Below are 55,769 nucleotides of genomic sequence, written 5' to 3'. Positions count from 1 at the left end.
TGCTCTTCGTACTGTGCGGCTTCTTCGCGCTCGCGGGGGGCCGCGACAGCGCGCCGGAGCCGGCCGAGCTGGAGGCCCCGCCGGCCCCCACGGCCACCGTCGACCCCGTGGACCCGCCGACGCCCACGATCACCGGCTGATCAGGCCGAGCCGATCCGGCCGGGGCCCTGGTCCGGCCGATCCGGCCGGGGTGCGGGTCCGGCCGGGGGTGCGGGTCCGGCCGAGCCGATCGGGGCCGCTGGTCACCGGCTGATTCGCGCGATCAGGTCGGAGGCGCCGGGGCCGGAGAGCGACGACGTGGCCGCCCCGCGTCCGCAGCAGGTGAGCAGGATGGCTGACATGGGGCCCTGGACGCCCAGGCCCGAGCCCCACGTCCAGTCGGTGTCGGTGGCCGTGAGCCGGAAGCCCGCCGCGGCGCGGGCCGACGGCAACGGGGGCGGCCAGCGCATCGACAACAGCCGGGTCGCCGCCACCGCCGCCGCGTCCGGGGGCATGTCGTGCCGCCGCCCGAGCGGCACCGCGATGTCCTGTGTGTGCACGAGCAGGTCGGTCAGCGTCTCGATGCGGGTGACGCCGATCGTGTGGCGGTGACGGGGCGCGGTCTCCCTGATCTCGGCGATGATCTGCCCCGGCGCCCGGTCGGCGGCCCGGCGCCGGGCCGCCTCGCGGGTGGTGCGGGCCATGCTGCCCCGCCACTGAAGCGCCACGCCGACCAGGCCGGCGAGGCCGAGCTGTTGCATGGTCATGTGGGCGGCGACGTCGTGGACCGTCCAGCTCCGGCACAACGACGGCCGGCTCCACTCGTCGGGCGCGAGCGAGTCGAGCAGGTCGGCCAGGGCGAGGCGCTCAGCGACGATGACATCCCACACGAGGTCACGCTAAGACCGCTCAGTCCAAGAACACCATCAGTCGATCTGGGGGAGCGGCGGGCCGAGGACGTCGTCGGCGTCGACGATCGTGTAGGCGTAGCCCTGCTCGGCCAGGAAGCGCTGGCGGTGGGCCGCGTACTCGGTGTCGATCGTGTCGCGGGAGACGACCGAGTAGAAGTGGGCCTGGCGGCCGTCGGCCTTGGGCCGCAGCACCCGGCCCAGGCGCTGGGCCTCCTCCTGGCGGGAGCCGAACGTGCCCGACACCTGGATGGCCACCGCCGCCTCAGGCAGGTCGATCGAGAAGTTGCCGACCTTGGAGAGGACCAGGGCGCGCAGCTCACCGGCGCGGAAGGCGTCGAACAGGCGCTCGCGTTCCTTGTTCGTGGTCGAGCCCTGCACGATCGGCGCGTCCAGATATTCGCCCAGCTCGTGCAGCTGGTCGATGTACGCGCCGATGACCAGCACCTGCTCGTCGGCGTGCTTCTCGACCAGCGCGCGCACCACCGGCAGTTTGGTGCGCGCGGTGGCGGCCACGCGGTATCGCTCCTCGGCCTCCGTGACGGCGTACGACATCCTCTCGGCCTCGGTCAAAGTGACCCGGACCTCGACGCACTCGGCGGGCGCGATCCAGCCCTGCGACTCGATGTCCTTCCAGGGCGCGTCGTAGCGCTTCGGGCCGATCAGCGAGAAGACGTCGCCCTCGCGGCCGTCCTCGCGGACCAGCGTGGCCGTCAGGCCGAGACGGCGACGGGCCTGGAGGTCGGCCGTGAAGCGGAAGATCGGTGCCGGGAGCAGGTGGACCTCGTCGTAGATGACCAGGCCCCAGTCGCGGGCGCCGAACAGGTCGAGGTGGGTGAAGGCGCCGCCGCGGCGCGAGGTCAGCACCTGGTACGTGGCGATGGTGACGGCGCGGATCTCCTTGCGCTCGCCGCTGTATTCGCCGATCTCCTCCTCGGTCAGCGAGGTGCGGGCGATCAGCTCGCGCTTCCACTGCCGGCCGGCCACCGTGTTGGTGACCAGGATCAGCGTGGTCGCCTTGGCCGTGGCCATCGCGGCCGCGCCGACCAGCGTCTTGCCGGCCCCGCAGGGCAGCACCACGACACCGGAGCCGCCGGCCCAGAAGCCGTCGACCGCCTCCTGCTGATAGGAGCGCAGTGTCCAGCCGTCCTCGGCCAGGCTGATCTCGTGTGCCTCACCGTCGACGTAACCGGCCAGGTCTTCCGCCGGCCAGCCGAGCTTGAGCAGCGCCTGCTTGAGGCGGCCGCGCTCGGACGGGTGGACCACGATCGTCTCGTCGTCGATCCTGGCGCCGAGCATGCCGGCCAGCTTCTTCGACTTGGCCACCTCGATCAGCACGATTTTGTCGAGGCCGCGCAGGACGAGCCCGTTGTTGGGGTCGTTCACCAGCTGGAGGCGCCCGTAGCGGTCCATCGTCTCGGCCACGTCGACCAGCAGCGCGTTCGGCACCGGGTAGCGCGAGAACTTGATCAGCGAGTCGACCACGCTCTCGGCGTCGTGACCGGCGGCGCGGGCGTTCCACAGGCCGAGTGGGGTCAGCCGGTACGTATGGACGTGCTCGGGCGAGCGCTCCAGCTCGGCGAACGGGGCGATCGCCATCCGGCAGGCCTGCGCGTCCGGATGGTCGACCTCGAGGAGAAGTGTCTTGTCGGATTGAACGATCAGCGGTCCGCCGCTCACGTGCACACCCTCCGAAGAGCAAACAACGACCCTCCAGTCTGACACGCGCCCCGGGTTGCTACTCCTGCTCGGGCACCGCCGCCGTTATCCGGTGCAGCGCGAAGGTGTGCAGCGTCTCGGTCCGCTCGTCCTCGGCCCGCAGATATCCGGCACTCAGCGACACGGGCTTGACCAGGCGCGACAGAGTCGCCCCGTGGGAGTCGACATAACCGACCCAGACCCTTGCCTTCTCCCGTACGGCCTGTTGCAGCACCGCCATGGCCTGCCCGTGCTGTTGTACGGGGGTCAGTCCGGGCGCGCCCTGGCCGTTCGCCGCGCGCACGCCGGCCGGCGCCCGCCGAGCGGCCCGGGTCGCGATGTCGCCCCGGCGGATCTGCTCCACCACCCCGGCCAGCCGCGGGCCGACCAGGGAGGGCGGCCCGGCGTGCTCGGCCGCCCGCGCCGCCACCGACGTGCGGGTCGGCGCCCGCCGGACCTTCGGCCGCGACAGCACGGCCGCGCCGCCCGCGTCCTCGGCGACCGGGGCGAACCCGGCGTCGCGCAGCCCACCGAGCAGCCGCGCCACCTGCAACGGGCTGACCAGCACGGTCGGCGCGATCTGGCGCAGGCCCAGCGGGGCCAGCCGCTTGTCGGTCAGCACCTCGGCGATCAGCGCCTCGTCGTCGCTGCGCAGATATGACCCGGCCGACCCGGCGCGCAGGCCGCCGTGCTTCCGGGCGGCGTCGTCGATCATGTAGGTCAGCGTCTGCGGCACCGGCGTCCGCGACCGCCGCCGGAACAGCGTGTGCAGGTCGGCGGCGGTGTAGCCGACGTCGAGGGCGCGCCGCACGCTGGCCGTGGTCACCCGGAAGACGCTGGCGCCGCCGGCCGACTCCGGCTCGGCGACGACGTCGAGCTCGGCCGCCAGCTCGGGCTCGGGCGGGCCCGGCACGACCACCGACAGGTCGGCCTGCACCAGCACGTGGTCGACCGGGGCGGGCAGCAGCTCGTCCAGGGCGCGGACCCCGTCGCCCGGCGTCTCGGCCGAGCTGGCCGGCCGCACGCCGAGCGGATCACTGTCGTCGATGTCCGGATCTTCGAGCAACAGGCGGCCGTACGAGGTGATGGCGCCCAGCGCGGTCACCCCCAGCAAGGCGGCGCCGCTCAGGGCGTCGCGGTGGGTCGCCTCGCGGCCCCGGGCCCGGCGCGGACTCTGCCAGGCCAGCAGGCCGAGCACCTCGTCAACGGCCGGCACCGTGCCCGCCTTGAGGTCGGTCAGCACGAGCAGGGCCTCACGGCGGGCCTGCGGGGCGCCGGCCCGCTCGGCGTCCGGCGCCAGCGCGTTGATCGGCCGGTCCCGCTCGTCGCGCTGCCCGACCAGGCCCGGCTGCCGGGTCATCATCAGCCAGGCCCGGGCCAGGGCGGTCCAGCGCTGGGCGATGCTGAGGGCGCGCCACAGGTCGTACGCCCCGGTCGGCAGAAAGATCTCGTCGATCGGCCCGGCGGCGCGGCTCACCGTGACCGAGCGGCCCGAACCGGCCACGTCGCTCTCGCCGAGCAGCCCCGCCGCGTACGCGATCTCGAGCAGCAGCGCCGCCCCCGGCTCGTCCAGACCGGCCCCGCGCGCGAGACGCTTCAGATCGCGTACGCCAAGACCGCCCGCCCGCAGAACGGGAGCGGGCTCGGCCGCGAGCGCCTCCATGAGCGCCTCAGTGCTGCGGACCGCCTCCATCACCTGGCCCGCGCCGGCCGAGTCGACCGACTTGGGATCGCGGGCCGTGCCCTCGGGCAGCGGCGGGAACGGCCGCATCGGCCCCAGCGGCCCGGTCTCGCGGCGCAGCAGCAGGCCGACCTCGCGCGGCAGCTCCACCAGCTCGCCGTCGGGGCGCGGGGACCGCCCGGCCTCGCTGATCGGCACCAGGATGTGCTGCTCGACCAGCCAGCGGACCGGCTCCGCATTGGTGGCGCGGCCCAGCGCGCCGATCGGGGGTCCCTCGGCCAGCCGGTCGAGCACGGCCCGCGACGCGGGCGGAGCGGCCAGGATCGTACGCCGCAATTTGGCCTTGTCCGCGCAGAGCGCGGCCGTCCTCGGGTCGAGGAAGTCGGCCGGGCGGCCCAGACCGGCCGGATAGGGCGAGGTGACCTCGTCCACGGCGCCGGTGACCTCGAGCGCGTCCTCGGGGCCGTGCAGCAGGAAGCGGACCCGGAGACGGTCGATCGCGACGCGGACGTCGTCGGCGGCCACCCCGGTGGCCAGCTCGATGATGGCGCCGGCCGAGGTGAGGGCCGTCTCGGCCGAGCGGGTCAGCCGGGCGGCGTCGAGGATCTGCAGGGTGAACTCGTCCAGGCCGTCCAGGCAGCGGGCGACCGAGCCCCGGGACTGGGCGCGGACGGCCAGGGCGGAGACGTCGGCGGGAACGGGCACGACGAGGTCGGGGCGCAGCTGAATGAGCGCGCTCAGCGCCTCGTCGGTGAGCGACCGGAGTTGATCGGCGAATGTGGTGGCCATCGTGTTCAACGCTAGCCGTCGTGGGACGATATTGAAGGGACCAGCCCAGCGGGCTGGCTCACTACCTCTCGTTGTGACGCTTTAAGGGGAAGACCAGTGGCCGCTCAGAACAAGTTGCCGGGTACCGCCGTCGAGGGTGGCGCCGGTCCGCGCCAGACCAAGTCGGCCGCTCCGCAGGGCCACATGGACGTCTCCGAGATCCTGTCCGACCGGGCCGCCGCGCCGTCGCCGTTCGGTGACGACCAGACCTTCCCGCTGCCGGTGAACCGCCTCAAGTACATCCCGTCGACCCCCGCGTGAGGCCGGCGGTCGGTTTCGATCTGGACATGACCCTGATCGACTCCCGGCCGGGGATCCGCGCCGCCTACCAGGCGCTGACCAGGAAGACCGGCGTCCACGTGGACGCCGATCTGGTGGTCACACGTCTCGGCCCGCCGTTGCGGACCGAGCTCCGTCATTGGTTCCCGGAGGAGCGGATCGAGGAGACGGTCACCACCTACCGGGAGCTGTACGCCGAGTACGCGATCACGCCGACCGTGCCCATGCCGGGTGCGGTCGAGGCGCTGGCCGCCGTGCGGGACAGCGGTTTCCGGGTCGTCGTGGTGACCTCGAAGCTGGGCCGGCTGGCGCAGCTGCACCTCGACCACCTCGGCATGGCGGCCGACGAGCTCGCCGGCGACCTGTTCGCCGAGGGCAAGGCGGCCGCGGTGACCGAGCACGGCGTGCGCTGGTATGTCGGCGATCACATCGGCGACATGGTGGCGGCGCGGACGGCCGGGGTGCCCGGCATCGGCGTGGCCACCGGACCGTGCACCCCCGGCGAGTTGACCGCGGCCGGCGCCGCGTACGTTCTGTCCGACCTCAATGGGTTCCCGAGCCTGCTGCGCGAGATTGCAGTTGGGTCCGGGCCCACCGCTTAAGTAGCCTTGCGTCGAGCGGTTGTTTCCATTGAGTGAAGTTGAGGTCAGCGGTGCCCACGGGTCGAGTGAAGTGGTACGACGCGGCGAAGGGATTCGGCTTCGTCACCAGCGATGAGGGCGGCGACGTGTTCCTGCCCAAGGGCGCGCTGCCGGCCGATGTGGCCGAGTTGAAAACGGGACAGCGGGTCGACTTCGGCCTGGTGGACAGCCGACGCGGCCCGCAGGCGATGGGCGTCAAACTGATCGACGCCCCGCCGTCGCTGTCCGAGCTCCGCCGCCGCCCGGCGGAGGAGCTGCACAGCATGGTCGAAGACATGATCAAGGTGCTGGAGTCACAGGTACAGCCCGGGCTGAGCCGCGGGCGGTACCCGGACAAGCGCACCGCGCAGAAGATCGCGCAGCTGGTCCACGCGGTGGCTAAAGAGTTCGAGATTTAGATAAAAGGCTTTACGGCCGGCGTCAAACCCGCCGCCGCCGCGCGCTGCAACAGGGCGTCGGCGGCGGCGAGTCCGTCTTTGCCCAGCTCCAGCGTGAACTCGTTCACGTAGAGGTTGATGTGCTGCTGGACGACGTCCGGCTCCATCTCCTGCGCGTTCTCCAGGATGAAGTCGCGGCTCGCGTCCGGGTTGGCCCAGGCCATGCTCACCGAGTTGCGGATCCATTCGGTGGCCTCGGCCGGGTCGACGGCGCCCTTGCGGGCCAGGATCGCGCCCAGCGGGATGGGCAGGCCGGTGTCCTGCTCCCACCACTCGCCCAGGTCGACGATCGAGGTCAGGCCGTAACGCTGATAGGTGAAGCGGGCCTCGTGGATGACCAGCCCGGCGTCGTACGTCCCGTCGGCCACCCCCGGCATGATCTGGTGGAACGGGACGACCTCGATCCGCGCCGGCTGCTTGTCGGCCGCCCACAGGCGGAAGAGCAGGTAGGCGGTGGTCCGGTCGCCGGGGACGGCGACGGTCTTGCCGGTCAGGTCCTCGTTGCCGTCCTTGGTCAGGACCAGCGGACCGCAGCCCCGGCCGAGAGCGCCGCCGGTGAGCAGGAGCTCGTAGTCGTCGAGCAGCCACGGCAGGGCCGCGTAGCTCACCTTGACCAGATCGAACTCGCCTCGCTCGGCCGCCGTGTTGGTCACGTCGACGTCGGCGAAGGTCAGATCGACCTCCGGTGCGCCGGGGATGAGCCCGTGCACGAGGGCGTGAAAGACGAAAGTGTCGTTGGGACACGGCGAAACCGCGAGTGAAAGCGCCACGGCGTCAACGCTAAACGCGGGACCGGGGGACAACGGTGTACGACGCCTGTTCCCAATCCCACACTCAGCGCCACATATCCCTCACGCTCGTGCTTCGCGGCCCGAGCGGCAAGCGTCACAGATCGTTGCCCACAGCGTTATCCACAGGTTGTCCACAAGGCGGCGGAAGCTGTGGACAACGCGGCGAAGGCGTCCTTGAGCCGCCAGGCGGCGCGGTCACGAGGGCCGATCGGGTTGGAGATGGTCCGCAGCTCGGCGAAAGGCGTCTGCCCCGCGGCCATGGCTACGCCGAAGCCCTCCATGGCCTCGGCCACGGCGTCGGGAAAGGCGGCGGTGAGGCGGTCGGCGGTGGCGGAGGTGCCGGTGACGGTGCTGAGGGTGAGGATGTCGCCGGTGATGGCGTGGGGGAGGGCGGCGGCCAGCGACTTGAACAGCTCAGGGTCGGCGGGGTGGTGGCTGGTGCCGAAGCCGAGATCCTCGATGGGCAGGAAGCCGGTGGGGGATTCGGCGCCCAGGTCGGCGCAGATGCTCCGGACGCCCAGGACGGTGGAGCCGACGGGGGCCCGGCCGGGGAAGCCGCCGGCGATCCCGGCCGAGATGACGGCGCGGTAGTGGCCGGTGGCCAGCAGGCGGGCCGTGGCGGCGGCGGCCGCGGCCGGGCCGACACCGACCGGCTCGACCACGACGTGGGCCGGGTCGGCGCCGGCCCGGACGGCTTCGGCTTCGGCGGCGACCGCGGTGACCACGAGCAGCGGAGATGTCATGCGGTGATTGTCGGGGTAACGCACCCAACCGCAGAGCCCGCCCTCCCCAGGGGGACCATCCCGACACCATTCTGGCCGACCTGCCCAAGATCGTGTGGGCGGCCTGTGGACAGACGGCGATTGTGGAAAACCTTGCGCCGTGCGGACGTCAGCGGTTGTCGAAGTCGTCGTCGGGCGGAGCCGCGCCGTTGGTGGGGTGGTCGGCCGAGGACGGCCGGTAGACGTGGAAGCCCGGCGGCGCGGCCGCGGGCTGCGGCGCGGGCGGCTCGGGGCTGGGCGACGGCGAGGACGAGGGCGAGGACGAGGGCGAGGGCGGCGCGGCGGGTGTCGCCGGTTTGTCCTTGCGGCCGAACCAGCGCTTCTTTCCCGCGTTGGGATCGATCCTGGTGGGCGGGTCGTCGCGCGTGACTGGGTCGACTCGGCGGCCACGTGGGGCGGCGGGGGAGTTCGGCCGGGTGTGCTCGGGGATGGTGGGCGCGTCCGGCCAGGGGTCGGTGGGCTCGGGCGAGCGCCTCGAACCGGCGGGGGCCGCGGGTCCAGCGGTGGTGGCTGAGCTGGGGCCGGTGGTCGCGGCTACGGGCTCGGGGGTGGGGTCGGGGTCGCCGGCTCGGCCGCTCAGGCGTTCGTTGTGGAGGCGGGCCGCCACGAAGCCGGCTCGGGCGGCCGCGGCCACGGCCAGGAGGGCGGCCAGGGCCACTCCTACGCGGCCGGGGAGGGGGATCAGGCCTATGCCGCCGCCCAGGACCCAGGCGATCATCAGGACGGTTTCGGAGTGGGAGAAGGCGCTTGCCCTCAGGCGCTCGGGGACACGCTCCTGGATGGTGGCGTCGACGGCCAGCTTGGCTATGCCGCTGAAGATGGCGACCGTCAGGGCCAGCAGGGTGACCGTGGCCAGGCTGTAGAACAGGGTGGCCAGGACGCCGGCGCCGGCGGTGATCATCAGGCCGGCCGACTGGAGGGCCAGCGGGCGGCGGATGCGCAGGCGGGTGCCGACGGCCGTGGACAGGAAGGTGCCGATGGCCAGGGCGCCGCCGATCACGCCGACCGCGCCCTTGTTGCCGATGTCGTTGCCCAGGACCGTCGTGTCGAGGTCGTTCGCCATGATCACGAAGGCCAGGAAGAGCAGGGTGAAGCCGTACAGCAGGCGCAGGCTGGCGCTGCCGATCAGGGTGGAGATCACCAGCTGGCCGGCGAGCGGCCGGTCCTCGCCCCGGCCCAGGCGCAGCATCGCCCGCCAGGGGCGGGGCACCGCCTCGGGTGGGTCGGAGTCGGCGCGCGGGGGCAGGCGCAGGGAGATCACCATGCCGACCACGAAGAGGATCGCCGCCACGCGCAGGGGCCACTGTGGGCCGATCTTGAAGGCGAGCAGGCCCAGTGGGGCCACCACCGCTCCCGCGAACGTGCCGTAGACGCTGGCCCGGGCGCCGACCTGTGACAGTCCGACGCCCTCGGGCAGGAGCCTGGGGACCGCGGCCGAGCGCGCCACGCCGTACGCCCGGGAAAGCGCGAGCACCCCGAAAGCCGCCGGATAGAGGCCCCAGCCGAAAAGGTGGTCGGAGATCACGTAGGCCAGGAAGGCGCGGCCCAGCATGGTGACCGCCAGCGCGTAGCGGCGCCCGTGCCGGAAATGGTCGAGCAGCGGGCCGACCACCGGCGCCAGCAGGGCGAACGGGACCATCGTGATCAGCAGGTAGAGGGCGACCTTGCTGCGTGCCTCGCCGAGCGGGACGTTGAAGAAGATCGTGCCGGCCAGGCCGATCGCGATCAGGGTGTCGCCGGCGCAGGAGATCGCGTGCAGGTCGAAGAGGCGGATCATGCCGACCTCGTTGGCCGCGCCCTTGGCCCGCGCCGTGCCGACCCTCCTGGTCGCCCACGCCCCGCCGCGCACGGAGCCGCGCACCATCAGGCGGGCGGCCTTGATGCCGGAACCGACGGTGCGCCCGAGAGAGGGAAGCACAGGCATGGGTTCCATCCTGACTGATCGGGGCCAGTGCTGTCCCGTTCCGCGAGCGCGTAATCCGGGGGAGTCGTTGCGGATCAACCGCACCGGTAGGGGACAATGGATACGTGACGACTCGGACCACCACACGCGCCGCCCGACTCGACCAAGTTTGTGCCGATGCGGTCGGTGTGGCGCGCGGCGCAATCACCGAGGTGGATCCCGAGGACGTCGGGGAACACCTGGAAGCGATCGCCGAGGGCGACCGCGTTGTGACCCACTTCTTCGAGAGCCACCTGGCGGGCTACCGCGGCTGGCGCTGGGCCGTCACGGTGACCCGCGTGCCGCGCAGCCGTCATGTGACGGTCTGCGAGACCGTGCTGCTGCCCGGGCCCGACGCGCTGCTCGCGCCGGGCTGGGTGCCGTGGAACGAGCGGGTGCAGCCGGGCGACCTCGGCGTCGGCGACCTCATGCCGACCGCGCCCGACGACGAGCGTCTCGCGCAGGGCTATGTGCTCAGCGACGACCCCGCCGTCGAGGAGGTCAGCTGGGAGCTCGGCCTCGGCCGGTCACGGGTGATGTCCCGCGAGGGGCGGATCGAGACGGCACAGAGGTGGTACGACGGTGAGTCCGGCCCGGAAGCGCCGATCTCGGTGGCCGCGCCGCGCAACGCCCGCTGCGGCACCTGTGGCTTCTACCTGCCGCTGGCCGGGTCGCTGCGCACGATGTTCGGTGTCTGCGGAAACCTGTACGCGCCCGACGACAGCCGCGCGGTGAGCGCCGACCACGGCTGCGGCGCCCACTCCGAGGCCCTGCTGGGCACGGCCGAGCAGCCGGTCGAGGAGCTGCCGACGGTCTACGACGACAGCGAGGTCGAGTCGGTCGCGGTGAGCCGCGGTCACGGCTCGGTCGAGGAAGCGGAGCCGGCCGAGGAGCTCGGCCACAGCTAGGAAGTAACCCTGAACTCCGCGTGGGTGATCGACCGGCGCCGCTTGCGGTGCCGGTCGTGCACGATCATCGTGATCAGGCCCGGGATGCCGACCAGGAAGCCCGCGACGCAGATCTCCAGCCACCTGTCCGGTCCGTCGGCCAGCCACACGATCAGGGCGGCGATGGCGAAACCGGCCAGGCCGGCGAGCGCGAAGGGGACCATGGGTGGGTCCAGCGGCTCGACCGGGGGCTTGCGTTCAGTCACTTCGCCAGGATAAGTGCGCGGAGATCACCGGTGGGGTCTTGTGACCGGGCCGACACCGTTTCGTTTTTGCGCTGGTCATTGTTGCTGAGAGCATGACCTCCGAACATCGTCGATGATCGGAAAGGCCACGCATGATCACCGCTTTCGACCGCTTCTTCGAAATCTCGGCCCGGGGTTCGACGCTGGGGCGCGAGATCCGCGGTGGCCTGGCCACCTTCTTCACGATGGCCTACATCGTCGTGCTGAACCCGCTGATCCTCGGCGGCGGCGTGGACGGCGACAACAAGACGCTGCCGATCGCGGCCCTGGCCGCGGGCACGGCGCTGGTCGCCGGCGTGATGACCATCCTGATGGGTGTGGTTGCCCGGTTCCCGCTGGCGCTGGCCGCCGGGCTCGGCGTGAACGCGCTGGTGGCGTACGAGATCGCTCCGGAAATGACCTGGGCCGACGCGATGGGCCTGGTCGTCATCGAGGGTGTCCTGATCGCGATCCTGGTGCTCACCGGGCTGCGGACGCTGGTCTTCCGGGCGGTGCCGACGCAGCTCAAGACGGCGATCGGCGTGGGCATCGGCCTGTTCCTGATGATCGTCGGCCTGGTCGACGCGGGCTTCGTGCGCCGGGTGCCGGACGCGGCCAACTCGACGGTGCCGGTCGAGCTCGGCATCGGCGGCAAGCCGGCCGGCTGGCCCACCTTCGTCTTCGTGATCGGCCTGCTCTTCACGCTGATCCTCTTCGTGCGCAAGGTGCGCGGCGCCATCCTCATCGGCATCCTCGGCAGCACCGTGCTGGCGATCGTCGTGGAGGCGATCGCCCACCCGAAGACCTGGTCGCTGAACGTGCCCAAGCTGCCCGAGAAGATCGTCAGCTCGCCCGACCTCTCGCTGCTCGGTCACTTCAACGTGCTCGACTCGTGGTCGCGGGCCGGCTGGCTGGTCGTGATCATGTTCATCTTCAGCCTGCTGATCACCGACTTCTTCGACACGATGGGCACGATGGTCGCGGTCGGCCAGGAGGGTGACCTGCTCGACGAGGACGGCAACCCGCCCCGTACGCGGGAGATCCTGCTCGTCGACTCGGTCGCGGCGGCCGCCGGTGGCGCGGCCAGCGTCTCCAGCAACACCTCCTACATCGAGAGCGCGGCCGGCGTGGGCGAGGGCGCCCGCACCGGTGCGGCCAACCTGGTCACCGGCGTGCTCTTCCTGCTCGCGATGTTCCTGTCGCCGCTGGTCTCGGTGGTGCCGTTCGAGGCGGCGTCGACCGCGCTGGTGGTGGTCGGCTTCCTGATGATCCTGTCGATCCGGCAGATCGACTGGACCGACTACACGATCGCCATCCCGGCCTTCCTCACGATCACGTTCATGCCGTTCACGTACTCGATCTCCAACGGCATCGGGGCGGGCGTCATCACGTACGCGGTCCTCAAGATCGCGACCGGCCGGGCCCGCGAGATCCACCCGATCCTCTACGGCGTCGCGGCCCTGTTCGTCCTGTACTTCTTGAGGGGCCCGCTGGAGAGCTGGATCCTGTAACAACGGTTACACGCGAAACCAATGTCGTTAGCCAAGCTCATTAGCTAAGCTAAGAATCGTGATGGAGTGGCCGGTGGCGGCTGATCAAGGCACAGCGGAGGAGCTGGCCAAGACGCTGCGCGAGGCGATCCAGCGGCTGAGCCGGCGCGTCCGGCAGGCCCGCCCGGTCGGCGACCTGACGTTCAGTCAGCTTTCCGCGCTCACCAGCTTGCAGCTGGCGGGCGCGCTGACTCCTCGTGAGCTCGCCGATGTCGAGCGGGTCCAGCCGCCGACGATGACCAAGATCGTCGGCAAGCTGGAGGACCGGGGTCTGGTGGTGCGTTCCCCGCACCCGACCGATGGGCGCCAGGTGATCCTGGCCCCGACGGAACTGGGCCGGGCGGTCTTCGCCCAGTTCGAGAAGGCCCGGAACGAATGGCTGGCGTCCCAGCTGGCCGAGCTCACGGAGGAGGAACAGGAGACGCTGGCCCAGGCCACGCGCATCCTGCAACGGCTCTCGCAAGCCTGACCGGTCGGTTCGGCGCTGCTTCGTCACGTGACGATGACGCGTACGACCGAACAGGAGGCACCACCCAGTGCGGTCAGTGCTCAACACCACCTTCCGGTCCCTGAAGATCCGCAACTACCGGCTGTTCACGGTCGGCCAGCTCGTCAAGCTCGTGGGCGTCTGGATGATGTTCACCGCGCAGGACTGGCTGGTCCTCGACCTGTCGAACAACTCGCCGGGCGCCCTCGGGGCCGTGACCGCCCTCCAGTTCCTGCCCGTCCTGCTGCTCACCCTGTGGGGCGGCAAGCTCGCCGACCGCTACGACAAGCGCAAGTTGCTCGTCGCGGCGAACGCCGTCTTCGCGGCCACCGCGATCGTCTTCGCGATCCTGGTCGCCTCCGGGCACGTCGAGCTCTGGCACGTGTTCCTGTTCGCCGGGCTCTTCGGCATCGCCAACTCCATCGAGACGCCGGTACGCCAGTCGTTCGTCTCCGAGCTGGTCGAGATGCCGCTGCTGCCCAACGCGCTGGCGCTGTCGGCGGCCACCTTCAACACCGCCCGCGTGGGCGGTCCCGCCCTGGCCGGCGTGGCCCTGGCGATCTTCGGCACCGGGCCGGTCTTCCTGATCGCGACCGCGCTGTCGATCGCGCCGGTGTTCAGCTACACCGCGATGCGCGCGCACGAGCTGCTGCGGTCCACCCCGCCCGGCAAGAAGGACACCAGGATCCTCGACGGCCTGAAGTACGCCTACCGTCGCCCCGACCTGATGGTCCCGATCTGCCTGATGGCCGTCATCGGCATGATCGGCTTCAACTTCCCGGTGACCCTGGCCGCCCTGGCGAAAATCAACTTCAACGCCGGGGCGTCCTCGTTCGGCCTGCTCACCACGGCGCTCGCGGCCGGATCGCTCTGCGGGGCCCTGGCCGGCAGCGCCCGCCGCAAGCGCCCCAGCGTCTACCTGGTCATCGGCGCGGCACTGATCTTCAGCGTGCTCGAGTTCGCGGTCGGCTTCACGCCCAACTTCGTGGTCGCGATGATCGTGCTCTTCCCGACCGGCTTCTTCTCGATCTTCCTGGCCCAGGCGGCCAACCACCGGGTGCAGATGGGCGTCGACCCGAAGTTCCGGGGCCGGGTGATGGCGCTCTACGTGCTGGTCTTCCTCGGCACCACGCCGATCGGGGCATCCCTGGCCGGCTGGTGGGGCGAGCGGTACGGGGTGGCGTCGAGCATCTGGGTGGCCGGCATCATCTGCTTCGTGGCCTCGGCCGTGGCCCTGGTCTGGCAGCTGCGCAGCAGCGGGGAGCGGCTCGAGATGACGTTGCGGCCGCGGCCGCGCCTCACACTGGTGCCGCCAGCCGAGGACCCGGAGCCGGCCCTCGCGCGAGCCGCCTGACGGGTATTTGGCAGGAGAAGTCCGCCGAACGGGTATTCCAGTTCGGGGCGCATCCGACTTAGCGTCTTCTGGTGGCCCTCGTGCACATTGCTGTGCTCACGGCGGCCCTCGTCGTTCTGATCTCCGTGCCCTACGCGGTGGCGGCAGCGATCCGGCGCGACGAGGCCCGTCGGCGGCGAGACGCGTCCCGAAATTCCTCCGAGGGCCGTGACCTGCGGCTTCTCGACCGTCATCTTCAGTGCAACGACCCGGTCGCGGCGCTGGCCCGGCGAGGCCCGGCCCCGATCGAGCAGCTCGCCTTCGACCTGCGCCGGCTCCACCGCGAGCAGCGCGGCGGCCTGTCGCTGGGCTCACACAAGTGGACGGCGGCGGTGCTGACGGCGTACGACGAAAGGCTCTGCATGGCGTGCGAGTGCCTCGGCGTACGGGAGAACCTGCGCCCCTTGGACGGCCTGGACCGCGAGCTGGAGCGGGTCCGGGTCGAGAGCGAGCTCGAGGCCGCCGGCCTGGAGCTGCGTTAGGACGTCGCTCTGCCGCGCGTCAGGCCGATGGCCAGCGTCAGCGCGACGATGGCGCCGGTCAGGCTCGGCAGGCCGAGCTCGGATCGAACGGCGTACGACGCCACGGAGGCGGCCAGGACGCCGGCGGAGTAGGCGAAGGCCACCGGCAGGGCGATCAGCGCGTGTCGAGCGGGCAGCGCCGCCGCCACGGCCAGCCCGGCGATGAGGATCAGGTCGGGCACCAGGAAGAGGTTGTGGCCGATCTCGCGGTGGAGGAGGTCGAGGCGCCGGCCGGCAGCGAGCCGTGGGACCAGCGGATCCGGGCGGTGCTGACCGATGTCCGCGCGGCCGCGCTGCGGCATCCGGGGATCGCCGGGCACATCGCTTCCCGGCCGCCGCTCGGGCCGGCCGGGCTGAGGCTCGCCGCGGTCATCATGGCCGCGCTCGCTGAGGCTGGTCTGAGCCCCGCCGACGTGGTCAAAGCGTCTCAGGCCCTGATCGCCTACTCGGCCGCCGGGCTTCGCATGGCGGTCGAGGCCGGGGAGCCGGACGAGCGCTGGCGCCAGGTCAACGAGGCGCTGCGAGGGGAGACTCCGGTGGCCGGCTCGGCCGAGCAGTTCGGCTACGGCCTGCGCCTGCTGCTCAACGGCATCCGGCAGGAGGCTACAGCGGCCAGGAGTTGAGCTTCTCGTACTGGCCGTTGTGGCTCAGGACCAGCGAGAACTCGGTCACCGGCCACGGCGGGCCCACGTAGTTGGACAGGGCTTTCCGCACGGCGGCGTCGGCGTGGTACGAGACCGTCAGGTGCGGGTGGAACGGCCTGTCCTCGAGCGGATATCCGGCCGCGGCCAGGTCGTCCCGGATGCTCGTGTGCAGTGCGATGAGGTTTTCCCGGTCGCCCTCGACGCCCAGCCACTCGGCCTTGCCGAAGCGGCCGCTGCCGGCCAGGCGCAGCGTGAACGGGCCGGGGGAGCGCACCGCGGCCAGCACCGCCGCCACCGGGTCCGGAGACGGGACGTCACCCAGGAAGGCCAGGGTGACATGCCACTTGCCGGACGGCGAGACCCGGCCGCCGCTCGGCAGGGCGCGCCGGAGGGCGTGAAGCTCGCCGGGCGGAGGGAAGACCGCGACGAAGAGACGGTTCAGGACGACTCGCGGGCCGCGGGCCCGCCGCCGAAGAGAACGTCGTCCCAGCTCGGAAGGCGCTTGCGCGGTTTCGCCTCGTCGGTCTCGGAGGACGCCTGCTGGGCGCCGCTCTGCTGGCCGACCGTGCGCCGCGGGCGCAGGACGGCGAGCGACGGGACGGCCGGAACCTCCTTGGGGAGGTCGGAGTCTTCGTCGAAGGCCGAGCCGGAACCGCCGCCGAGCAGGGCGGCGGCGCCACCGGCGACCGGGCGGCGCTGCTCGGCCGGTCCGCTGTCGAGGCTGCGGCCGGGCGTCTGGCCCAGCGGGCGGTCGAGCGAGGCGAGCAGGGCGTCGCGGCCGGCGCGGATCGGGTCGCGGGCCGGGCGCTGCGCGGGCGTCTCGGCCGCGGGCAGGCCGTGGCCGCCGCGGGCGGGCTCGGCGGAACGGGACGGGCCGGGCAGTCCGTGACCGCCCCGCTCGGTGAAGGCGCGCTCGGGCGCGGGCTCCTGGCCCAGGATCTGGGTGGGGCGCTCGGCGCACAGGTATTGCGCCATGTCGTCATGCGGCGAGACGACCTGGCGTCCCTTGTCGAGGTCCCAGATGGCCTGCGCCGTGGCCTTGCCGGACGGCCAGGTGGCGACGATGCGCCACGTGCCGTCCTCGCGGCGGAACGCGTCCCACGAGATCTTCTCGGTGTCGATGCCGTGCTGGGCCAGGCGGCTGTCGACCACCTCGGCCAGCGGGGCGCCGGAATCCGACGTCTTCAGACGGGTGCGCCGAGCATGCTGCGCCAGCATGGCCCGCTCCTGGAGCACCGGGCCCGCATAGCGCAGGACGCGGTCGACCGGAACGCCGGCGATGCGCGCGACGTCCTCGGCGGACTCGCCCTGACGGATGCGGGCCTGGATGTCACGTGGCGAGAGCGAGGCCTGCTGCGCCTCGGGCGTCATCACGGCCACGGCCGTGCCCGCGGGGGCGGCGTGGCCCTCGTGGGTGAGCGCACCGTGAACCCGGTCGTCGATGGGGAGAGCCAGGAGCCGGCCGACCTCGTCGGCGAGCACCATGGCCTGACCGTCCTCGGAAAGGGCGACGAAGCGTACCGGCCGCATGCGTTGCCTCCGTCCCGTCGCATTGGCACCTTGGCCCGTGCTCCCGAGACTCAGCCACCCGGGCGCGTTTCGGAACACGGTACGCTCCCCGGTCACCCGATGGGGGTAAGCCACGCCGGGCAACTTCGCTGAGCTGCGATGATCATGAAAAAGCCGTAGTTGTACGCGTCGTCGAGTGACCAAGAGCACTGACACACCACCGTGCCCTCCGCGCGGCCTCGCTGCAACTCGAGGCCGCAGCGCGACCATCGCGTTATTGCCGCCAAGACCGGCGTGACTCCTCACGGGACGACCGCCAGCGCCGGCACCGCGGCCAGGAACTCGCGGGCCAGAGCGGCGTCGCCACCGACCTCGGCCGCGACGCGGCCCGGATCGCGCCGATCCCCGGCCAGCCGGCAGAACTCCACCACATCGAGGCTCACCACCGCCGACGGCCGGGACACCACCCCGGTCGAGGGGCCGAGCGGCACCGTCCACGTGCCACCACCCTCACCGGTGAGCTCCAACCGCACGTGGCGGCCGCGACGGGACATGACCCGGGGCAGGAACCGGACCGCCAGCTCGGCCATCGGGCGCACGTGCCCGGGAAGTGGCGGCGGCGTCCGCCGCCCCGTCGCGGCGGCGATGTCCTCCCGGTGGATCCAGGTCTCGTAGGCCCGCGCGGTCAGCGCGTCCGGCAGGCAGAGCGGCGGCCCCAGAGCCGTCGTCGCCACACCCAGCGGCGGGTTCGCCGGGACCGAGCGGCACATCGCGTCGGCCTGCGCACGCCAGGCACGCCGGGTCAGCTCGACGGGCCGCCCGCGCTCCCGGCGCAGGACGGCCGCGGTGCGCGTGGCCGGGTCGTCGCCCAGCGGCTCGACGGGCAGTCCCAGGACCCCGGCGATCAGCCCGTCGGTCGAGGCCAGATGCGCGACCAGGTCGTGCACGCTCAGCTCGCCGTACGCGGCGGTCCGGCCCCAGTCGGCGGCCGTGAGGTCGGACAGCAGCAGGTCCAGCGCCGCGACCTGGGCCGCGTAGGGCGCCACGTACGCCGGCGCCGGCGTCGCCGGAGGCCGGCGGCGCCGGGCGGCCGAGCGCGTCCGCGCCAGCGAGCCGGCCGGGGGCCACAGGTCCGCCCCGGCCAGGCCGGCCACGGCCTCGACCAGCCGACGGGCCTCCCGCGCGCAGTGCGGGCAGGTGGGCAGGTGCGCCTCGACGAGGGCGGCCTCCGCGGGCGGGCAGGCGTTCAGCGCCCACGCCGCGACGAGGGAGTGGATGTCCATGCCGCTCATCTCCGTAGCGCCAGCGCGAGCCGGCGCAGGCCCTCGCGCATCTGGGATTTGGCTGTTCCCTCGGGCAGGCCCAGCTCGGCCGCGACCTCGCGATAGGTGCGACCCTCCAGATAGGCCATGGTGATCGCGCGGCTCAGGTGCGCGGGCAGGGCCTTCAGGGCCGCGCCGAGCCGCTCGGCCGCGTCGCTGTCCGAGACCTGGTCACCGACCGGGTCGCCCCGGCTGACCGCGCCGGCGTACAGGGCGCCGTCCAGGGCCCTCCGCCGGTGCGCCTCCTCCCGGCGCACCAGGTCGACGGCGCGGCGGTGGGCCATCATGGCCAGCCAGCCGCGCAGGCTGCCCCGCTCCGGCTCGTAGTCGAGGGGGTGCTGCCAGATGGCCAGGAAGACCTCCTGGGTGACGTCCTCGGCGGCCCGGCCGTCACGGGTGATCCGGGCCGCGATCGTGTGCACCAGCGGCGCGAACCGCTCGTGCAGGTCGATGAAGGCCGCCTCGTCGCCGTAGACGAGCTCGTCGCGCAGCCGCGCGTCGTCGCGGGCGGCCTCGGCGGAACGCTGCTGTCGCACGGCGCTCATTCCCACGTCGGCCTCACCTCGGCGTGCTCACGCACGTCTTCTCCAGCGCGGCCCGGGCCGTCTCCACATCGCGCAGATAGCTCGGCTCAGCGGTCCGGCTGTCGAGCCGGAGCCGCAGGTAGCCCAGGGAGAGGATGACGGCCTCCATCGGCTCGCGGACCTCGGGCCGGGCCGCCGGCCGGAGCGCCACCAACTGGTCCTGTGCCCGGCGCAGCTCGGCCCGGTCGGCCGGCGACAGCTCGGTGACGTCGTCGCCGTGGGTGAGCCGGGCCAGCGAGCGGACGGCCCCGGCCGCGTCGCGGCAGGCGCCCGGCGTGAACTGCTCCACCGACGGCAGGACGAGCCGCTGGTCCGGCGGCCAGGTTCGCCGCACGGCCACGGCGGCCGCTCCGAGCAGGACCGTCGCCGTCAGCGCGGCCACCACGGGACGCTTCACGATGCGCTCCTTCCCGGGGCGCCGCCGTGACGGCGGCGCCCCGAGTAGTCCGGACTTCCGGTCAGTTCTGGTTCACCGCGACGACGTTCGAGGTGGCGACGTAGGGGAACGTCGCCCGGAACGGCAGCGCGTTGGCGTCGACCGCGTCACCGAGACCGTCGACCGCCGCCGGGTGGTTCGGCAGCAGCACGCCTTCGGCGACCCGCACCGTCACGTCGGTGACGTCGTCGGCCAGCCGGCGGCCGTTGGGGAATCCGGCGTTGTCGCCGCCGATCACGCCGAGCCGGTTGGGGCTCGCCGCCGGCGGGATCGACATGTTCAGCCGCAGCTGCTCGCTGGGCACGAACGTGGCCGGGTCGACGTCCTTGTTGAGCCGCTGCGAGTTGAGGTCGACCGCGACCGGCCCGCAGGCCTTGCAGACGCCGGTCAGGAACACCTCGACGAGGTCGTTGCGCGGCGTGGCCGGCGCCGGGATCTTGTAGAGGGCCTCGATCCGGCGGGGCACCTCGGGGCTGGTCACGAACGGCAGGAACTTGGCGTCGTTACGCGGAGCGGTCGCGTTGAACTCGTCCTTGCGGCCGACCGGGATGACGACCTCGTTCACCAGCGGCATGCCGAGCCGGGAGACCTGCTGCCAGCCGCCGTACCGGTTCCGGTTGTTCAGCGTGTCGACCACCTCGATGCGCTGCCGCGACGTGGTGGCCCAGACGCCGACGACCGGGTTGCGGGCGGCGTCGCCCTTCAGCGCCAGCACGCTCTTAGGCACCTGGATGGCGAGCGTGTTGGTGTTGTAGCCGCGGACCGTGTCCTGGCCGACCTCGGACAGGTTGCCGCCGAAGTAGTTGTCGAAGAAGCGCAGGTCGATGAAGAACGGGTCGTCGGCCTGGCCGGCGTAGGTCTTGCCGCCGCCGGGCAGGGCGGTGATCGCCGAGTCCGCGAGCTGCTGATAGTTCGGCATCGACGCCGGGCCGACCCGGGACGGCGCCACCCGGCCGTTGTTGATCAGCGTCTGGCTACCGGACGCGGTGATCGCCTCCAGCTTGTACGTCTGCAGATAGTTGAGATCGGGATCGTCGAGCGAGGTCACCACGCCCGTGTTGTAGAGATACGTGTTCTTGCTGCGGTAGTTGTCGGTGAACGTCCAGCGGTAGATCAGGTCGGCCCGGGCGTCACCGTCGTTGTCGATGTTGATGTCGTACGCCGCGTCGGAGGCGAACGGGTAGAAGTTCGGCCCGCCGTTGGGCTCCTCGAAGGGCACCCAGTTCCCGATCAGCGTCACCGTGTTCGGCGCGTCGGGGCTGACGAACGCGTACGTGTCGGTGTTGTCCAGCTGCGGCTCGCCGGCGACCAGCGGAGCCTCCCGGTGGCTGGACGCCTGGGTCACCGTCGGCGCCAGCGACGCCACACAGGCCGTGGCGGTCACCGCCGCGGCCACGCCGAGCAATCGCCGGCGATTTGGAGGTCGGAACATTACATCCCCCTAGATGAGGTCGATGCTGTCGCCGGTCATTCGCCTCGCCGGGCGGGGCGGATGAATCGAGTCGCATTGGTTACATCGAGCCATCCGGATGGCCGTCGGCGGCGAATCCCCCTGTCGACACATCGCTCTCGAGGAAGGGGACCGGATGCGCCGCGTGGTGGTGCTCATCGCTGTCTCGGTGCTCGGCCTGGCGCTCGTGGTCGCGGCCGGCGCGCTGTTCGCACCCTGGGACCGGGCGCCGGAGAGCCAGGCGTCCACAAGCTGGGAGACCGGGCCGATCGCGGCCGCCGAACGGCGGGTCGAACGGGCGCCGGACGACTGGAAGACCTGGGCCGAGCTGGGCACGGCGTACGTGGAGCGGGCGCGCACGACCGGCGAGGCCGCCGACTACGTGCGGGCCCGGGTCGCCCTCGACCGGTCGCAGAAGATCCACCCGCGGGACAACGCGATCGCGCTGACCGGCCACGGCGCGCTCGCCGCCGCCCTGCACGACTTCCCGGCGGCGCTGCGGCACGGCCGGGCCGCGCTCGCGGCCGATCCGTACCGGGCGGCCGCGCTCGGCGTCGTGGCCGACGCCCTGATCGAGCTGGGCCGCTACGACGAGGCCTTCCCGACGATCCAGCGGATGGTGGACCTGCGCCCGGACGCCTCCTCCTACGCCCGGGCGTCGTACGCCTGGGAGCTGCGCGGCGACATCGGGCGCGCCACCGACGCGATGCGCCGCGCCCTGGACGCCGCCCCGAACGCGGCCGACGGCGCGTTCGCGCGGCTGCACCTGGGCCAGCTCGCCGCCGACAACGGCGACCTGGACACCGCCGCCACCGAGTTCACCGAGGGCCTGCGCCTGCTGCCCGGCCATCCGCCGCTACGACTGGGCCTGGCCCGCGTCCGCGCCGCGCGTGGTGACACCGCGGGCGCGATCACCGAGTTCCGGGCCGTCCTGGCCGTGGCGCCCCGGCCCGTGTACGCCGCCGAGCTCGGCGACCTGCTCACCGCGTCCGGCCGTCCGGACGAAGCCGCGAAGGAGTACGCCGCCGCCCGGCAGGCCTGGGCCGACGAGGCCGTCAGCGGCGCCCCGCCGGAGCCGGACACAGTGCTGTTCGCCGTCGACCAGGGAAAAGCCGGCCGGGGAGAAGGCGGCCGGGGAGAAGCCGACCCGGGAGAAGCCGGCCAGCGGGAGCCGGTCGCGCTGGATGCCGCCCGTCGGCTATACGCCCGTCAGCCCGGCATCGCCGCCGCCGACGCGCTGGGCTGGGCGCTACGCGCCGCGGGCCGGCCGGCCGAGGCCCTGCGCTACGCCGATCAGGCGCTCAAGCTGGGCACCCGCAGCGCCCTCAGCCACTATCACCGCGGCCTGATCCTGGCCGATCTCGGCCGGCGCGACGCCGCCCGCGCCGACCTGACCACCGCGCTGCGCCTCAACCCGCACTTCTCGTTCCGGCACGCCCCCGAGGCCCGCGCGGCCCTGGCCCGGCTATGACAGGGCCGGCCAGGGCAGGGCCGGCCAGGGCAGGGCCGGCCAGGGCAGGGCCGGCCAGGGCAGGGCCGGCCAGGGCAGGGCCGGCTAGGACAGGCGCTCGACCACGTAGTCGATCGCGGCGGTCAGGGCGGTCACGTCGGACGGCTCAACCGTCGGGTAGAGGGCGACGCGCAGCTGGTTGCGGCCGAGCTTGCGGTAGGGCTCGGTGTCGACAATGCCGTTGGCCCGCAGGATCTTGGCCAGCTGGGCGGCGTCGATCTCATCGGTGAAGTCGATGGTGGCCACGGCGGCCGAGCGCAGCGCCGGGTCGGTGACGAACGGCGTGGCGTACGACGACTCGTCGGCCCAGCCGTAGATGGCGGCGGCGCTCTCCGCGCATCGCTTGACCGCCCAGGACAGGCCGCCCTGCGCGTTCATCCAGTCGAGCTGCTCGGCGGCCAGGAAGACCGTGGCCAGGGCCGGCGTGTTGTACGTCTGCTCCAGCCGGGACTGCTCGATCGCCGTCACCAGGTCGAGGAACTGCGGGATGTACCGGCCCGAGGCCTTGATCTCGAAGGCGCGCTCGATGGCGGCCGGCGACATCAGGGCCATCCACAGGCCGCCGTCGGAGCCGAAGGCCTTCTGTGGGGCCAGGTAGTACACGTCGGTCTCGCGCAGGTCGACGTCGAGGCTGCCGCCGCCCGAGGTGGCGTCGGTGAGCAGCAGGGCGCCCTCGTCGGCGCCGGCCACGCGGCGGACCGGCACGGCCACACCGGTCGAGGTCTCGTTCTGGACCGAGGCGTACGCGTCGACGCCCGCCTCCGCCGTCAGATAGGCCGCCTGGCCGCCGGGGGCCTTGTGGATGGTCGGGTCGCCGAGGAACGGCGCGTCGCTGACGGCTTTCGCGAATTTCGCCCCGAATTCGCCAAACTCGGCGAACTGGGCCCGATCGCGGATCAGGCCGAACGTCGCGACCTCCCAGAACGCGCTCGTGCCCCCGTTGGCGATGACCACCTCGTACCCCTCGGGAATCGAGAAGAACTCGCCGAGGCCGCGCCGCAGGCGGGCCACCTGGTCCTTGACCGTCTTCTGCCGGTGGGAGGTGCCGAGGAACGTGCGGGACACCGCGGACAGCGACTCGACGCCCTCGGGGCGCACCTTGCTGGGACCGGAGCCGAAGCGCCCGTCGACCGGCTTGATCTCGTCTGGGATCCGGATGTCAGTCACCGGAGCATTATGCGCGGAGCTTGTCCCAGCCCTCGACCTGCTGCGGCTTGCGGACCGGGGGTCCCACATAGTGAGCGTGCGGGTGGACGACACGGCCCAGGCGTTTCTGCTCCAGGATGTGCGCGCTCCAGCCGGCCACCCGGGCGCAGGTGAACATCGAGCTGAACATGTGGCCCGGCACCTCGGCGAAGTCGAGGACCACGGCCGACCAGAACTCGACGTTCGTGGGCAGCGGCCGCTCGGGCTTGCGGGCCTGGAGCTCGGCCAGCGCGGCCCGCTCGAGCGCGATGGCCACCTCGTAGCGCGGCGCGCCGAGCTCGCGGGCCGCGCGCTTGAGCACCCGGGCCCGGGGGTCCTCGGCCCGGTAGACGCGATGGCCGAAGCCCATGAGGCGCTCGCCACGATCAAGGACGCCTTTCACGTACGCCTCGGCGTCGCCGCTGCGCTCGACCTCCTCGAGCATGTGCAGCACGCGGGCCGGCGCCCCGCCGTCGAGCGGGCCCGAGAGCGCGCCGATGCCCGAGGAGATGCAGGCGGCCACGTCGGCGCCGGTCGAGGCGACCACCCGGGTGGTGAAGGTGGAGGAGCTCAGCCCGTGCTCGGCGGCCGAGATGAAGTAGGCGTCGACCGCCTTGACGTGCTTGGGGTCGGGCTCGCCGCGCCAGCGCCGCATGAAGCGCTCGACGATCGTGCCGGCCTTGTCGATGTCCTTCTGCGGCACGGCCGGCAGGCCGAGCCCGCGGGCGGCCTGGGCCACGAACGACAGCGCGGTCACCGACACCCGGGCCAGGTCGCGGCGGGCCTGGTCGTCGTCGATGTCGAGCAGCTGGCTCAGACCCCAGTACGGCGCCAGCATGGCCACCGCGGACTGCACGTCGACGCGGATGTCGCCCGAGTGCACCGGCACCGGGAACGGCTCGGCCGGCGGCAGGCCGGGCCCGAACCGGCCGTCGACCAGCAGCCCCCAGACGTCGCCGAAGGAGACCTGGCCGATCAGGTCCTCGATGTCGACGCCGCGGTACCGCAGCGCGCCACCGTCCCGGTCAGGCTCGGCGATCTCGGTCTCGAAGGCCACGACTCTCCCTGGGGGCGGATGCTGTAGGTGTTTCATCTTGCTCGCTGGGTAACGGCAGGTCGACACCGCATGATGCGCTCTGTATGTGCTTTCTGCGACACCCATCCTCACCGACCTGACGTGGCGGCCGAGGGGACTTACGGTCGTTGCGTGACCCTCGAACCCCCATCGCCTGCGAGCATGCGGCGCGACTACACCGCGCGGGAGGCGTTGCTCGAGTCGGGCATGGCCGCCGATTGGACCACACAGTTCGGCGCCTGGTTCATCGAGGCGTCCGGATTCGGCCTGCCCGAGCCCAACGCCATGATCGTGGCCTCGGCCACGCCGTCGGGTCACCCGTCGGCGCGTACTGTCCTGCTCAAGGAGTACGACGCGCGCGGTTTCGTGTTCTTCAGCAACTACGAGTCGCGCAAGGGCGCCGAGCTCTCCGCCAACCCGTACGCGAGCCTGGTCTTCCCGTGGTTTCCCATGCAGCGGCAGGTGATCGTGGTCGGCGCGGTGGAGCGGGTGAGCCGGGCCGAGACCGAGGAGTACTTTTCGTCGCGGCCGCGCGGTTCCCAGTTGGGCGCCTGGGCGAGCCCGCAGTCGACGATCGTGCCCGATCGGGACGCTGTCGACGCCAGCCTCGCGGTGGTGACCGAGCGGTTCGGTGACGGCGAGGTGCCGGCGCCTCCGCACTGGGGTGGCTTCCGCGTGCTGCCGGAGACGGTCGAGTTCTGGCAGGGCCGGAGCAGCCGCCTTCACGACCGGCTCCGCTACCGGCGTACAGAAGAAAGTCTTTGGGTTTTGGAAAGGTTGGCACCTTGAGCCAGGACGCTGTCGAAGCGGCCGCGGAGGTCGTCGAGGAGCGCGAACGGAAGTCCTGGTTCATCGATCTCAGGCCCCTCCGCGTCGTCGCGTATCGGCGGATGTGGATCGGAAACGGGGTCTCGTTCTTCGGTTTCCAGTTCACCTCGGTCGCGGTTCCGATCGAGATGTACGCCATCACGCACTCCTCGGCCTGGGTGGGCCTGCTCGGCCTGGCCGGCCTGGTGCCGCTGCTGATCTTCGGGCTGTGGGGTGGCGCCGCGGCCGACGTGGTCGACCGGCGCAAGCTGCTGCTGGCCAGCTCCACCCTGGCCTGGATCTCCACGCTGGGCCTGCTGGTGCAGGCGCTGCTGCACGTGAACAGCGGTTATCTGCTGCTGGCGCTGGTCGCGCTCCAATCGGCCGGCTTCGCCATCAGCTCGCCGGCCCGGCAGGCGATCATCCCGCGGATCGTGCCCGGCGGGCTGGTGCCGGCGGCCAACACGCTGGCCTACACGACCACCACCGCCGGCGGTGTGCTCGGCCCGCTCGCGGCCGGTGTGATCTTCGCCGCGGCCTCGACCGACAGCGGCATCATCGCGGCCTACCTGGTCGACGCCGTGCTGTTCACGGTCTCGTTCTGGGCCACCTGGCGGCTGCCGTCGATCCCGCCGGTCGAGCACGACCTGTCCGAGGAACGGCCCAGCGCCGGCCTGCGCGGCGTCCTGGTCGGCCTGAAGTTCCTGGTCACCCAGCCGGTGCTGCTGCTCTCGTTCGCGGTCGACATCGTCGCCATGGTCTTCGCCATGCCGCGGGCCCTGTTCCCCGAGGTGGCGGCCGACCGGTTCGGCGGCGACCAGGCGGTGGGCTGGCTGTTCAGCGCGATCGCGATCGGCTCGGTGGTGGCCGGCCTGTTCTCCGGATGGATCGGGCGGGTCAAACGCCAGGGCGTGGCGCTGGTGGTCGCCGTGATCGGCTGGGGCATCGCGATCGGCTTCGCCGGCCTGGCGCACAGCCTGTGGCTGATCCTGCTGCTGCTCGCCGTGGGCGGCGCGGCCGACCTGGTCAGCGCCGTCTACCGGCAGTCGATCCTGCAGGTCTACGCGCCCGACCGGCTCCGCGGCCGGCTGCAGGGCGTCTTCACGGTCGTCGTGGCCGGCGGGCCGCGCCTGGGCGACCTGCGGGCCGGAGCGACCGCCGACCTCACCTCGACCACCGCGTCGTGGGCCGGCGGCGGCTTCCTGGCGGCCGGTCTGTCGGTCGTATTGGCCCTGGTCTTCCCCGCTCTGATTCGTTACAAGCCGCCGGCCGGCACCGAGGGAAGCGCGAACAGATAATGTCCAACCCATGACAAGCGTCGTAGCCGCGAAATCCGGCACCCAGTGGTCCATCGAGGCGGACGGGCACAGCGCCGTCGTCGTGGAGGTCGGCGGCGTGCTGCGCGGCTACTCCGTCAACGGCGTCAAGGTGCTGGACGGCTTCGAGGCCGACGAGCTCTCCCCGGCCTCGGCCGGTCAGATCCTGGCGCCGTGGCCCAACCGGATCCGCGACGGCAAATACACGTTTGAGGAGCAGTCCTACCAGCTCCCGCTGACCGAGCCGGCCCGGCACAACGCCATCCACGGCCTGGTCAACTGGGCCCGCTGGAGCGAGGTGGCCCGCACGGACGCCTCGGTCACGCTCGAGTTCGAGCTGCCGGCCCAGATCGGCTATCCGTGGTGGCTGACGCTGCGCGCCACCTGGACCGTCTCGGCCGACGGGCTGCGCTGCGACCAGGAGGTCGTCAACAACAGCGACTCGAACGCGCCGTGGGGCTACTCCGTGCACCCCTACCTGGAGCTGCCCGGCGTCGCCGTCGACGACATCCTGCTGCACGTGCCGGGCAAGACCCGCGTCGTGGCCGACGGCCGGCTGCTGCCGATCGGCGCCAACCCGGTCGCCGGCACCGAGTACGACTTCAACGAGCCGCGGCGCATCGGCGACCTGATCCTCGACACCACCTTCGGCGACATCGAGCACGACGCGAACGGCATCACCGAGGTGACCATCTCCGACCCGGGCTCGGACGCCAAGGTCGTGGTCTGGGCCGACGAGAAGTTCAAATACTGGCAGGTCTTCTCGGGCGACACCCTGCACGGCGAGCGCTTCCGCCGCTCGGTGGCGATCGAGCCGATGACCTGCCCGCCCGACTCCTTCCGCACCGGCCGCGACCTGATCGTGCTGGCGCCGGGCGAGCGGTGGACCGCCTCGTGGGGGATCCGGGCCTGATGGACTTCGAAGAGGTCCTCCGCAAGCGGCGCATGGTCCGCAGCTACGACCCCGACCGCCCGGTCGCGCCCGAGATCGTCGACAAGATCGTCAAGCACGGTCTGCGCGCGCCCAGCGCCGGCTTCTCGCAGGGCTGGGGCTTCCTGGTGCTCACCGAGCAGAAGGACCGCGACCTCTACTGGTCGTCGACGACCGAGGGCGACCTGGGCGACGCGGCGGCCGACGAGGCGTGGAAGGGCGACTGGCTGACCCGCATGCGCACGGCGCCGGTGATCATCGTCTGCTTCTCCAACAAGTCGGTCTACCTCGACCGCTACGCGCAGGCCGACAAGGGCTGGACGGACCGCAGCGAGGAGCACTGGCCGGTGCCCTACTGGGACATCGACACCGGCTTCGCCGCGCTGCTCATGCACCTCAGCGCGGTCAACGAGGAGCTCGGCTCGTGCTTCTTCGGCGTGCCGGTGCCCAAGGTGCCGGCGGTCAAGGAGGCGTTCGGGGTTCCCGGGGAGTACACCCCGATCGGTACGCTCACCGTCGGCTATCGGGCAACCGACAAGAGGTCTCCGTCACTCAAGCGCGGGCACCGTCCGGTGGAAGATGTGGTGCATCATGGCCGATGGGCCTGATGCAGTGGGGATAGGCTGAGGTTGTTGTTGAGAGAGGGGGCTCCGGGGTGATCTTCAAAGCGGTCCGGGACGGTGCCCCCTATCCCGATCACCACACGACCCTGAAAGCGTGGGCCGAGATCCCGCCGCGGCCGATCCGGCTGGCCGATCTCATCACCACCAAGCGGGAGCTGGCGCTCGACAAGCTGCTGGCCGAGGACTCGACGTTCTACGGCGACCTCTTCCCGCACGTCGTGGAATACAAGGGCGCGCTCTACCTCGAGGACGGTCTGCACCGCGCGTTGCGGGCCGCCCTCCAGCAGCGCAACCAGATCCACGCCCGCGTCCTGGTCGTCGAGGGCTGAGTTACCCGCTAGTTTGACGGTCATGGTGACTCCGCTGGATCTCCTGGACGTCGATACCCTCCTGTCCGACGAGGAGCGCGACATCCGCGCGCTCTGCCGCCGGGTGGCCGACGAGCGGGTCCGCCCGCATGTCGCCGGCTGGTACGAGGAGGGGAGCGTGCCGGTCCGGGAGCTGGCCCAGGAGTTCGGCAAGCTCGGCCTGCTCGGCATGCATCTGACGGGGTACGGCTGCGCGGGCTCCTCCGCGGTGGCGTACGGCCTGGCCTGCATGGAGCTGGAGGCGGCCGACTCGGGCGTGCGCTCGCTGGTCAGCGTGCAGGGCTCGCTGGCGATGTACGCGATCTGGCGTTTCGGATCCGAGGATCAGAAACAGCGCTGGCTGCCGGGCATGGCGGCCGGCGAGCTGATCGGCTGCTTCGGTCTCACCGAGCCCGACCACGGCTCCGACCCGGCCACCATGGCGACCCGGGCCCGCCGCGACGGCGACGACTGGATCATCGACGGCGGCAAGATGTGGATCACCAACGCGCCCGTGGCCGACGTGGCGGTGATCTGGGCCCGGGCCGAGGAGGGCGTGGTCGGCTTCGCCGTGCCGACCGATACGCCGGGATTCGCGGCCCGCGAGATCAAGCACAAGATGTCGCTGCGCGCCTCCAGCACGGGCGAGATCACGCTTGATGGCGTACGTCTGCCGGACAGCGCCCGCCTCCCGGAGGCGCGCGGCCTCAAGGCGCCGCTCTCCTGCCTGACCGAAGCCCGTTTCGGCATCATCTGGGGGGCCATGGGCGCGGCCCGCGACTGCCTGGGGGTGGCCCTCGACTACGCGAGGACGCGCGAGCAGTTCGGCCGCCCGATCGGCGGTTTCCAGCTCACACAGGCCAAGCTGGCCGACATGACGCTCGAGCTGCAGAAAGGCTTCCTGCTGGCGCTGCACCTGGGCCGGTTGCGCGACTCGGCCGGCGCGCTGCGGCCCGAGCAGGTCAGCGTGGGCAAGCTGAACAACGTGCGCGAGGCGATCGCGATCGCCCGCACCTGCCGGACCATCCTCGGCGGCAACGGCATCAGCGGCGAATATCCGGTGATGCGCCATGCGAACAATCTGGAGAGCGTCCTCACCTACGAGGGAACCTCCGAGATCCACCAGCTGGTGATCGGCCAGAAATTGACCGGTCTGAACGCTTTCGCCTGACGCTTCACTGCAAGTGTCGTACCCGGCTCGTACCGTGAGGGTATGGCCAACTCATCGGACGTCTCGCCGGGTGTCACTGAACCCACCCGTGAGTATCCCCCCGTCCCCGAGGAGTCGACTCCGCCTGCGCCGTCGGAGCAGCCTTCTCGGCCGAGCGGGTTCGCCCGCCTGCTCATCTTCACCGGGTTCGTCTTCGCGCTGCTCGTGGCGGCCTGCCTCGGGCTGCGCGCGATCAACGTGCTGCCCAGCTTCGACAACCCGTTCAGCGACCGCACCACCGACCGCAGCCAGCCGGTGCTGTTGCAGTCGATGCGCGACCTGAGCCGCTATGTCGCGGCCGACGGCACCTTCCAGGTCATCGTCGACCTGCAGGAGGACAGGGAGAACATCCCCGACTTCCTGATCAACCGGCGCACGCTGTTCGTCGGATCGGGCACGGTCGAGCAATATGTCGACTTCAGCAAGCTCGCCGACGAGGCGCTGGTCGTCGACAACGAGAAGAAGACCGTCACGATCACGCTGCCGGCGCCGGAGCAGGGGTCGGCCGCCCTCGACATGCAGAAGAGCTACGTCGTGGCCGAGCAGCGCGGGCTGCTCGACCGCATCGGCGACGCCTTCAAGAGCGATCCGGGCAAACAGCAGAAGGTGTACGCCCTGGCCCAGCAGCGGATCACCGAGGCCGCCCAGTCGAGCGGGCTGTCCGACCGCGCCAAGCAGAACACCGAGCAGATGCTGACCAGCCTCTTCACGCGGCTCGGCTATGCGACGGTCACGGTGACCTTCGACAGTCCGTGACGAAAGCGGCCCGGTAAACACCGGACGCCGCCGACCCGGGGGCGGGGTCGACGGCGTCCGGCGGTCATCGGCTCGAGGGGGCCGGAGCCCTCACAGAGCCGGGGGTCATCTCAAGAGACGCCGCGCATGGGCCTTTCCGTTGCGCGGCGTTCGTTTTTCGCGCTTTTGTCGGGCGCCCGGTGGCTGGTCACTCGTTGGGGAGCAGGGCCCACAGGACCAGGTAGACGATGAACTGCGGGCCGGGCAGCAGGCAGGAGATGACGAAGATCAGGCGGACCACACCGGCGGAGAGTCCGAAGCGGCGGGCCAGGCCGGAGCAGACGCCGGCGATCCAGCGGTCGTTCCGGGGACGGACGAGTCGGCGAGCCACGATGACTTCCTCCTTGACTGAACGGCCCCGGCGTTGCGCTGTGGCCGTACTTCGACGGTAGGGGCGCCGTGACCGTGCGCCCTCGGTCCGCAGGTGGAGATGGGCGGCCCGGCTCCCGTAAGGGTGACCCGTACCCTCGCGTCCTCCGCTGTTAACCTGGGTGCCGATTTCCGGCCTTCGGCGCGACGCCGTGCGCCGGTTTGACGATGTGTCGCGCCCGGCCCTGGTCGGGGCACGCGACGCCGTGACGAGGAGGCAAGCGGTGACGCTCCGGTGACGCTGGCTGTCCTGCACACCAGCACCGGCAACGCCCTCGACCCCGCCGACGCGGCCCGGCTCGCGGACGACCTGACCGCGGCCTTGCGAGCGGCCGGCGCCACCGAGGTCGAGCGGATCGGCTCGGCGCCCCACGTGGCCGTGCCCGGCACTCCGCCCAGCGCCCCCGCGCCGTCGTCCGGGCTCAGCGCCCCGGGTGCGGAAAGCGCGGGCGGGCGCCTTCGGGCGGTCGTGCGGCGGGCGCAAGAAGCGCGGGAGCCGGTGCTGATCTGCGATGACAATCTTGTCGCGCATCCGAGCCTGCTCTGGATGCTCGCGACCGAGCCGGCCAAGCGGACCACCGCGCTGGTGGTCACCGATCCCGCGGGTGACCTGCGTGAGGATCGCGGCAAGCTGCTGCCGGTCGGTGACGGGCCGGGGACCGTACGTTATCTCGGTGCGATCTGTGTGGCCCCGGCCGATCTGCCGGTACTGGCCGATGTCGCGGATCGGGACGATCTTCTCCCAGCTCTGCTCGAAGCCGGTCTCGTGCCGGTCGCCACCCCGGTGCGGCTGCTGCGGGGCGCGCTCGTGCACGACGCGGCCGAGCTCGCCGCGGCGCGGGCCGCCGTCGAGGCCGTCGACGAGGACAAGGCGCGGCTGCGGATGGCCGTCAAGGAGAAGGACGACTTCTTCACGACGTACGCCGTGAGCACCTGGTCGCCGATCGTCACCAAGGCGTCCGCGCGGCTCAAGCTCACGCCCAGCGCCGTCACCGGGATCTCCGTGCTTCTCGCGGTCGCCGCCGCGCTCGCCTTCTGGCAGGCCTCCCGGCCCGCGATGATCGCGGGCGGCGTTCTGATCTATCTGAGCTTCGTGCTGGACTGCGTCGACGGGCAGCTCGCGCGCTACACGCGGCAGTTCGGCGCGTTCGGTGGCTGGCTCGACACCATGGCCGACCGGGCCAAGGAATATGTGGCGTACGCCGGTCTGGCCGCCGGGGCCGAGCGGATCGGCCTGCCCTATGCGTGGCCGCTCGCCATCGCCGCGATCGTGCTCCAGACCGTCCGGCACATGACCGACGCCTGGTACGGCGCGCTGCACGACGAGGCCGCGGCCCACCCGAAACCGCAGGCCGCGAGCGGGCTCGGGGCACGGCTGACCGCCGCCTCGACCAAGGTGCAGGGTGACACCGGCTCGGTGGCGTACTGGTTGAAGCGGATCGTGGTCTTCCCGATCGGCGAGCGCTGGGCGCTGATCGCCGTTCTGGCGATCTTCACCAACGGGCGGATCGCGCTGGCCGGCATGCTCGCGTGGGGGGTGCTCGCCCTGGCGTACACCCTGGCCTTGAGGTCTTTGCGGGCCTTCTCGATGCGCGTCGGCGTGTTGAACAAGGTGGACACGGGCCGGTTCCGCGATGACGGTTTCCTCGTCCGTGAAGTGATCAGCCGGGCCGGGCTGCCGGCTCCTCTCGTCTTCGCGGCGCTGGCCGCCGTGGTGGCGCTGGCCGCCGTGATCGTCCTCCTCGTGGGTGATCCGTCCAAGGCCCTGCTCGCGGGGGCCGCACTGTTGGTGTTGAGCGCCGGTCTGCCGGCCAGAAAAACGCACGGCGGACCGCTCGACTGGCTGATCCCGGCCGGCCTGCGCGCCGCCGAATATCTGATGGTGGTCGCGGCCGGCATCGTGGGTGACGTTCCCACGCCGGTGACGTACCTGCTGATCTTCATGCTCACCCTGCGGCACTACGACCTGGTGGCCCGGATGGAGAAGGGCGCGCCGGCCGGCAAGGCGCGCGGCGCCCTGCTCGGCTGGGACGGTCGCGTGGTGCTGTTGACCGCCGCCGCGCTGGTGGGCCTCGGCACCGCCGGCGCCGCCGTGCTGGCCGCGCTGGTCGGCGGCTCGTTCCTGATCAACGCGATCGCCGACTGGCGGACAGGTGGCACCCGCCCGTGACATTGCTGAGCATCGTCGTACCGGTCTACAAGGTGCAGGGCTACCTGCGGCAATGCCTCGACTCCATGCTGAGCCAGTCGTTCACCGACTTCGAGATCGTCGCGGTCGACGACTGCTCGCCGGACAAGAGCGGCGAGATCCTGGCCGAGTACGCGGCCCGCGACCCCCGCGTGCGGGTGGTGACCGCGCCGGAGAACCTCGGCCTGGGCCGGGCCCGCAACCTCGGGCTCGAGCACGCCACCGGCGACTACGTCTGGTTCGTCGACTCCGACGACTGGCTGTCGATGGGCTCGCTGTCCGCGGTGGCCGCCCGCCTGCGCTCCACCGACGCCGACGTGCTGCTCGTCGGCTGGAACCGCGTCTACTGGGACGGCCGGGTACAGACCGGCTCGGCCAAGAAGAAGCTGTCGGCCGCGCCCAAGGTCTTCTCCGTGGAGGAGTGGCCCAAGGTCCTCGAGATCCTGCACGTGGCCTGGAACAAGGTGGTCCGGCGGGACTTCCTGCTGCGGCTCGGCTTCGTCTTCGAGGCCGGGTGGTACGAGGACGTGTCGTTCAGTTTCCCGGTGTTGCTGGCCGCGCCGCGGATCAGCACACTGCCCCGCACGTGCGTGCACTACCGGCAGCGGCGGACCGGGGCGATCACCCGGACCAAGGGCGACCGGCACTTCGAGGTCTTCGATCACTGGGAGCACGCGCTGGCCCTGGCCGCCGAATACGCGTCGCCCGGCGACGAGGTGCGCGGGCTGCTCTTCCGGCGGATGATCTGGCACTTCCTGGCCGTGCTGCGGCACGACGCCCGGGTCCCGCGCGGCTCGCGGGCGCGCTTCTTCGCCCGGATGAACGAGATGTACCGCAGATATCTGCCGCCGGCCGGCTATCCGATGCCGTCCGGCGGCGAGGGCGTGCGCTACAAGCTGGTCGCCCGCGGCTCGTACGGGACCTTCAAGCTCGTCGACACCTCGATGAAGACGGCGCGCCGCGGCCTGCGGCTGGCCCGCCGCTCGGCCGGATATGTCAAGCGGCGGTCGCGGCAGGCGTTCGGGCATCTCTACTACCAGCTGCAACTGCGGCTGCCGGTGGATCAATCGCTTTCGCTGTACGCCGCCTACTGGTTCCGCGGGGTCAGCTGCAACCCGGCCGCGATCGCCGCGCAGGCCGCCGAGCTCGCACCGCACCTGCGGCAGCTCTGGGTGGTCGGCCCGGCCCGCGAGGGCGCGCTGCCGCCCGGCACGCCGCACGTGGTGGCCGGCACGCTGCCGTACTACAAGGCGCTGGCCCGGGCCCGCTATCTGGTCAACAACGTCAACTGGCCGCATCGCATGGTGAAGCGGCGCGGCACCACGCACGTGATGACCCACCACGGCACCCCGCTCAAGATGATGGGGATGGACCAGCTCGACCATCCGGCCGCGGTGACCGACCACGACTTCGCCGGTCAGATGCGCCGGGCCGACCGCTGGGACTTCAGCGTCACCGCGAACGCGCACACCACGATCGCCTGGGACTCGGCCTATCCGTGCGACTTCGAGACGCTCGAGGTGGGCTATCCGCGCAACGACCGGCTGGCCCGGGCGACGCCGGCCGAGTCGGCGGCGATGCGTGAGCGGCTCGGCATCGCGCCCGGCCGCCGGGTCGTGCTCTACATGCCGACCCACCGGGAGTGGCTGCCCGCCGGCAGCCACGTGCTCGAGGTCGAGCGGCTGGCCGCCGCCCTCGGGCCGGACACCGTGCTGCTCGTGCGGGAGCACTACTTCCACGTGACGGCCGAGATGAGCGGGCAGACGCCGTCGGGCGGCGGCCGCATCATGGACGTCTCCGGCCATCCGGTGGTCGAGGATCTCTACCTCGCCGCGGACGTGCTGCTCACCGACTATTCGTCGGCGATGTTCGACTACGCCGTCCTGGACCGGCCGGTGGTCGTCTACGCGCCGGACTGGCAGGTCTACCGCGAGCTGCGCGGAACCTATTTCGATCTGCTGGCCGAACCGCCGGGCGCGGTGGCCACCGACTATCTCGCTCTGATCGATCTCTTCCGGTCGGGGGCGTATGCGGACGAATCGTCGGCCGCGCTCCGGGCGGCCTTCCGCGCGCGGTTCTCCTATCTGGACGACGGCCACGCGTCGGAACGCGTTGTTCGCCGGGTATTTCTGGACGAAAACCGGTAATCACACAGTTACCCTGAGCAAATGGCACGTTCACCCGATGGCGTGACATCGATACTCCTCGTCGAATAGGGCGGGTCGCGGACCGTAGTGGGACCGGGATCACACTTTTGCGCCCGGTAGGGGAGGTAGGCGGTGTCGACCGTCTCGCTCAAAGACGTCACCAAGGTCTGGCCCGACGGCACGGTGGCCGTCAACAACCTGAGTCTCGACGTCGACGACGGTGAATTCCTGGTCATGCTCGGCCCGTCGGGCTGCGGCAAGTCCACGGTGCTCCGGATGATCGCCGGTCTGGAAGATCCGTCCGAAGGGGACATCCTTCTCAATGGTGATCCGGTCCTGGAATTGGCGCCGCGTGATCGCAGCATTGCCATGGTTTTCCAGGATTTTGCGCTATATCCGCACATGACTGTTGGCGACAATATTGGGTTTCCACTCAAATTGTCCGGGGTGGAGCCACAGCCCCGCGGCGAGCGGGTGGGCGACGTGGCGTCGGCCCTCGGCATAGGGGACGTCCTGCGGCGCAAGCCGAGCCAGCTCTCCGGCGGCCAGCGCCAGCGGGTGGCCATGGGCCGTGCGATCGTGCGCCGTCCCGGCCTGTTCCTCATGGACGAGCCGCTGTCCAACCTCGACAGCGGCCTGCGGGCCGAGCTGCGCGCCGAGATCACCGGTCTCACCCGCGAGCTGGGCGTCACCACCATGTACGTGACGCACGACCAGGCCGAGGCGCTCACCATGGCCGACCGGGTCGCGATCATGCGCAAGGGCGTCCTCCAGGACGTCGGAACACCCACCGAGGTGTACGGGCGGCCGGCCACCCTCTACGTCGCCGCGTTCCTCGGCTCGCCGCGGATGAACCTGCTCGAGGCGTCGGTCTTCGTCCACCTCGAGCGTTACATCGAGCTGAACTTCGGTGAGCAGGCCCTCTATCTGCCCTGGAACGACATCCGCAGCCGGGCCGTGGCCCACTACCACGGCGAGCGGATCGTGGTCGGCCTGCGGGCCGAGGCGCTCACCCCGGTCGCGCCGGACGTGCCGGGCGACGTGCTGCGCGGCCGCATCCGCTATCTGGAGCACCACGGGCACGAGTCGCTGGCGTACCTCGACATCGGCGCCACCGCCATCGTGATCGACGAGCTGGGCCCGGCGGCCCCCAAGGACGTGGAGGAGCCGGGCGCCTTCCGCAAGCTCAGCGGGGCCCTCCAGCGCCGGCTCAGCGGCCGCGGGGGCGCCACCGCGGTGCAGACCCGCGAGGCGGAGTCGCACAACGTGCTCGACCCGGGCCGGCACTCCCGCCGGACGGCCGAGCTGGCGGTCCGGCTCGCGCCCTACCCGGCGATCTCGCCGGGCCATCCGCTCAACATCGCGGTGCGGATGGACGCCCTGCACTTCTTCGACGGCCGGGGCGCGCGCATCGACGTGGGTTGGCGCTAGCGGGTTGTTTCGCGGCCGCGTGGTGCAACTGGCGCGGCACACCGCGTAGGCTGCCTCACGGTGGAGGAGAGATTGGGCCAGAGAGTGCGTTCGGCTCCGGGCGTGGAGTCGCCGGGCACGGCCGTCCCTCCACCGGGTGCCACGCCTCATCTGCTCGACCGCCGGTTCGTCCGTGACGAGATCGCCCTCGTGCGGCACGAGGTGACGGCCCGGATGCGTGGGGCGGGGCTGTCCGGCGACCGGCTCCAGGGCTTCGTCCTGGCCGTCAACGAAATTGTCACAAACGTGGTGCTGCACGCCGGCGGTCACGGCCGGCTGCTGCTGTGGGAGGCCGGTGGCTCGGCCTGGTGCTCGGTGACGGATTCCGGACCGGGCATCCCGGCGAGATATCTGTCCGCTCCCGAGGTTCCCGAGACCTATGAGGTGGGTGGACGTGGCATCTGGCTGGCTTATCAGCTCTGCGACGAGGTGACCGTCGCGACCGGGCCGATCGGTACCACGATCGGCTTGCGGATCGAACTTTGAACAGCGTGTAAACCACCGGACGAATGTGAAGGTGCCCTTCCGGGCTCATGGGCCGCGCGGTGCGACTACATTAGGCCGGTGCTCGGACTACCTCCTCACGTGACCGCATGCCTTTTCGATCTTGACGGCGTGCTCACGCAGACCGCCCTTGTGCACAATGCTGCGTGGAAGCAGACGTTCGACACCTTTCTGAAGGCGTGGTCGGCGCAGCACGATCAGGAATTCGTGCCGTTCGACTCCGGCGCCGACTATCACCAGTACGTCGACGGCCGGCCACGAGCCGACGGCGTCCGCACGTTCCTGGCGTCCCGAGGCATCACCCTGCCCGAGGGCACCCCGGACGACGGTCCCGACCTGCTGACCGTGAACGGCCTCGGCAACCGTAAGAACATCCTCGTGCTCCAGAAGATCCAAGAGGGCGCCGTCCAGGTCTACGAGGGCTCCGTGGAGTACCTCAAGGCCGCCCAGCAGGCCGGCCTGCGCCGTGCCGTCGTCTCGGCCAGCGCCAACTGCAAGGACGTCCTCGAGGCGGCCGGCATCGCCGACCTGATTGAAGTTCGCGTGGATGGGGTAACCGCCCGCGAGCAGGGACTGCCGGGCAAGCCGGCACCCGACACATTCCTCTACGCGGCCAAGCAGCTCGGGCTCGACCCGCAGAGCTGCGCCGTCTACGAGGACGCCCTGGCCGGTGTCGCCGCCGGTCGCGCGGGAGCCTTCGGCATCGTGATCGGTGTCGACCGTGTGGGTCAGTCTCAGGCCCTTCTGGACAACGGGGCCGACGTTGTGGTTTCGGATCTGTCCGAACTCCTGACGCGTTAGTGCACGTACTCCATAAAGACTTTTCTCCTTCCTCATAGGTACGAGAGGCACCACCGTGATCCGTGAACGGGCTTATCCCGTGGACCCTTGGCACATCCGGGAGACTCGCCTCGACCTGGATCTGCTGGCCCAGTCCGAGTCGGTGTTCGCGCTGAGCAACGGGCATATCGGGATCCGCGGAAATCTGGACGAGGGTGAGCCGCACGGCTTGCCGGGCACTTATCTGAACTCGTTCTACGAGCTGCGCCCACTGCCGTATGCCGAGGCCGGGTACGGCTTCCCGGAGTCGGGGCAGACGATGGTCAACGTGACCAACGCCAAGTTGATGCGGCTGCTGGTCGACGACGAGCCGTTCGACGTGCGTTATGGCGAGCTGCGCTCCCACGAACGCGTGCTCGACCTGCGGGCGGGCACGCTGGAGCGCACCGTCGAGTGGGTGTCGCCGTCCGGGCAGGCCATCCGGGTCCGCACCGTGCGCATGGTGTCGTTCACCCAGCGCTCCGTCGTGGCGTTCCTGTACGAGGTGGAGCCGCTGGACAGCACGGCCCGGCTGATCCTGCAGTCCGAGCTGGTGGCCAACGAGCAGCTCCCGGCCATGAGCAAGGACCCGCGGGTGGCGGCCGTGCTGGATCACCCGCTGCAGTCCGAGGAAGTCCTCGAGCAGCGCACCGGCGGTCTGCTGGTACACCGCACCAAAGCCTCCGACCTGCGGATGGCCGCGGCCATGGAGCACCTGGTGGAGACGCCGGGCAAGCACGCGGTGACCACCGAAGGACACCCGGACTGGCTGCGCACCACGGTGGCCTGCAAGCTGGAGCCGGGCCAGAAACTGCGGGTCGTCAAGATCGCCGCGTACGGCTGGTCCAGCCACCGCTCGCTGCCGGCCGTGCGTGACCAGGTCGGCGCGGCCCTGGCGTCGGCCCGGCTGGATGGCTGGGAGGGCCTGGTCGACGCCCAGCGCGAATACCTGGACGCCTTCTGGGACCACTCCGACGTTCGCGTCGAGGGCGACCCGGAGGTGCAGCAGGCGGTCCGCTTCGGGCTGTTCCACACACTGCAGGCCGGTGCCCGGGCCGAGCAGCGCCCGATCGGCTCCAAGGGCCTGTCCGGCCCCGGCTACGACGGCCACACGTTCTGGGACGCCGAGACCTTCGTGCTGCCCGCGCTGACGTACACCCAGCCCAGCGCGGCGGCCGACGTGCTGCGGTGGCGGCACTCGACGCTCGACCTGGCCCGGGAGCGTGCGCAGACCCTCGGCCTGCAGGGTGCCGCGTTCCCGTGGCGGACCATCCGGGGGCAGGAGTGCTCGGCCTACTGGCCGGCCGGCACCGCGGGCTTCCACATCGGCGCCGACATCGCCGACGCCGTGCGGCGCTACGTGCAGGCCACCGGGGATTACGACTTCGAGCGTGAGTACGGCCTCGAGCTGCTGGTCGAGACGGCCCGGCTGTGGCGCTCGCTCGGGCACCACGACCGGCACGGCCGCTTCCACATCGACGGCGTGACCGGCCCCGACGAGTACACAGCCGTGGTCGACGACAACATCTACACCAACCTGCTGGCCCAGCAGAACCTGCTGACCGCGGCCGACGCGGCCAAGCGTCACCCCGACCTGGCCCGCAAGCTCGGCGTCGACGACGAGGAGACGGCGAGCTGGCGTGACGCGGCGGCCTCGGTCCACATCCCGTACGACCGGGAGCTCGGGGTGCACCAGCAGTCGGAGGGCTTCACCCGGCTCCAGGAGTGGGACTTCGAGAACACCCCGCCCGAGGCGTACCCGCTGCTGCTCAACTACCCGTACTTCGACCTGTACCGCAAGCAGGTGGTCAAGCAGGCCGACCTGGTGATGGCCATGTACGTGCGCGGTGACGCGTTCACGCCGGAGGAGAAGGCGCGCAACTTCGCCTACTACGAGGCCCGGACCGTCCGCGACTCGTCGCTGTCGGCCTGCATCCAGGCCGTGATGGCGGCCGAGACGGGTCACCTGGAGCTGGCGCACGACTATCTGGGCGAGGCCGCCCTGATGGACCTGCACGATCTGCACCAGAACTCGCGCGACGGGCTGCACATCGCGTCGCTGGCCGGCACGTGGATCTCGCTGGTGGCCGGCCTCGGCGGCATGCGTGACTTCAACGGCCAGCTGTCGTTCGCGCCGCGGCTGCCCAGCCGGATCAACGCGCTGGACTTCTCGCTGCTGTGGCGGGGCCTTCGCCTGCGGGTGAACGTGACCCCCGAGGAGGTCACGTACTCGCTGCGCAACGGTGGCGGCTCGGCCCGGCTGGTGCTGCTGCACCACGGCAAGGAGGTCGAGGTGACCCAGGTCAAGCCGGTGACCGTGCCCAACCCGGCGCCGTCGCAGGTCGGCCCGGCCCCGACCCAGCCCGCCGGGCGGGCCCCGGTGCGCCGCGCCACCGCCTGACAACAGCAAAGAAGAGGCCCCGGTCATCGCGACCGGGGCCTCTTCGTAGGTCTTTTAAAGCATCGACACGTGCACGTGGTCGGTGTGGGCGCTGGGCCCGTGATAGGCCCTCCACTCGCCCTCGGAGGGGAACCAGATCTGCTTGTACCAGATCACGTAATAGATGCCGAGCCGATCCGCGTTGCGGACCAGGAACGCCATCAGGTTGTTCCCGTATTCCTTCATGTCCGCGTTGTGCGCGACCGCGAAGCCGCTGTCCTGCAACGACCAGTCGCAGGCCCGGCCCTTCGGATGCTCGAACGGGCCGCCGTCGCGGTGACAGCCCACGAATCTGTCGAAGCCCGCCTTCTGCGTCTCTTTCAGCATGTTCAATGTGCGGGCGGTGATGCAGCCGCTGGTCGTCGGATCCTTCACCGTGCACGACTCGGGCGAGAAACCGCCCTCGGAATTGCGCGGCGCGGGTTTCGCCTTCGGCGATTGGGCGAGCACGTGGCCCTGGGTGAGGCCTTCGCCGCCGACCAGGTTGAGGGCCTGGTTGGCCGCCTCTTTCTGCTTCTTCATCGCGACCAGGTTGGTCTGCTGCTTCTTGACCTCGGCGTCCAGCGCCACCTTGGACTTGGTGACCTCGTCGATCGCCTTGTTGAGCTCGGCGAGCTTCCGGTCGTGCTCGGTGTTGATCTCTTCGAGCGACATGGCCCGGGCCAGGAAGTCGTCCGAGCCCTTGCTGCTGAGCAGGAAGCTGGCCGCGTTCAGCTGGCCGAACCGGTACTGCTGGTTGGCGATCGCGTTGACCTCGGGAATCAACTCGTTGCGCCGCGCCTCGGCCGTCTTGATCTTGCCGGCCAGGGCCTTCTGCGCGGCCGTCGACTTGGCCACGGCGCCCTTGGCCTGGACGAACCGGCGGTTGGAGGACTCGATCAGCTCGTCGAGAGTCTGGTTTTCTTTGCCGGCCGACTCGTCCGGGGCCGCGGAGGTTCCGTCGCCGGGCTCGGCGTAGGCCGGAGAGAGGGGCGAGGCCAGGAAAGCGACAGAAACGATCGGCGCCAGGGCAAGCATCAGCCACCGGCGGGGTCGTACGGTCATGCAGGTTCCTTCCGGTTAACCGCCGACCGGGTTAGCTGACGGGTTCGGGACGGAAGCGATCCCTACCGCTGACGCGGATGCACCCCATGACTGACCTGGTTCCCCGGCTCGCCTCACGGCGATTGGGCGGTGGCCGCCGGCACCTCGGGGGCGGTGCCTGGTTGGGCGGGCCGGCGGCCAGTTTACCCGAGAACAAGACAGGCTTCAGGCCTCGCGAAACAGTATTCGCGTGTTCCACCTGTGACATTGAGTAATTGCGACTACAGTGCGTCGCCATTCAATTGCGTCGCGTGTGATAACTGTCGATCGTTCGATGTCTTCGGTATGGTCGGTGCCGGTCCCCACCCCCAGGGGATCGCCGCCTAATCGTTTCCGGACGAGCCGGGGAACCAATCTTTCCGGGGTGAATCCGCGCCAGCGGTAGGGATCAACTTCCGTCCCGAACCCGTCAGCTAACTCGGTCGGCGGCCGACGGAAGGAACAGGTGTGCGGCAGAAGACTGTCCGGCGACGATTGGCAGCCACCCTGGCGATGCTCGTCGCGATTTCTGGCCTCGCCTTAGCGGTGGCCGCCCCGGCGTCAGCCGCGCCGGGCGACACGGGTGACGACGGCGAGGGCGCCCCCAAGACCCTCATCCAGCAGCTCGAAGCCGCCTCCAAGGGTTTCGTCGAGGCCAAGGAGGCGCTGGAGCGGTCGCGCAAGCGCCAGACCCAGCTCGCCGACAAGCTCAAGGAGCTCGACAAGCAGATCGCCCCGCGCCAGGCCGCGCTGGACGACATCATCCAGCAGTCGTACCGCACCGGGCGCCTCGGCCCGATGAGCGCGCTGCTCTCGGCCGGCTCGTCCGAGGGCTTCCTCGACCGGGCCGAGACGCTCGAGACGATCGCGGTCAAGGAGAACGCGGCGGTGGCGGCGCTCAAGACCACCCGCGACGCCCAGCAGGCGGCCAAGGTCGCCATCGACACCGAGGTGCGCAACGAACAGAAGCAGGTCGCCCTCATGGCCAAGCGCAAGACGCAGGCCGAGAGCGCCCTGAAGGCGGCGAACACCGGCGGGGACGACAAGACCGGCGAGGACGCCCCGCAGGCCAGTGACAAGGCGGTCAGCTCCTCCAGCAAGCAGAAGGCGGGCGCGGCGCCACGCGACTCCGACGGCTCCCTGCCGTCCGAGAGCTGCACCGAGCCCGACCCGACCACCAGCGGGTGCCTGAGCCCTCGTACGCTCAACGCCCTCAAGCAGGCGCAGGCGGACGGCTTCACCCGTTTCGTCGCCTGTTTCCGCGAGCAGAACAGCGGTGAGCACCCCAAGGGCAAAGCCTGCGACTTCGCCGCCGACAAGAACGGTTTCGGCGGCGTCGCCACGGGGGCCAGCAAGACGTACGGCACCAATCTCGCGAACTACTTCATCAACAACGCGGACCGGCTGGGCGTGCTCTACGTCATCTGGTTCGAGCGCATCTGGCTGCCGAGCAGCGGCTGGAAGGCGTACACCCGAGGAAACGGCGACCCTTCCAGCGACCACACGAACCACGTGCATCTTTCAATGCGGTGATCTTTTCAGGGAGTGCGGGACCTACTTGCGTACGTAGGTCTCGTACTCCTTCAAGACATCGTCGGTGGGACCGTCGGCGCGGATCACGCCCGATTCCAGCCAGATCGACCGCTCGCAGGTGTCGCGGATCGACTGCTCGCTGTGGCTGACCAGGAAGACCGTGCCGGCCTCCTCGCGCAGGTCACGCACCCGCTGCTCGCTGCGCTTGCGGAATTTCGCGTCACCGGTGGCCAGCGCCTCGTCGATCAGCAGCACGTCGTGCTTCTTGGCGGCGGCGATCGAGAAGCGCAGCCGGGCCGCCATGCCGGAGGAGTACGTCTTCATCGGCAGCGAGCTGAAGTCGCCCCGCTCGTCGATGCCGGAGAACTCGATGATCTCCTCGGTGCGCTCCTTGACCTGAGCCGGCGTCATGCCCATGGCCAAGCAGCCCAGCTCCACGTTTTTCACGCCGGAGAGGTCGTTCATCAGCACCGCGTTGACGCCCAGCAGCGACGGCTGACCGGAGGCGTAGATCGCACCGCCCCGCTCGACCGGCAGCAGGCCGGCGATCGCCCGCAACAGCGTCGACTTGCCGGAGCCGTTCGTGCCGATCAGGCCGATCGCCTCGCCCTTGTAGGCGACGAAGTTGACGCCCTTGACCGCGTGCACCTCGCGCACGGCTGCGCTCTTCTTGCCGGTCACGATGCGCTTGAGGCTGGCCAGCGGGCTGTTCGCGCCCGGCGCCACCGAACCGTAGATGCGGTAGACGATGTGCGCGTTGTCCGCGATGACCGTAGGAATTCGCTCGTCAGCCACGGCCGTAGCCCTTCTCTCCGCGCCAGAAGTACACGTATCCACCGATGCCCACGAAGACCGTCCAGATCACCGCGTACGTCCAGAGGCGCAGCGGCGAGGCGGCCAGCGTCACGTTCTCCATCAGGGCGTGCCGGATCAGCTCGATGAAGACCAGCATCGGGTTGGCCTCGACGAGGGCCAGCTGCCAGCCGCTGATCCGGTCGGAGAAGAAGGTGACCGGGTAGAGGACCGCGGAGCCGTACATCCAGATCCGCATGATGTACGGGATCAGCTGCCGGATGTCGGTGACCTTGGCGCAGAGCCGCGACACGAAGAGCGCCAGCCCCGAGTTGAAGATCGCCTGAAGGATCAGGGCCGGGAAGATCAGCAGCCACTGTACGGTGATCGGCTCACCGGTGAGCAGAATGATCGCGATGAGCACGGCCATCGAGGCGATCATGTTGCGGACCTCGACCAGCGAGATCGCGATGGGCAGGCTGGCTCGGGGGAAGTGCAGCGCCCGGATCAGGTTGATGTTCGAGGTGATGGCCATGGCGCCGGCCTGGACCACCGATTGGGTGAATCCGAAGATGAAGACACCGGCGCACAGGTACGCGATGAAGTTGTTCGTGTCCTGCTTGGTGTTGAGCAGGACGCCGAAGATCACGTAGTAGACGCCGGCGTTGATCAGCGGGGTCAGCACCTGCCAGATCGCGCCCAGCTTGGTGGTGCCCAGCGAGGCGCTCACCTTGGCATTGGCGAAGGCCGCGATGAAGTGCCGGTAGGACCAGAGATGCCGGGTGTACTCGGCTATGCCGGGGAGTCGCCCGGCCGCCGTCAAGCCGTTCCGCCGGGCCAGCTCCTTGAGCGATTGCCCGGTCCCGGAATCGGCGACCGCCGTCTGAGCCATGGGGTGGTGCTCCGATCTCGTCGGCCCGTGAGGGATGCCGGGCCCTGGTTCTTTCCGCGAGAACACTTAAGCAGCATGTCAAGCCGCCGTCGATGGAACGCCTTCGTATCGACGTGCGGAAGGTTATCCGACCGAACGGCGGAACGCAACCGTTACGTCCTGGCGTATAGTGACCGAGTGGCAACAGGAAAGCGCGCACCAGCCGGAGCGGCTGTACTCCGAGGCGACATCACCGTAGCGATTCGCAACGCCGTGATGCACGAGCTTGCCGAGGTCGGTTACGGCAGGCTCTCCATCGAAGCCGTGGCGCGCCGCGCCGGGGTGGGCAAAACGGCAATCTACCGCCGTTGGGGCAACAAACTCGAGATGGTCCTCGAGATCGTTTCCGATGTCGCGGGCCGGAGCGTCCCGCTGCCCGACACCGGAAGCTTCGCCGGCGACCTTCAACTGATCATGATGATTGTCCACCGGGCCCTCCAACACCGTATCGCGTCGCAGATCATCCCCGATCTGATGGCCGAGGCGGCCCGCAACCCGCAGATCGCCGAAACCCTCCAGACGGCGCTGCGCACCCACCAGCAGGCGGTCGGCGAAAAACTGGTCGGCCAGGCGGTCGCCCGCGGCGAACTGCCCGAGGGCACCGACCCCGAGGTCGCCGTCGACATCATCCTGGGTCCGCTGTACTGGCGCCTGGCGGTCTCACGCTCGCCGATGCCGGACGACTACCTGGAGAAGCTGACAACGGCCGTGACGGCGGCGCTGAAGTCGACGGTCGCCTGAAAGGCTCCGATCCGGGGGCCGGCCGCCGAAGGTAGGGGACCCGTCCCCGACACCGGAGCCCCGATGCGCCATCACCCCGAAGAGCACCTCGACATGACCGTCCTGGACACCGCCGCCCTGCTGGCCATCGCCATGCGGGAGCTGAAGGCGGGTGATGGGCCGTTGGGAGTGAGCGCGCCCAAGAAGACCGACCCGGTCGGCTCGTGGCGCAGCGCGGACGGCACCGTCCGTCTGGACATCAGGACCGACGGGACGTACGCGGGGACGGTGGCCGGGCGCAGAAAGCCCGCGCACGGCACTTACCGGCTCGAGGGCGCCACGATCACGCTGAGGGACGACTCGGGGTTGAAGACCCCGGTGACCGTCGGGCAGGGCGTGCTGGAGATGGCTGGGCATCGTCTCGGGCCTGTTTGAGCGGTGGGGCTGGGCGCCGTCTCGGGCCGGCCTGATCGTAGTGCCCGGGGTCGTCGTTCGCGGGCTTGTCCACAGGGCGCGGCCTTGTCCACAGGGCGCCCCCGCGAGCTCGCTCCTTCGCGTTGATCGCGTCAGACTGGAGCAGGACGGGGGCCCCCGGGAGGGTGGGCGCTGGGCTGGGCTGGGCGCTGGGCTGGGCTGGGATTACACGCCGGCGGGCTCGGGCTGGCGTTCCGGCTCGCGGGTGCGGGCGCCCGGGTCCGAGCGGAAGCTCACGACGGCCAGCGCCAGGCCGGTCACCGCCAGCAGCACGCCGATCCAGGCCGACGACAGATAGCCCCAACCCGCCGCGATGACCGCTCCGCCCAGCGCCGCGCCCGCGCTGTTGGCGACGTTCGAGGCCGACTGGTTCACCGCCGCTCCCATCAACTGGGCGCCCGGGGCGACCGCGATCAGCCGGGCCTGCAGGGCGGGACCGATGAACAGGCTGGCCGCGCCGACCAGGAACGCTCCCAGGAACAACCCGACCGGGTGACGGGAGACCAGGCCGAACAGGGCGATCGTGGCGATCATCGCGGCGAAGCCGAGCAGCACGCTCCGTCGCAGGTTCTTGTCGGCCGCCACGCCGCCGAGCGCGTTTCCCACTGTCATGCCGACGCCCATCACGGCCAGGACCCATGGCACGGCCGACTCGGACAGGCCCGTGACGTGCGTGGTGACCGGGGCGATGTAGCTGTTCACCGCGAAGAAGCCGCCGAAGCCGATCGCGGCCACGGCCGCCGCCAGCCAGACGTGTGGCGAGCGGAAGGCGGCCAGCTCGGAGCGGGGTGAGCCGCCGGGCGCGGCCGGGATCTCGGGGACCGTGGCCAGCACGGCGATCAGGGTCAGCGCGAACACGCCGGCCACGGCCAGGTAGGCGATGCGCCAGCCGGCCGCCTGGCCGAGGCCGGTGATCAGGGGGACGCCGAAGACGTTGGCCGCGGTCAGGCCGCCCAGCACCAGCGCGAAGCCCTTGCCCTCGCTGCCGGGGCCGAGCATGGCCGCGGCGAGCAGGCCGGCCGCGCCGAAGTAGGCGCCGTGGGCCAGGGCCGCCACGAAACGGCCGGCCAGCACCAGTTCGAAGGTGGGCGCCAGGGCGGAGGCCACGGTGCCGACGACGAACAGGCCGAGCAGGGCGACGACCAGGCGGCGGCGCGGCCACCGGGCGGTGAGCGCGGCGATCGTGGGCGCGCCGGCGACCACGCCCAGCGCGTAGATCGAGATCATCCAGCCCGCCTTGGCGACGGCGTCGGCGGCGCTGTGGGCGTACTCGGTGGGCAGCAGGTCCTGCGCGAGGTTGGGCAGCAGGCCCATGGCGACGAACTCGGTGAGGCCGAGGCCGAACCCGCCCAGGGAGAGGGCGAGCAGGGCCGCCCAGCGGCGGCCGGAGGTCAGGTGTTCCACGTGATCGACTCTAGAACGTTCTAGTCGCTCCGGTCTTAGAACGTTCTAGTCATCACAGGTAAAGTTTCGGCCATGAGCCGGACCACGCTGGCCGACGTCGCCGCCGAGGCCGGAGTCTCGGTGGCGCTGGTGTCGATCGTGATGCGCGACGCGCCGGGCGCGAGCGCGGCCACCCGGGAACGGGTGCTCGAGGTCGCCCGCCGCCTCGACTACCAGCCCGACAACCGGGCCCGGCTGCTCCGCAGCGGGCAGAGCCGGCTCCTCGGGGTCGTCTTCGGCGTGGCCCACCCGTTCCACGACGATCTGCTCACCGGGCTCTACGACGCGGCCGAGCGGGTCGGCTACGAGCTCACGCTCAGCGCCATCACGCCCCGGCGCGACGAGCGGGCGGCCATCGCCGGGCTGTTGCAGGACCGGTGCGCGGGGCTGGTGCTGCTGGGGCCGCTGATCCCGTCGGCCGAGCTGGCCACGCTGGCCGGGCGGCTGCCGGTGGTGGCGATGATGCGCTCGGTGCGCCAGCGCCAGGTCGACGTGGTGCGCACCGACGACGCCCGCGGGCTCCACCTGGCCGTCGACCATCTGGTGGCGCTCGGGCACAGCCGGATCGCGCACGTCGACGGCGGCAAGCACCAGCCGAGCTCGGCCGACCGGCAGAAGGGTTACCGCGACGCCATGCGCCGGCACGGCCTCGAGGCGTACATCCGGGTCGTCGGTGGTGGTCCGGGGGAGGAGGACGGCGCCAAGGCGGCGCGGGAGCTGCTGACCGGGCCGCCGACCGCGGTCACCGTCTTCAACGATCTCAGCGCGGCCGGGCTGCTCGACGTGCTGCGCCGCGAGGGGCTGTCGGTGCCGGGCGACATCAGCGTGGTCGGCTACGACGACAGCAGCTTCAGCAGCATGGCCCACATCGACCTGACCACGGTGGCCCAGGACATCGAGACCATGACGAAGCTGGCGGTGTCCCGGGCGGTCGAGCGGATCGACGGGGCGGCCGTGACCAACCGCGAGATGGTGATCCCGCCGCGACTGGTCATCCGGGGGACTACCGGGCAACTCGACTAAGTTTGTCCTTTTTCGCGCCGACCGTAAGAGTATGCGGGCTGCGTGGGCTCTAGTGCCGCTCCTCCTCCTGGGTGGATGCGGCAAATCGGACACGCCACAGAGTGCCGGGACGACCGCTCCGGCCGAGCCCTGGGTCCGGGTGTCGTCGGGCAGTCGCACCCCGAGCCCGGTGGTCACCTACACCGGCTCCCCGCGGCCCGGCCTGCCGCCGGTCTCGTTCCTGCCGACCAGCACGGCCTGCGCGATCGGCTGGCCCGACGCCGACCAGGTGCTGATCCCGATGATCGTGACGCCCGGTGCGGGCTCGTTCTCGGTGCAGTGGCCCAACCGCTTCGGCCACCGGTACCGGATCACGGCCGTGCCGCAGGAGATCGTCTCCGGGGCTCAGCCCGACCCGGTCTGGCAGACCATCACCACCGGCGCCGAGTGCAATGCCAGCGCCACCATCAGCGGGCTCCAGTCGGGCAAGCCGTACATCATCTGGCTCGACGCTCCGGACACCCCGCGCGCCGTCGACGGATCGCGGTCCCTCTACAGCGGGAAGACGGGAGTGGTCAGGCCGAAATAGTGTTCCGGCCGCTCCACTTGGCCGCGTACAACCGGTCGTCGGCCGCCCGGAAGAGCTCTTCGCCCGTCATCCCCTCGTTCAGCGCGGCCAGGCCCACGCTGACGGTCAGGCGCACACCCGGCAGGACGTCGGAGCGGGCCACCGCGGTGCGGATGCGCTCGCCGACCTCGCGCCCGACCGTCAGATCGCCGCGCAGGAAGACGGTGAACTCGTCGCCCGCGTAGCGCACCGGCACGTCCTCGGCCCGGCAGTGAGCGCGCAGTATGCGGGCCACCTCGCGCAGCGCCCGGTCGCCGGTGCTGTGCGAGTACGCGTCGTTTATCGCCTTGAAGTGGTCGACGTCGACCAGCAGCAGGACCAGCGGCGCGGCCAGCCGGCCCCGGTCGATCCGCTCGATCAGCAGGTCGAAGCGGCGCCGGTTGTCCAGGCCGGTGAGCGGGTCGCGCAGCACTTCCCGCTCGGCGCGGGCCCGGGCCGCCTCGGACTCCTCACGCTGGCGGGCCTGGCGCAGCATGCCGAGCCGTTGCAGCCGCAGCCGCCACAGCTCGCCGGTCTGGCCCTCGACCGCCTCGAAGAGGTCGCGCCCGGCCTGCCCGCCGTCGGCCGCCAGCGCGGTCAGCGCCATCTCGAACCGGATGATCGTCTGCTCGTCGGGGCGCGGGCCGAACGCGCACAGCTCGCGGGCGGCGACGAACTCGGTGCGGGCCTCGGTCAGCGCGCCCTGCTGGCGCAGGCTGATGCCGAGCGCCAGGTGCGCCATCCGGGCGTACCGGTAATTCTCGGTCGACCGCAGCGGCAGCACCGCCTCGCGGACGGTCTTCTCGGCCAGCACGTCGTCGCCCAGCTTGGCCATGGCCAGGGCCAGCATGGCGGTGGCGGCCATGTCGTCCGGGCGCTGCTCGACCTGGCGCCGGGTGATGGCGGCGCTGCGGCGCAGCCGGGTGGCACCCTCGTCGTGCCGGCCGACGTGGCTCAGCCGCAGGCCCCAGTGCAGCAGCGTGGCCGCGTGGACCAGGCCGAACTCGGGGTGGGTGACGCTGAGCCGTTCGTACGCCTCGGCGGCGGTCTCGTACATCTCGGCCGAGGACGCCGCCTCGGCGAACGAGCAGAGCGCCGAGACCCAGCGGTCACGGTCGTGGTGGTCGCGGTCGATCAGGACGGCCGCGCGGGCCAGGTTGCGCATGCCGTCGACGAACCGGCCGCGCAGCACGTCGAACTGCGCCAGGTCGCCCAGCGCCTTGGCCTCGCCGAGCGCCGAGCCGGCCGCCCGGTGCAGGCGCAGCAGCCGCTCGCCGAGGTCGGCGGCTTCGGCGATCCGTCCCATGTGCAGGTTGGCGTACATCTTGCCCTGCACCAGAAAGGTGACCGTCCGGTCGTCGCCGACGGCGCGGGCGAGGTTCAGGTAGGCGTCGGCGGCCTCGATCGCCTCGTGGCCACGCCCGGTCGTCGCGAGCCGGTGAACCCGGAGCGCCAACAGGTGCAGCGGCCCGAACGCGGTGACCGGCACGGGGAGCATGCTCCCAGTATCAACAAAAGTTCTCAGATCAACTAACGCCGGAGTACTTGTCGAGACCGTCCACCAGCAACTCGAGGCCGAGCTCGAATCGAGCTTCGACACTGCCGCCCACCAACGCTGTGGCGTACGTCGTGATGTGTGGGTAAATGTCCGCCGGGAGTTGTTCGAAATAGGCGAGCGTCTGCCGGCCCATCTCGGAGATGAAGGTGTCCTTGTCCGAGCCGGCGTGTTTCACCTGGTGACGCCAGATCGAGTATTCGTACGCGTCGGCGGTGATGTACAGGAAGATCCGGTCCATCGCCCAGGCCCCGATCCGGGGCGGGATGTCGCCGGCCAGCATCATGCCGAACATCGCGTTCGAGATGCGGAGCGCGTTGGGCCCGGTCGGTATGGTCGCGAGCGCGGCCCGGGCCAGGTGGGCGTAGAGGCTGGACGGGCCGGTGCCGAGCTCGGTGGCGATCCGCCGCATGCTGACCGCGTCGATGCCCTCGGAACGCACGAGGCGCAGCCCGATCCGCACGATCTCGTCGCGGGAGTAGGTCTTTTTCGCGGGGCGGTCCGCGGGCCAGGGCAGCGTCGTCATCGCCGGCCCGGTCATTCGCGACGAGATCGGCGGCAGCTACAGCCTCATCCAGTGGCTGGGCGCCGCGTACACCCTGGCCATGGCCATCGGCCTGCTCACCGGCGGACGGCTCGGCGACATCTTCGGCCGCCGCCGCATGTTCCTCATCGGCGCGGCCGGCTTCACGCTGGCCTCGCTCGTCTGCGGGCTGGCGCAGACCCCGGCCCAGCTGATCGCCGCCCGGGCCGTGCAGGGCCTGTTCGGCGCGGTCATGCTGCCGCAGGGCCTCGGCATGATCAAGCAGATGTTCAGCGCCGACGAGCAGGCCAAGGCGTTCGGCGCCTTCGGGCCGGTGATGGGCCTGTCCTCGGTCGGCGGCCCGATCCTGGCCGGCTGGCTCGTCGACGCCGACTACTTCGGCGCCGGCTGGCGCATGATCTTCTTCATCAACCTGCCGCTGGGCCTGTTCGCGCTCTTCGGCGCCGTGCGCTGGCTGCCCGAGTTCCGCAGCGCCAGGGCCCCGCGCCTCGACTGGCTGGGCGTGATCCTGGCCGCGGCCGGCGCCTTCCTGCTGCTCTACCCGCTGGTGCAGGGCCGCGAGCTGGACTGGCCGGTGTGGTGCTTCGCGCTGCTGGCGCTCGGCGTGGTGATCTTCGGCCTGTTCGCGATCTACGAGGCGCGCCGCGAACGCAATGGCCGCGATCCGCTGGTCACCCCGAGCCTGTTCCGCAAGCGGGCCTTCTCCGGCGGTCTCGCGGTCGGCCTGGTCTTCTTCGCCGCCCTGATCGGCACCGGGCTGGTCTTCACGTTCTATCTGCAGATCGGGCTGGGCTATTCGCCGCTGAAGGCCGGACTGACCACATTGCCCCAGGCGCTGGGCACGGTCGCCGGCTTCGTGGCCGCGGGCGCGGGCCTGGCCGAGCACTTCGGTCGCCGGCTCCTGCAACTGGGCACGGTCGTGATGATCGTCGGTACCGCGGCGTTCGCGCTGTCGGTCCGGCTGGCCGGGGCGGACGTGACGCCGTACAAACTGATCCCGGGCCTGGTCCTGGTCGGCGCGGGCATGGGGCTGGCCATGGCCCCGTTCTTCAACATCGTCCTGGCCGGCGTCGACGACGAGGAGACGGGCTCGGCCTCGGGCGCGCTGACCTCGGTGCAGCAGTTGGGCGGCGCCTTCGGCATCGCCGTGCTGGGCACGATCTTCTTCGCGATCCTGCCCGGCCAGGTGGCCTCGCATGTGGACAACTCGTCGTCCCGGCTGACCACGGTCCTGACCGCCGCCGGCGTTCCGTCCGACACTCAGCCCGCGGTGGCGGCCGGCCTGCGCGACTGCTTGCGGGACCGCACCGCCGAGGACGATCCGGATGTGGTGCCGCCGAGCTGCCAGTCGGGCCCGCTGCCGCCCCAGGTGCAGACCTACGCCCAGGAGCAGGTCCGAGCCGGTTTCGAGGACGCGACCGTGCGCACGACGGGCGTGACGATCGCGCTGTTGCTGGCGGCTTTGTGCCTTTCGTTCCTCCTACCCCGAAAAGCAAGGCCAGAGGTACGGGATTAGCGAAAAGCCGGCTCCCGCCGTAATAGCCGGGCCGTCGTTGGTTCAGCCCTCACGCCGCCGCCGGGCTGGGCTGCCCACTCACCCAGCGGCCTGCGGCCGCGAAACCCAGCGGCCTGCGGCCGGCTTCAGCGGGTCACCGGGAAGCCGGCGGCCTGCCAAGCGGCGTAACCGCCGGCCAGGTCGGTGGCGCGGTGCAGGCCCAGGTCGAGCAGGGCGGCGGCGGCCAGGCTGCTCGTGTAGCCCTCCTGGCAGGTGACGATCACCTCGAGGTCGTAACTGCCGGCCCACGGCAGACGGGCGTCGCTGCGCGGGTCGAGACGCCATTCGAGGACGTTGCGCTCGATGACGACGGCGCCCGGGATCTCGCCGTGCTCGGCCCGCTGAGCCGCCGGCCGGATGTCGACGAGCACGGCGCCGCGCGCCATCGCCTCGTGCGTCTCGCGCGGGCCGACCCGGGTGAGCCGGGTGCGGGCCCGGTCCAGGATCTCAGCGATACCGAGCGAGCCGGCAGGCGCGACGACGCGGGCCGAGGCGGGGCCGGACACGAGTTCGACGGGCGCGGCGGTGTGGAGGGCGCTGGTCACCACTCGACTCCGGCTCGCTCGACGGTCAGCACCTCGAGGGCCTCGGCGCCCACCCGGTAGCGGGTCATCGTGGTCAGGGCCGGGCCGTACACGTGCACGCTGATCGCGGGGCGGCTCGACCTGTTCGTCATCCGGTGGATGTGGTGGGTGCCGAAGCGGCGTCCAGCGCCCTCGCCCAGCTCGCGCGACGTGATGCGCGGGGCGTGGCCGGCCGCCACCGACACCGTCTCCTCGGTGAGGGTGCCGCTGAAGACGTGGAAGGCGCCGGCCGAACCGCCGTGGTCGTGCAGGTCGGTGCCCTGGCCTGGCAGCCAGGTCAGCAGCCACACCTCGTAGTCGTCGGTGACGTTCAGGCGCTGGTACCAGCGGTCGACCGGGTTGAAGCGCGGCGCCACCGGCCACTGCTCGGGCGCCGCCGCGAAACGCGTGGCGATGGCGAGATGGTCGAGGCGGGTGTCGACGACGGTCACGGGAGCTCCTCGCTTTGCATACATGTCCTACCGGCCCTATAGGTTTACCAGCTCAACGTGCTCCAGGGTAGCGGGACTCGCCGTGAGCCGGTGGCAAGTTGGCCGAACCGGGGTACGGGGCGAGGGGCAGCCCGCCGATTACGGACATGCCCGAATGGTCCGCGAGTAGGTCACTGCACAGTGGATTGTCGGAAGACCTGAAAGAAGCTCGCGGCACTTTGCTTCTTTCGGGGCGGATGCCGGCGCCGCCCTCTGCGATCAGGCGAATACTCTCCGTCAAATAAATGCGCGGAACCATCACCGGATCGGTTCACCGCCTCAGCCGTTAAGGCGGAAATCGCTCTGAGCTGGTTCTCCGCAATGGAGAAAGCTATATGGTGACGTCGATCCCGAGGCTCCCGACGAAGAGCATCCGACGAACGAGGACGGACACGTGTTGAAGTCACGCCGCGGTCTTCTTGCCGCCGGTCTAGCCGTTGCCGTGGTCGGCGCCTTCGGGGTCGCTTCGACCCTGAGCGCGGGCGCGGACCAGATCGCGCCGCCCACGGCCGCCGAGGCGTCCGCCGCGGTGGAGGCGCCGCCGACCCCGCCGGTCAACCTGCCGTGGGGTGAGCGTCCCAAGAAGATCAAGCGTGGTCACGCCGGCGCCAGCTCCAAGTCGCTGCGCGCGGCCGGGCTGTCGGCCGCGGCCAACGACACCAGCGGCTCGGTCGTCCCCAAGGACGAGGAGGGGCCCAAGGGCCGCTTCCGCACCACGACCGACGTGCTGCGTACGGAGAAGACCGACCTCGCGCCGCCGGAGCCGCCGTCCGACTCCACGGGCGACACGAAGGTCAACTACCTCTACAACGTGGGCGCGCAGGCGGCCGAGACCGACGGTGTCTACGCCAACGTGACGATCTCGAAGCCCCGCCTCGAGGAGAGCGACTACCACTCGCTGGCCGAGCTGGCCCTGCAGTCGGCCGACGGCCGCCAGATCGTCGAGGTCGGCTGGACGGTCGACCGCCTGGTCAACGGGGACGACGATCCGCACCTGTTCGTCTTCCACTGGGTCGACAAGAAGCCCACCTGCTACAACGGCTGCGGCTTCGTGCCGTACAGCAAGAACATCAAGCCCGGTGACACGCTGCCGCAGGACACCAGCAAGAAGTTCGGCATCCAGTACTTCAAGAACGCCTGGTGGATCGCGTACGACACCGAGTGGGTCGGCTACTTCCCCGAGGCGCTCTGGAACGAGCAGGGCATCTCGTTCAACCGCTCCGGCCTCATCCAGGTCTTCGGCGAGGTCGCCTCGACCACCACGACGCCCTGCTGGACCCAGATGGGCAACGGCAAGAAGCCCAAGAAGGACGGCGTCGCGGCCAAGATGGCCAGCGTGACCTATCTGAACGGCCCGACCGTCGAGCTGCAGATCCGCACGACGAACCCGTCCTACACGCCGTTCAACAACCCGACCACCCTGCGGACCTTCCAGTTCGGCGGCCCCGGCCCCTGCGAGAAGGTCGACGAGGAAGAGGGCTAGCTCCAGACACCCAGACACGGCGCCCGGTCCCGGCGAGGGGGACCGGGCGCCGTTCTTGTTGTCGCGCCGTCGAACCGAGTTCACCGCAACGGTGTAATACCTTGTGGCGGACAGGCACTGAGGGGACGGGCGCGATGCGGCGACGGGTGAGCCCCGACGAGGAGCTGATGACCGCGCTCTACAACGAGCACTACGCGGTCCTGCTCAGCTTCGTCCTGCGTTATGTGCACGACCGGCACCGGGCC

Annotated in this window: 57 protein-coding genes and 2 riboswitches (2 of these 59 running past the window's edge); of the genes, 32 read left to right on the top strand and 25 right to left on the bottom strand. The window is 70.8% G+C overall.

Annotated elements, in window-relative coordinates; translation table 11 throughout:
* Window positions 1–140 carry the end of an HAAS signaling domain-containing protein gene (locus ACFY36_RS26595; protein WP_499748637.1) on the top strand. 409 nt of this gene lie to the left of the window's left edge, so the window shows 140 of its 549 coding nt (coding positions 410–549); the start codon falls outside the window, past its left edge; its stop codon occupies window positions 138–140.
* Between the two features lie 102 nt (window positions 141–242).
* On the opposite strand, the gene ACFY36_RS26590 is transcribed toward ACFY36_RS26595, so the two are convergent.
* The 3 genes from ACFY36_RS26590 to ACFY36_RS26580 are packed head-to-tail and all read right to left on the bottom strand — an operon-like array spanning window position 243 to window position 5,055.
* A complete protein-coding gene (locus ACFY36_RS26590) occupies window positions 243–869 on the bottom strand; it encodes a maleylpyruvate isomerase family mycothiol-dependent enzyme (RefSeq protein ID WP_499748636.1) in 627 nt (208 codons plus the stop codon).
* Window positions 870–905: 36 nt separating this feature from the next.
* On the bottom strand, window positions 906–2,567 hold the full coding sequence (locus tag ACFY36_RS26585) for a DNA repair helicase XPB (RefSeq protein ID WP_499748635.1): 1,662 nt from the start codon (window positions 2,565–2,567) through the stop codon (window positions 906–908).
* Between the two features lie 58 nt (window positions 2,568–2,625).
* Complete coding sequence (locus ACFY36_RS26580; protein WP_499748634.1) at window positions 2,626–5,055, bottom strand: helicase-associated domain-containing protein; 2,430 nt, start codon at window positions 5,053–5,055, stop codon at window positions 2,626–2,628.
* 96 nt (window positions 5,056–5,151) lie between these two features.
* Here ACFY36_RS26580 and ACFY36_RS26575 point away from each other — a divergent pair, with 96 nt between their 5' ends.
* The 3 genes from ACFY36_RS26575 to ACFY36_RS26565 are packed head-to-tail and all read left to right on the top strand — an operon-like array spanning window position 5,152 to window position 6,412.
* Entirely contained in the window at window positions 5,152–5,355 is a 204-nt protein-coding gene (locus ACFY36_RS26575; protein WP_360246443.1) for a hypothetical protein, read from the top strand.
* Window positions 5,352–5,975, top strand: a complete 624-nt coding sequence (locus ACFY36_RS26570; RefSeq protein WP_499748633.1) for an HAD family hydrolase — start codon at window positions 5,352–5,354, stop codon at window positions 5,973–5,975. Before ACFY36_RS26575 ends, ACFY36_RS26570 begins: the two co-directional genes overlap by 4 nt.
* 50 nt (window positions 5,976–6,025) lie before the next feature.
* Window positions 6,026–6,412 carry a cold-shock protein gene (locus ACFY36_RS26565; RefSeq protein WP_360246439.1) on the top strand — a complete coding sequence of 129 codons (387 nt, stop codon included), beginning with the start codon at window positions 6,026–6,028 and terminating at the stop codon, window positions 6,410–6,412.
* Here the strand turns inward: ACFY36_RS26565 and ACFY36_RS26560 are convergent.
* From ACFY36_RS26560 to ACFY36_RS26550, 3 genes are all read right to left on the bottom strand, one after another.
* On the bottom strand, window positions 6,409–7,221 hold the full coding sequence (locus ACFY36_RS26560) for a 1,4-dihydroxy-6-naphtoate synthase (RefSeq protein WP_499748632.1): 813 nt from the start codon (window positions 7,219–7,221) through the stop codon (window positions 6,409–6,411). The two genes, ACFY36_RS26565 and ACFY36_RS26560, sit on opposite strands and share 4 nt — an antisense overlap.
* Window positions 7,222–7,358: 137 nt before the next feature.
* Entirely contained in the window at window positions 7,359–7,985 is a 627-nt protein-coding gene (locus tag ACFY36_RS26555) for a futalosine hydrolase (RefSeq protein ID WP_499748631.1), read from the bottom strand.
* A gap of 148 nt (window positions 7,986–8,133) precedes the next feature.
* Window positions 8,134–9,948: an MFS transporter gene (locus tag ACFY36_RS26550; protein WP_499748630.1), complete on the bottom strand. Its 1,815-nt coding sequence runs from the start codon at window positions 9,946–9,948 to the stop codon at window positions 8,134–8,136.
* 53 nt (window positions 9,949–10,001) lie between these two features.
* Here ACFY36_RS26550 and ACFY36_RS26545 point away from each other — a divergent pair, with 53 nt between their 5' ends.
* On the top strand, window positions 10,002–10,874 hold the full coding sequence (locus ACFY36_RS26545) for a DUF3027 domain-containing protein (RefSeq protein WP_498661483.1): 873 nt from the start codon (window positions 10,002–10,004) through the stop codon (window positions 10,872–10,874).
* On the opposite strand, the gene ACFY36_RS26540 is transcribed toward ACFY36_RS26545, so the two are convergent.
* The gene (locus tag ACFY36_RS26540; protein ID WP_498693909.1) at window positions 10,871–11,119 is read right to left on the bottom strand and encodes a DUF2530 domain-containing protein; all 249 of its coding nucleotides are present in this window, start codon (window positions 11,117–11,119) and stop codon (window positions 10,871–10,873) included. The two genes, ACFY36_RS26545 and ACFY36_RS26540, sit on opposite strands and share 4 nt — an antisense overlap.
* Window positions 11,120–11,250: 131 nt before the next feature.
* On the opposite strand from ACFY36_RS26540, the gene ACFY36_RS26535 reads away from it, so the two are divergent.
* The 4 genes from ACFY36_RS26535 to ACFY36_RS26520 all read left to right on the top strand — a co-directional run bounded on the left by ACFY36_RS26535 (window position 11,251) and on the right by ACFY36_RS26520 (window position 15,049).
* Window positions 11,251–12,648, top strand: a complete 1,398-nt coding sequence (locus tag ACFY36_RS26535; RefSeq protein WP_499748629.1) for an NCS2 family permease — start codon at window positions 11,251–11,253, stop codon at window positions 12,646–12,648.
* Window positions 12,649–12,709: 61 nt separating this feature from the next.
* Window positions 12,710–13,156, top strand: a complete 447-nt coding sequence (locus tag ACFY36_RS26530) for a MarR family winged helix-turn-helix transcriptional regulator (protein WP_499748796.1) — start codon at window positions 12,710–12,712, stop codon at window positions 13,154–13,156.
* A gap of 67 nt (window positions 13,157–13,223) precedes the next feature.
* Window positions 13,224–14,528: an MFS transporter gene (locus ACFY36_RS26525; protein ID WP_499748628.1), complete on the top strand. Its 1,305-nt coding sequence runs from the start codon at window positions 13,224–13,226 to the stop codon at window positions 14,526–14,528.
* 71 nt (window positions 14,529–14,599) lie between these two features.
* Complete coding sequence (locus tag ACFY36_RS26520; RefSeq protein ID WP_499748627.1) at window positions 14,600–15,049, top strand: hypothetical protein; 450 nt, start codon at window positions 14,600–14,602, stop codon at window positions 15,047–15,049.
* Here ACFY36_RS26520 and ACFY36_RS26515 read toward each other — a convergent pair.
* Window positions 15,046–15,270, bottom strand: a complete 225-nt coding sequence (locus tag ACFY36_RS26515) for a hypothetical protein (RefSeq protein WP_499748626.1) — start codon at window positions 15,268–15,270, stop codon at window positions 15,046–15,048. The genes ACFY36_RS26520 and ACFY36_RS26515 overlap by 4 nt on opposite strands.
* 12 nt (window positions 15,271–15,282) lie before the next feature.
* On the opposite strand from ACFY36_RS26515, the gene ACFY36_RS26510 reads away from it, so the two are divergent.
* A complete protein-coding gene (locus ACFY36_RS26510; RefSeq protein ID WP_499748625.1) occupies window positions 15,283–15,711 on the top strand; it encodes a TetR/AcrR family transcriptional regulator C-terminal domain-containing protein in 429 nt (142 codons plus the stop codon).
* Here ACFY36_RS26510 and thpR read toward each other — a convergent pair.
* The 6 genes from thpR to ACFY36_RS26480 all read right to left on the bottom strand — a co-directional run bounded on the left by thpR (window position 15,692) and on the right by ACFY36_RS26480 (window position 21,015).
* Window positions 15,692–16,174 (bottom strand): RNA 2',3'-cyclic phosphodiesterase, encoded by a 483-nt coding sequence (gene thpR / locus ACFY36_RS26505; RefSeq protein WP_499748795.1) that lies wholly within the window; start codon window positions 16,172–16,174, stop codon window positions 15,692–15,694. The two genes, ACFY36_RS26510 and thpR, sit on opposite strands and share 20 nt — an antisense overlap.
* The gene (sepH, locus tag ACFY36_RS26500; protein WP_499748624.1) at window positions 16,171–17,262 is read right to left on the bottom strand and encodes a septation protein SepH; all 1,092 of its coding nucleotides are present in this window, start codon (window positions 17,260–17,262) and stop codon (window positions 16,171–16,173) included. The genes thpR and sepH overlap by 4 nt, the downstream gene beginning before the upstream one ends.
* A gap of 281 nt (window positions 17,263–17,543) precedes the next feature.
* Window positions 17,544–18,524, bottom strand: a complete 981-nt coding sequence (locus ACFY36_RS26495) for a maleylpyruvate isomerase family mycothiol-dependent enzyme (protein WP_499748623.1) — start codon at window positions 18,522–18,524, stop codon at window positions 17,544–17,546.
* A 5-nt stretch (window positions 18,525–18,529) separates the two neighbouring features.
* Window positions 18,530–19,108: a sigma-70 family RNA polymerase sigma factor gene (locus tag ACFY36_RS26490; protein ID WP_499748622.1), complete on the bottom strand. Its 579-nt coding sequence runs from the start codon at window positions 19,106–19,108 to the stop codon at window positions 18,530–18,532.
* 13 nt (window positions 19,109–19,121) lie between these two features.
* Window positions 19,122–19,544, bottom strand: coding sequence for a hypothetical protein (locus tag ACFY36_RS26485; protein WP_499748621.1), 423 nt, complete (start codon window positions 19,542–19,544; stop codon window positions 19,122–19,124).
* A gap of 61 nt (window positions 19,545–19,605) precedes the next feature.
* Window positions 19,606–21,015, bottom strand: a complete 1,410-nt coding sequence (locus ACFY36_RS26480) for a DUF4331 domain-containing protein (RefSeq protein ID WP_499748620.1) — start codon at window positions 21,013–21,015, stop codon at window positions 19,606–19,608.
* Window positions 21,016–21,169: 154 nt separating this feature from the next.
* Between ACFY36_RS26480 and ACFY36_RS26475 the strand changes: the two genes are divergently transcribed.
* Complete coding sequence (locus ACFY36_RS26475) at window positions 21,170–22,504, top strand: tetratricopeptide repeat protein (RefSeq protein WP_499748619.1); 1,335 nt, start codon at window positions 21,170–21,172, stop codon at window positions 22,502–22,504.
* Window positions 22,505–22,588: 84 nt separating this feature from the next.
* Here the strand turns inward: ACFY36_RS26475 and serC are convergent, their stop codons facing one another.
* On the bottom strand, window positions 22,589–23,701 hold the full coding sequence (gene serC, locus ACFY36_RS26470) for a phosphoserine transaminase (RefSeq protein ID WP_499748794.1): 1,113 nt from the start codon (window positions 23,699–23,701) through the stop codon (window positions 22,589–22,591).
* A gap of 16 nt (window positions 23,702–23,717) precedes the next feature.
* Entirely contained in the window at window positions 23,718–24,821 is a 1,104-nt protein-coding gene (locus ACFY36_RS26465) for a citrate synthase 2 (protein ID WP_499748618.1), read from the bottom strand.
* Between the two features lie 114 nt (window positions 24,822–24,935).
* On the opposite strand from ACFY36_RS26465, the gene pdxH reads away from it, so the two are divergent.
* Genes pdxH through ACFY36_RS26430 form a run of 7 tightly spaced genes read left to right on the top strand, consistent with a single transcriptional unit; the run spans window position 24,936 to window position 30,793 of the window.
* Window positions 24,936–25,592, top strand: a complete 657-nt coding sequence (gene pdxH / locus ACFY36_RS26460; RefSeq protein ID WP_499748617.1) for a pyridoxamine 5'-phosphate oxidase — start codon at window positions 24,936–24,938, stop codon at window positions 25,590–25,592.
* Window positions 25,589–26,908, top strand: a complete 1,320-nt coding sequence (locus ACFY36_RS26455; protein WP_499748616.1) for an MFS transporter — start codon at window positions 25,589–25,591, stop codon at window positions 26,906–26,908. Before pdxH ends, ACFY36_RS26455 begins: the two co-directional genes overlap by 4 nt.
* 10 nt (window positions 26,909–26,918) lie before the next feature.
* Window positions 26,919–27,839, top strand: a complete 921-nt coding sequence (locus ACFY36_RS26450; RefSeq protein ID WP_499748615.1) for an aldose 1-epimerase family protein — start codon at window positions 26,919–26,921, stop codon at window positions 27,837–27,839.
* The gene (locus ACFY36_RS26445) at window positions 27,839–28,465 is read left to right on the top strand and encodes a nitroreductase family protein (RefSeq protein WP_499748614.1); all 627 of its coding nucleotides are present in this window, start codon (window positions 27,839–27,841) and stop codon (window positions 28,463–28,465) included. The genes ACFY36_RS26450 and ACFY36_RS26445 overlap by 1 nt, the downstream gene beginning before the upstream one ends.
* 47 nt (window positions 28,466–28,512) lie before the next feature.
* Window positions 28,513–28,809, top strand: a complete 297-nt coding sequence (locus ACFY36_RS26440; protein ID WP_089296050.1) for a type II toxin-antitoxin system VapB family antitoxin — start codon at window positions 28,513–28,515, stop codon at window positions 28,807–28,809.
* A 25-nt stretch (window positions 28,810–28,834) separates the two neighbouring features.
* Window positions 28,835–29,998: an acyl-CoA dehydrogenase family protein gene (locus ACFY36_RS26435; RefSeq protein ID WP_499748793.1), complete on the top strand. Its 1,164-nt coding sequence runs from the start codon at window positions 28,835–28,837 to the stop codon at window positions 29,996–29,998.
* Between the two features lie 42 nt (window positions 29,999–30,040).
* The gene (locus ACFY36_RS26430; protein WP_499748613.1) at window positions 30,041–30,793 is read left to right on the top strand and encodes a DUF4230 domain-containing protein; all 753 of its coding nucleotides are present in this window, start codon (window positions 30,041–30,043) and stop codon (window positions 30,791–30,793) included.
* A gap of 187 nt (window positions 30,794–30,980) precedes the next feature.
* On the opposite strand, the gene ACFY36_RS26425 is transcribed toward ACFY36_RS26430, so the two are convergent.
* On the bottom strand, window positions 30,981–31,163 hold the full coding sequence (locus ACFY36_RS26425) for a PspC domain-containing protein (RefSeq protein ID WP_499748612.1): 183 nt from the start codon (window positions 31,161–31,163) through the stop codon (window positions 30,981–30,983).
* A gap of 273 nt (window positions 31,164–31,436) precedes the next feature.
* Here ACFY36_RS26425 and ACFY36_RS26420 point away from each other — a divergent pair, with 273 nt between their 5' ends.
* From ACFY36_RS26420 to ACFY36_RS26395, 6 genes are all read left to right on the top strand, one after another.
* Window positions 31,437–33,371 carry a DUF5941 domain-containing protein gene (locus ACFY36_RS26420; RefSeq protein ID WP_499748611.1) on the top strand — a complete coding sequence of 645 codons (1,935 nt, stop codon included), beginning with the start codon at window positions 31,437–31,439 and terminating at the stop codon, window positions 33,369–33,371.
* Complete coding sequence (locus tag ACFY36_RS26415) at window positions 33,368–35,536, top strand: bifunctional glycosyltransferase/CDP-glycerol:glycerophosphate glycerophosphotransferase (protein WP_499748610.1); 2,169 nt, start codon at window positions 33,368–33,370, stop codon at window positions 35,534–35,536. Before ACFY36_RS26420 ends, ACFY36_RS26415 begins: the two co-directional genes overlap by 4 nt.
* A gap of 132 nt (window positions 35,537–35,668) precedes the next feature.
* Window positions 35,669–36,967: an ABC transporter ATP-binding protein gene (locus ACFY36_RS26410; RefSeq protein ID WP_499748609.1), complete on the top strand. Its 1,299-nt coding sequence runs from the start codon at window positions 35,669–35,671 to the stop codon at window positions 36,965–36,967.
* A gap of 60 nt (window positions 36,968–37,027) precedes the next feature.
* Window positions 37,028–37,492: an ATP-binding protein gene (locus ACFY36_RS26405; protein ID WP_499748608.1), complete on the top strand. Its 465-nt coding sequence runs from the start codon at window positions 37,028–37,030 to the stop codon at window positions 37,490–37,492.
* Window positions 37,493–37,570: 78 nt separating this feature from the next.
* Window positions 37,571–38,311, top strand: coding sequence for a beta-phosphoglucomutase family hydrolase (locus ACFY36_RS26400; RefSeq protein ID WP_499748607.1), 741 nt, complete (start codon window positions 37,571–37,573; stop codon window positions 38,309–38,311).
* Between the two features lie 55 nt (window positions 38,312–38,366).
* Complete coding sequence (locus ACFY36_RS26395; RefSeq protein WP_499748606.1) at window positions 38,367–40,730, top strand: glycoside hydrolase family 65 protein; 2,364 nt, start codon at window positions 38,367–38,369, stop codon at window positions 40,728–40,730.
* 54 nt (window positions 40,731–40,784) lie between these two features.
* On the opposite strand, the gene ACFY36_RS26390 is transcribed toward ACFY36_RS26395, so the two are convergent.
* Entirely contained in the window at window positions 40,785–41,813 is a 1,029-nt protein-coding gene (locus ACFY36_RS26390) for a coiled-coil domain-containing protein (RefSeq protein WP_499748605.1), read from the bottom strand.
* A 5-nt stretch (window positions 41,814–41,818) separates the two neighbouring features.
* Window positions 41,819–41,952, bottom strand: a riboswitch (cyclic di-AMP (ydaO/yuaA leader).
* Between the two features lie 210 nt (window positions 41,953–42,162).
* A riboswitch (cyclic di-AMP (ydaO/yuaA leader) is annotated at window positions 42,163–42,296 on the top strand.
* Window positions 42,297–42,344: 48 nt separating this feature from the next.
* Between ACFY36_RS26390 and ACFY36_RS26385 the strand changes: the two genes are divergently transcribed.
* Complete coding sequence (locus ACFY36_RS26385; RefSeq protein WP_499748792.1) at window positions 42,345–43,364, top strand: coiled-coil domain-containing protein; 1,020 nt, start codon at window positions 42,345–42,347, stop codon at window positions 43,362–43,364.
* Window positions 43,365–43,385: 21 nt separating this feature from the next.
* On the opposite strand, the gene ACFY36_RS26380 is transcribed toward ACFY36_RS26385, so the two are convergent.
* Both ACFY36_RS26380 and ACFY36_RS26375 read right to left on the bottom strand, forming a co-directional pair.
* The gene (locus ACFY36_RS26380; protein WP_499748604.1) at window positions 43,386–44,159 is read right to left on the bottom strand and encodes an ABC transporter ATP-binding protein; all 774 of its coding nucleotides are present in this window, start codon (window positions 44,157–44,159) and stop codon (window positions 43,386–43,388) included.
* Entirely contained in the window at window positions 44,152–45,048 is an 897-nt protein-coding gene (locus ACFY36_RS26375) for an ABC transporter permease (RefSeq protein ID WP_499748603.1), read from the bottom strand. The genes ACFY36_RS26380 and ACFY36_RS26375 overlap by 8 nt, the downstream gene beginning before the upstream one ends.
* A gap of 177 nt (window positions 45,049–45,225) precedes the next feature.
* Between ACFY36_RS26375 and ACFY36_RS26370 the strand changes: the two genes are divergently transcribed.
* Both ACFY36_RS26370 and ACFY36_RS26365 read left to right on the top strand, forming a co-directional pair.
* Window positions 45,226–45,828 (top strand): TetR/AcrR family transcriptional regulator, encoded by a 603-nt coding sequence (locus ACFY36_RS26370; protein ID WP_499748602.1) that lies wholly within the window; start codon window positions 45,226–45,228, stop codon window positions 45,826–45,828.
* 63 nt (window positions 45,829–45,891) lie between these two features.
* Entirely contained in the window at window positions 45,892–46,242 is a 351-nt protein-coding gene (locus tag ACFY36_RS26365; RefSeq protein ID WP_499748601.1) for an Atu4866 domain-containing protein, read from the top strand.
* A gap of 204 nt (window positions 46,243–46,446) precedes the next feature.
* Here the strand turns inward: ACFY36_RS26365 and ACFY36_RS26360 are convergent, their stop codons facing one another.
* A complete protein-coding gene (locus ACFY36_RS26360) occupies window positions 46,447–47,685 on the bottom strand; it encodes an MFS transporter (protein ID WP_499748600.1) in 1,239 nt (412 codons plus the stop codon).
* A 72-nt stretch (window positions 47,686–47,757) separates the two neighbouring features.
* Between ACFY36_RS26360 and ACFY36_RS26355 the strand changes: the two genes are divergently transcribed.
* Window positions 47,758–48,747: a LacI family DNA-binding transcriptional regulator gene (locus tag ACFY36_RS26355; RefSeq protein WP_499748599.1), complete on the top strand. Its 990-nt coding sequence runs from the start codon at window positions 47,758–47,760 to the stop codon at window positions 48,745–48,747.
* A gap of 52 nt (window positions 48,748–48,799) precedes the next feature.
* Window positions 48,800–49,315: a hypothetical protein gene (locus ACFY36_RS26350; RefSeq protein WP_499748598.1), complete on the top strand. Its 516-nt coding sequence runs from the start codon at window positions 48,800–48,802 to the stop codon at window positions 49,313–49,315.
* Here ACFY36_RS26350 and ACFY36_RS26345 read toward each other — a convergent pair.
* Together ACFY36_RS26345 and ACFY36_RS26340 are read right to left on the bottom strand one after the other, a co-directional pair.
* Window positions 49,302–50,831 carry a GGDEF domain-containing protein gene (locus ACFY36_RS26345; RefSeq protein ID WP_499748597.1) on the bottom strand — a complete coding sequence of 510 codons (1,530 nt, stop codon included), beginning with the start codon at window positions 50,829–50,831 and terminating at the stop codon, window positions 49,302–49,304. The two genes, ACFY36_RS26350 and ACFY36_RS26345, sit on opposite strands and share 14 nt — an antisense overlap.
* A 28-nt stretch (window positions 50,832–50,859) precedes the next feature.
* Complete coding sequence (locus tag ACFY36_RS26340) at window positions 50,860–51,414, bottom strand: TetR/AcrR family transcriptional regulator (RefSeq protein WP_499748596.1); 555 nt, start codon at window positions 51,412–51,414, stop codon at window positions 50,860–50,862.
* Here ACFY36_RS26340 and ACFY36_RS26335 point away from each other — a divergent pair.
* Window positions 51,413–52,948, top strand: a complete 1,536-nt coding sequence (locus ACFY36_RS26335; protein WP_499748791.1) for an MFS transporter — start codon at window positions 51,413–51,415, stop codon at window positions 52,946–52,948. The genes ACFY36_RS26340 and ACFY36_RS26335 overlap by 2 nt on opposite strands.
* A gap of 125 nt (window positions 52,949–53,073) precedes the next feature.
* Here the strand turns inward: ACFY36_RS26335 and ACFY36_RS26330 are convergent, their stop codons facing one another.
* Both ACFY36_RS26330 and ACFY36_RS26325 read right to left on the bottom strand, forming a co-directional pair.
* On the bottom strand, window positions 53,074–53,493 hold the full coding sequence (locus ACFY36_RS26330) for a rhodanese-like domain-containing protein (RefSeq protein WP_499748790.1): 420 nt from the start codon (window positions 53,491–53,493) through the stop codon (window positions 53,074–53,076).
* Between the two features lie 35 nt (window positions 53,494–53,528).
* Window positions 53,529–54,002, bottom strand: coding sequence for a cysteine dioxygenase (locus tag ACFY36_RS26325; RefSeq protein ID WP_499748595.1), 474 nt, complete (start codon window positions 54,000–54,002; stop codon window positions 53,529–53,531).
* A 433-nt stretch (window positions 54,003–54,435) separates the two neighbouring features.
* On the opposite strand from ACFY36_RS26325, the gene ACFY36_RS26320 reads away from it, so the two are divergent.
* A complete protein-coding gene (locus ACFY36_RS26320) occupies window positions 54,436–55,524 on the top strand; it encodes a neprosin family prolyl endopeptidase (RefSeq protein ID WP_499748594.1) in 1,089 nt (362 codons plus the stop codon).
* Window positions 55,525–55,658: 134 nt separating this feature from the next.
* A protein-coding gene (locus ACFY36_RS26315) for a sigma-70 family RNA polymerase sigma factor (protein WP_498656573.1) crosses the window boundary here: on the top strand, window positions 55,659–55,769 show its start. The gene runs 411 nt beyond the window's last position; the window shows 111 of its 522 coding nt (coding positions 1–111); it begins with the start codon at window positions 55,659–55,661; its stop codon lies beyond the right edge, outside the window.

Origin of the sequence: Actinoplanes sp. NPDC000266 (assembly GCF_042899005.1) — a bacterium.
In the GTDB taxonomy this organism is placed as follows: Bacteria; Actinomycetota; Actinomycetes; order Mycobacteriales; family Micromonosporaceae; genus Actinoplanes.
The sequence above is the reverse complement of the archived record's forward strand: the minus strand, read 5'-3'. Positions and strand labels throughout refer to the sequence as shown.

Excerpts from the sequence above, each read along its gene's own strand:
- ACFY36_RS26580 (WP_499748634.1), bottom strand. The coding sequence starts at position 5,055 with ATGGCCACCACATTCGCCGATCAACTCCGGTCGCTCACCGACGAGGCG.
- ACFY36_RS26555 (WP_499748631.1), bottom strand. The coding sequence starts at position 7,985 with ATGACATCTCCGCTGCTCGTGGTCACCGCGGTCGCCGCCGAAGCCGAA.
- ACFY36_RS26550 (WP_499748630.1), bottom strand. The coding sequence starts at position 9,948 with ATGCCTGTGCTTCCCTCTCTCGGGCGCACCGTCGGTTCCGGCATCAAG.
- ACFY36_RS26535 (WP_499748629.1), top strand. The coding sequence starts at position 11,251 with ATGATCACCGCTTTCGACCGCTTCTTCGAAATCTCGGCCCGGGGTTCG.
- ACFY36_RS26530 (WP_499748796.1), top strand. The coding sequence starts at position 12,710 with ATGGAGTGGCCGGTGGCGGCTGATCAAGGCACAGCGGAGGAGCTGGCC.
- sepH (WP_499748624.1), bottom strand. The coding sequence starts at position 17,262 with ATGCGGCCGGTACGCTTCGTCGCCCTTTCCGAGGACGGTCAGGCCATG.
- ACFY36_RS26495 (WP_499748623.1), bottom strand. The coding sequence starts at position 18,524 with ATGGACATCCACTCCCTCGTCGCGGCGTGGGCGCTGAACGCCTGCCCG.
- ACFY36_RS26490 (WP_499748622.1), bottom strand. The coding sequence starts at position 19,108 with ATGAGCGCCGTGCGACAGCAGCGTTCCGCCGAGGCCGCCCGCGACGAC.
- ACFY36_RS26480 (WP_499748620.1), bottom strand. The coding sequence starts at position 21,015 with ATGTTCCGACCTCCAAATCGCCGGCGATTGCTCGGCGTGGCCGCGGCG.
- ACFY36_RS26475 (WP_499748619.1), top strand. The coding sequence starts at position 21,170 with ATGCGCCGCGTGGTGGTGCTCATCGCTGTCTCGGTGCTCGGCCTGGCG.
- ACFY36_RS26465 (WP_499748618.1), bottom strand. The coding sequence starts at position 24,821 with ATGAAACACCTACAGCATCCGCCCCCAGGGAGAGTCGTGGCCTTCGAG.
- ACFY36_RS26450 (WP_499748615.1), top strand. The coding sequence starts at position 26,919 with ATGACAAGCGTCGTAGCCGCGAAATCCGGCACCCAGTGGTCCATCGAG.
- ACFY36_RS26445 (WP_499748614.1), top strand. The coding sequence starts at position 27,839 with ATGGACTTCGAAGAGGTCCTCCGCAAGCGGCGCATGGTCCGCAGCTAC.
- ACFY36_RS26430 (WP_499748613.1), top strand. The coding sequence starts at position 30,041 with ATGGCCAACTCATCGGACGTCTCGCCGGGTGTCACTGAACCCACCCGT.
- ACFY36_RS26390 (WP_499748605.1), bottom strand. The coding sequence starts at position 41,813 with ATGACCGTACGACCCCGCCGGTGGCTGATGCTTGCCCTGGCGCCGATC.
- ACFY36_RS26385 (WP_499748792.1), top strand. The coding sequence starts at position 42,345 with ATGCTCGTCGCGATTTCTGGCCTCGCCTTAGCGGTGGCCGCCCCGGCG.
- ACFY36_RS26375 (WP_499748603.1), bottom strand. The coding sequence starts at position 45,048 with ATGGCTCAGACGGCGGTCGCCGATTCCGGGACCGGGCAATCGCTCAAG.
- ACFY36_RS26365 (WP_499748601.1), top strand. The coding sequence starts at position 45,892 with ATGCGCCATCACCCCGAAGAGCACCTCGACATGACCGTCCTGGACACC.
- ACFY36_RS26355 (WP_499748599.1), top strand. The coding sequence starts at position 47,758 with ATGAGCCGGACCACGCTGGCCGACGTCGCCGCCGAGGCCGGAGTCTCG.
- ACFY36_RS26345 (WP_499748597.1), bottom strand. The coding sequence starts at position 50,831 with ATGCTCCCCGTGCCGGTCACCGCGTTCGGGCCGCTGCACCTGTTGGCG.
- ACFY36_RS26340 (WP_499748596.1), bottom strand. The coding sequence starts at position 51,414 with ATGACGACGCTGCCCTGGCCCGCGGACCGCCCCGCGAAAAAGACCTAC.